Raw genomic sequence first — 54,079 nt, 5'->3', positions numbered from 1 at the left:
GGGAGGCGGGGTGGCTGCCCGGTGAGCGCCGGGCGGCGCGGGCGGGTGGCGGTGTGTTCCACGAGGCGGCGTGGCCGCCCGGTCAGCGCGGGCGGCCCCCGGTCAGCCGCGTGCCCGGAGCCGGCGCAGCATGCGGGCGTCCTCGAAACCCACCGCCCGCGCCGCGGCCTCCACCGTCGCTCCGTGGCCGATCAGGTGCTCGGCCCGCTCCAGGCGCAGCATCTGCTGGTACCGCAACGGCGTCAGCCCCGTCGCGCGGGTGAACAGCCGCGTCACCGTGCGCTCGCTGCATCCGGCCGCGCCCGCCAGGTCGGCCAGCTTCAGCGCCTCCGCGAACCGCGCGTCGATCAGGTCCTGGAGGCGGTGCACGGTGTCGTTGACGTGCGCCCGGTGCCGCAGCATCGCGCTGGCCTGCTGCTCGTCACCGTTCCGCCGCGCGTACACCACCATCGACCGCGCCATCCGCGCCGCCACCGCCGGGCCGTGCCGCGCCGCGACCAGGTGCAGCGCCAGGTCGATCCCGCTCGCGATGCCCGCCGACGTCACCACCCGCTCGTCGACGACGTACAGCACGTCCCGCACCACCGTCGCCGCCGGGTAGCGCGCCGCCAGCGCATCCTGCAGCTCGTGGTGCGTCGTGCAGCGGCGGCCGTCCAGCAGCCCCGCCCGGCCCAGCGCCTCGGCCCCGGAACACACGCTCGCCACCGTGCCGCCCCGCTCGTGGTGCGCCCGCAACCACGCCAGCCCGGCGGCACTCAGCGGAGCCGCCGTCAGCCGCGGCGACCGCCACCCGGGCACGACCACCAGATCGCCCGGCGACAGCTCCGGCCAGTCCCGCTCCGCCGTCAGCGGCACACCCTGCGCGCTCTCGACCGTGCCCCGCTCGCCCAGGTACGCCAGTTCGTAGTCCAGCCCCAGATCGCGCGCCGTCGAGAACACCTGCGCGGGTCCGGCGAGGTCGAGCAGGTGCAGGCGGGGGAGGAGCACGAAGGCCACACGGGTCACGATCCGGTCAGCCTACGCCCGCCCCGGTCAGCTCGGCGACGCGCCGGATCGTGGCGAAGCGGCCGGCCAGCGCGTACTCGGTGCGGGCGATGATCTCGTCCGTGCCCAGCGTGCGCGGATCGGCGAGGATCTCCTCCGGCGTCAGCCCGGCGGGGGCGTCCCGGTGCGGGATCGGATCGGTGGTGGTCGCGTCGGTCACGAAGGTGACGTCGTAGCCGAGGTCGGACGCCAGCCGCGCGGTCGTCTCGCAGCACTGCTCGGTGCGGATGCCGCAGACGGTCAGCCGCCGGATCCCGCGCGAGACCAGGATCTGCTGCAGGTTCGTGGTGGTGAAGGCGTTGTGCGCGGTCTTGGTCAGCACCGGCTCACCCTCGGCCGGGGTCAGGCCGTCCATCAGCCGGACGTGCCCCAGCGCCGGGTCGAACACGGTGCCGCTGCCGGGTTCGCTGTGCAGGACCCAGCACACCAGCCCGCCCCGGGCGCGCGTGTGCTCGGCGAGCAGGGCCGCCCGCTCCGCCACCTCCGGGTTGGCGGTGAGCCGCCAGATCGGCCGCTGCCGGAACGACTCCTGGACGTCGATGACGACGAGTGCTTCGCTCATGCCGACGAGTCTGGCGGCCCGAGCACCCGCCGGGCAGGCTCGATCAGGCCCGGAAGCGGGCCGATCCGGTCACGAGCCGTTGCCCGTCTCCTCCTCCTCGGTGCTCACCGGGCGGGTGCGGGACGTGCCGCCGAAACCGGGCGCGAGGTCGGCCGGGTTGGGGGTGTCGTTGTCGGCGTTCGGCCCGCCCTGCGGCGGATCGGATTCCGGGATGCCCGGCGCCGACTCCGGCTGGTGGTTCGGGTTGCCGTTCATGGCTGCCTCCTCCGGGGTCGGATTCCCGGCCGGAAGCCGCTCAAACCGGACAGTCAGCCCCGGCGGCCCGGGTTCGCGATCGCCGTGGTGAGGCAGAACCCGATCGGCCCCGCGGTGTCGTGCAGGGTGCAGTGCCCGACGGCGATCCCGTCCTCGCTGAGGTGTCCCGACGACTCCAGCCCGATCGCGTCCGACAGCGGCAGCCGGCTCAGCGACAACGTGTAGTCGGCGTTGATGAAGTCCAGGCTGCCGGCGCTCGCGTGCGCCAGCGGGCTCGCGGTGTCGGCCGCCAGCGCGGCACGTACGAACGGCGACAGCGCTTCCCCGGCCACCAGCTCCCGCGACTCGCGCAGCCACGCGCGCCGCCGCCCGGCGCCGCGGCCGCCGCGCAGCGGCTGGTTGTGCTCGTCGAACCGCCAGATCGCCCAGCCCTGTTCGCGCGGCTCCCACAGCTCCTCGGGCGGTGGCGCGTCCCACGAGGGCGTGGCCGGGACCGGCGCGGCCGGCTGGTCACCGCCGCGGAGCAGCACGGCCGTCGCACGGGCGACGAGCCCGTTCGCGCCGTGCACCAGGGCGTCGGCGACCCGGATGCGGCGCCCGTCCCGCACGAGCGCGGTCTCGACGCGCACCGGGGCGAGCGGCGTGTTCCGGAACAGGTCGACGGTCAGCCGGGTGAAGTGCAGGCCCGGCGCGGCCTGGTCGCGTTCCAGCGCCCGCGCGGCCAGCCCGCCGAGCAGGCGGCCGTGGATCATCTCCGGATTCCACCAGCTGCGCGCCACCGGATCCGGGACCAGCTCGTCGCCGTCGGCGGTGAAGAACGCCTGCTGCTGCTCGGTCTGCGCCACCGGGTGATCTTAGAGCGCGGTCGGTGGTCAGGTGACGGTGAACGAAACCGGGGTGCCGTCGGGCAGGTCGTGGATCTGCTGGGCGACCGGTCCCCGGATCCGCAGGGCGGTCACCGCGTCGCGGACCACGAGGTTGTCGAGCCGGTACTCGCCGCCCAGCACGAACGGGGTCACGGGCAGCAGGCGTTCGTCGTGGCCGAGCGCGCCGTGGGTGTCCTGCCACAGCCTGGCGAACGCCGCCGCGCCGCGGGTGCCGGGCTTCTCCTGCAGCCAGCCGGCCCAGCTGTCCAGACCGGTGCCGAGCGCGGTGCGTTCACCGGTCTCCGGGTCGAACGCGACGACGCGCCGGTCGTCCTCGATGGCGAACTGGACCCCGAAGAGGTCCTGCGCGAAGCACAGCAGGCCGTCGGCGAGGCCGCCATAGGTGTCCTTCCAGGTGTCCACGGCGTTCCACGCGGCCAGTTCCGGCCCGAGTCCGCGCGGGCCCGCGTGGAAGACCTGCACGCCGTAGTCGAACAGCGCGAACCCGTTGAGCCGCGACAGCAGCCCGGCGAGTTCGCGCGACACGCCGCCCCCGAGTTCCACCTCCACCGGTGATCCGAGCGGACCCTTCGCGCGCTCCAGCAGACGTGTCAGTGCCGTGTTCATCGGAACGTCCTCAATACGAACTTGTCGCCGTCGTCGGCGCGGCCGAGACCCCAGAAGTCGCCCAGCATGCCGCGCCCGTCGAGCTGGCGTTGAATGGACCCGTCCCGTCCGTTGAGCTGGTGGCCCATCGCCGAACCCGCCCCCCGGTTGTCGGCGAAGGGCACGTACTTCACGCTCTTGTCGCCGGTGGTGTCCGCGACGGCGGGCGGGTACTCGTCCTTGTCGAACCCCTCTTTCGACGGGATACCGCCGATCGCGGCCGCCCGGCGGGCTTCGCTGCCTTCGCGCTGGACCGTCAGCACCGGGTCGGGGCGGGGAACGTTCCGCTGCTGGTCACCACGCCAGAAGGTGCCACCCTGTGCTTCGTCGATGTGCTGCGCGGATTCCGGGTACCGCTCGTGCGAAACGTAGACGGTCCGGGGACGGTCGAGGCCGTCGACGGCCTGCGCGAGATCGTAGTAGGCGTTGCGTATCCGGGCGCCTTCCACCAGGGTCTCCTCCGCGAGGACGTCCCCCACCTCGTCCGCCGTGCGGGTCACCGCTTTCCCGGCCTCGTCGAATCCGGCCCAGTCGAGCGCGGCGCCGACGGCCGAGCCGGCCCCGTCGATGATGTCGTCGCTCGTTTCGCCGAGGAAGCTGCCGACGTTGACGTTCGAGTCACCGCCGGTGCGAAGCAGGTTGCCCGCCAGTTCCGCGACGGCGCTGGGTTCCTCGGGCTGCTCCTCGGCCGCCGCGACCCCGTTCCAGATCTCGCGGATGCCGGCCGCCCCGGCGGCGTGCCGTTGCCGGGTTTCCGCCACGGTCGCGGCCACGGTTTCGCCTTCGGCGACCTCTCGCTCGCCGTCCGGCAGCAACGCGCGAGCGAGGTGCCAGTCGGTCTCACCGTTTTGCAGGGACTGCTCGTCGCCTTTCCTGACCTCGGTGACCTGCTCCGCGCTCGAACGCGCCGCATCCGACACGGACCTCGCCAGCCGAGCCGTCTCCCGGTTGCCCTCCGCCAGTTCGGCCGCCCGGTGCCCGGCGTCCTGGCCGGCCTGGTCCCGCCACTCGTTCCCGGCGTTGGCCCGGGCCTGTTCGCCCTGGTCGGTCGCGGTCGTGACCGACTCGCCGAGCCGCCCCGTCTCGTCCGCCACCCTCCCCATCTCGTCGGGCGGGCCGACGGGGGGTTCCTCCCGGTGGACCGCGTTCCGGAACTCGTTCGGTGCGCCCTCGCCGCCTTGTTCCGGCGTTGATGCCTCGGCGTCACCACCGTCTTCGCCAGGGCGGTCGGTCCCGGCGGTGGGCTGGGCCCCGTCGCCGCGGGTGGCCGGTTCACCAGATGTGTCCTCGGCCGGCCGGGCCGGCTCCTGCCCGGTCGGTTCCGGCTGCGCCCCGCCTCCCTCCGCGGGCGCCTTCCCGGAGCCGTTCTCCGGGGCCGCCTCGGCTGCGGGCTCGGATTGCCCGGCAGGCGCCGAATTCCCGGCGGGTGGGGCTCCCGGTGGCTCGGCCATCACGCTCTCCTTCGCGCCTCACACGAATCGCATGGAGAGACCACTGTGGGGACAGAAGGCGGTCACCCGCGGCGCCTTGTCCCGTTCCGGCCACGCGCCCACCTCACTCGCGCCGGTGATCCAGGTCGCGAATAGGTCACTTCGGCCACGCGCGGGCGGCTCGTCTGTTTGGATCACGCCGGTTCGACAACGATCGGAAGGTTCCCATGACGTACCCGCCCCAGCCGGGCCAGTACCCGGCCGCGCCGCCGCCCTACCCGGGCGAGCAGTACTCCGTCCAGCAGCCGCCCAGCGGGGGCACCGCGATCACCGCCGGGGTGCTCGCCGTCCTCGGCGCCCTGTGGGGCGTCTTCAGCGGCATCCTCAACCTCGGCGTCGTCGACGAGGTGGTCGACGACCTGAAGTGGATCGTGGTCCTGCAGGGCACGGTCTACCTCGTCGAGTTCGCCACGCTCCTGCCCGGCGCCATCCTGCTGTTCCTGCGCAAGCCGGCGGGCCGCTGGCTCGTCGCCCTCGGCAGCGCGCTGCACATCCTGCAGGGCGTCATCGCGCTGATCGTGCTGGCCTCGGACGACCGGTTCAACCGCAACCTCGACACCGCGGCCGGCATCGGCGGCGGGGTCGGCGGGCTGCTGGTCGTGCTGTCCCCGGCGATCGCCACCCTGGTGCTGGTGCTCGTGCCGCTCACCGCCCGCTGGTGCGCGTGGGGCAAGCGCCCGCCGCAGCAGCCGGGCCCGTACCAGGGTCCGCCGCCGCAGCAGCAGCAGTGGTGACGGCTCCGGAAAAATAGTCCGCGAGGGTTGTCGATCCGGCCCGGGTTCCTCCGACGTGTTCATGACAGCAACTTCGGAGGAAGGATCGACCATGGCTCGCGTTCCGGTTTCCCAGGCCCAGCTCACCCTCGTCGTCCTGGGCGTCGTCCGCATCGTGGTCGGACTGTTGTTCGCCCTCCACGGCCTGCAGGGGTTCGGCGCGTTCGGCGGCATCGACGGCCAGGGCGGCGGCGTGGCGTTCGGGGCGTGGCCGGGCTGGTGGGCCGGCGTCATCGAGCTGGCCGGCGGGGTCCTGGCGCTGCTCGGGCTCGGCACGCGGGCCGCGGCGCTGCTCTGCTCCGGTGCGATGGCCTACGCCTACTTCACCGTGCACCAGCCGCTGGCCCTGCTGCCGCTGCAGAACGCGGGCGAGATCGCCGTCCTGTACAGCTGGGTGTTCCTGCTGATCGCGGTCACCGGCCCGGGCCGGTTCGCGCTGAGCGGCGTGCTGCGGCGGCGGGCGGCCGAGCGGGTGGCACGCGTCCCCGCCGGCGTGTGACTCAGGCGGGCTGCCGGGCCGGGTCCTCGTCGCGCAACAGCGGCGACCCGGCCAGCAGCACGGTGCACCCGGCCAGCGCCCCGGCGGCGACCAGTTCCAGCGCGATCCACGGCCCGCCGCGGACGTGCTCCCCGAACACCAGCAGACCCCAGCCCAGCGCGACCAGCGGGTTGGCCAGGACGAGCCCGGGCTGGGCGGCGACGAGCCGCCCGGCCCCCAGTGCCGTCTGCAGCAGAAAGAACCCGGCGGGCCCGGCGACGAGCATCGCGTAGGTCTGCCACGCCTGGAACAACCCGGGACGCCGTTCGCGGTGAGCGCGGCCGTCACCCCGGCCATGAGCACCGCGGTGAACCCGAACCACAGCCCCGCCGCGGCACCGAAGAAGGCCGCGCTGTGCGTGGTGTCGTCCCGCCGCCCGGCCGCGAAGAGCAGCGCCACGCAGGCGACCGTCACCGCACAGCCGAGCAGCCACTCCAGCGCCGAGACGCCGCGCGCGTCCCCACCGCCGGGGGCGAGCGCGAACAGCAGCAGCCCGACCGCGGCGGCCATCCCGACGGCGGCGATCCAGTCCCGGGCGCGCAGGCGCGTGCGGAAGGCCAGCCCGGACAGGACCAGCGTGACCGCCAGCTCGGACACCATGATCGGCTGGATGAGGACGATCGGCCCGGTCGCGAGCGCCGCCGCCTGCAACACGAGCCCGCAGAGCATGACGACCACCCCGGCGCCCCACACCGGGGTCTTGACCAGCCCCTTGAGCGCGCCGACGTCCAGGTCGCTGCCCTGCGGCTGTTTCCGCGCCCCGGCACGCTGCAGCACGGCCCCGGCCGCGTTCGCGAAGGCGGCGGCCACCGCCAGGAGCACGGTCAGCATCTCCTCACGGTGACACGGGTGTGCGAGGAGCGCACGGCGCCGGAAAAGTTTTCCGGGCGAGGGTGTCCGATCCGGGTGGTGGCGTTCGTAGCAGGGGTGAGGCCGCCCACGCGGGGCGGCGCCGAGGCAGAGGAACCGTGAACATGAAGCTGACGACCATGACCCAGCTCACCGTCGACGGGGTGATGCAGGGCAACGGCGGCGCATCGGAGGAGGACCGCAGGAACGGGTTCACGCGCGGCGGATGGGCCATGGGGAAGGGCGACGACGACACCCAGACACTCATCAAGGACACCTACGAGCGTGCCGACGCGTTCCTGTTCGGCCGGCGCACCTACGAGCTGTTCGCCGGCTCGTGGGGGGCCGCGGCGGCTCAGGACGTGCCGGGCTGGGAGCCCGTCTGGCGGGCGCTGAACACGCGGCCCAAGTACGTGGCCTCCACCACGCTCACCGCTCCGGCGTGGCCGGGCACCACCGTGCTGCCCGGCGACCTCGCGGCCGCCATCGCCGATCTGAAGGCCAAGCCGGGGGGTGAGCTGCAGGTGCACGGCAGCGGCGCGCTGATCCGGTGGCTGCTGGCGAACGAGCTGGTCGACGAGATGACCCTGATCGTCATCCCGGTGATCGTCGGCCAGGGCGCGCGGTTGTTCCCGGAGACCGGCCCGGACATCGCGCTCGACCTGGCCGAGTCGCGCACCGACGCGAAGGGCGTGACGATCCAGGTCTACCGGCCGGCCGGGCGCCCGAAGTACGCACCGGTCAGCTGAACTTCCCGACACCACAGGAGATGATCCCCGGATGCAGTACCTGTTTTCCGTGATCCACGACCAGGCCGGCCTCGCCACCCCGGAGGAGGACGCCGCGATCGACGGGTTCAACGACCGGCTCCGGGCCGAGGACCACTGGGTCTTCGCCGCCGGCCTGGCCGCGCCCGGCACGGCCACCGTCGTCGACAACCGGGGCGCGGAGCTGATGGTCACCGACGGGCCCTTCGTGGAGTCCAAGGAGTACCTCGCCGGCTTCTGGATCATCGAGGCTCCCGACCTCGACGTGGCGCTCCGGCTCGCGGCCGAGGGGTCGAAGGCGTGCAACCGGAAGGTCGAGGTGCGGCCGATCCTGGACGCATGAGCGACGTCCGCGAGGCGGTCACCCGGGCCCACCGCGAGGAGTGGGCCCGGGTGGTCGCCGCACTGACCCGGCGGTTCGGCGACCTCGACATCGCCGAGGAGGCGGCCGCCGAGGCGTTCGCGACCGCCGTCGAGCGGTGGCCCGCCGACGGCGTGCCACCCAGCCCCGGCGCCTGGCTGACCACCACCGCCACCCGCAAGGCCATCGACCGCATCCGGCGCGAGACCAAGCGCGACGACAAGCACCGGGAGGCACGGATGGTGTGGGACGAGCCGGCTTCGCCCGCGGGCGTCATCGACGACGACCGGCTCCGGCTGATCTTCACCTGCTGCCACCCGGCGCTGGCGGTGGAGAGCCGGGTGGCGCTGACGTTGCGGATGGTCGGTGGCCTGACCGTGCCGGAGATCGCCCGCGCCTTCCTGGCGACCGAAGACGCGATGGGGCGGCGGATCACCCGCGCGAAGGCCAAGATCAAAGCGGCGCGCATCCCTTATCGCGTGCCGTCTGCGGAGGATCTCCCGGCGCGGGTCTCCGGTGTGCTCGCGGTGCTGTTCCTGGTGTTCAACGAGGGCTACCTGGCGACCGGCCCCGGCGCCGATCCGGTGCGGGGCGACCTGACGGCCGAGGCGATCCGGCTGACCCGCCTGGTCCGGGCGCTGCTGCCCGGTGACGGTGAGGTGGCGGGGCTGCTGGCGCTGATGCTGCTCATCGAGGCCCGCCGCCCCGCCCGGGTGTCCGCGAGTGGGGAGCTGGTCGCGCTGGACGAGCAGGACCGGGGCGCGTGGGACTCGGCGCTGATCGCCGAGGGCCACCGGCTGGTGCGGGAGCGCCTGGCGGCGGGGGTGGCGCCGGGGCGCTACCAGATCCTCGCCGCGATCAACGCGGTGCACACCTCCGCCCGCCACATGCGCGACACCGACTGGTCGCAGATTCTCGCCCTGTACGACCAGCTCGTGCGCCTCGACCCGTCACCGGTCATCGCCCTCAACCGGGCCATCGCGGTCGCCGAGCTCGACGGCCCGGAGGTGGCACTGGCGGCGGTCGACGAGCTGGCGGCGAAGCTGTCCGGTTACCACGCCTTCCACGCGACACGGGCCGACCTGCTGCGCCGGCTGGGCCGCGGCGAGGAATCCCGCGCCGCGTACGACCGGGCGATCGAGCTGGCGGGCAACACCGCGGAGACCGCGTACCTGACCCGCCGCCGCGACCAGCTGCGATAGCGGCCAGGGGCACGTCCCGGCACCGCGCCTTCGCGGGCTGGTGCCGTGCCCGGAAGGGGTGGCCGGGCTCAGCCGCCCAGCTGGGCGGCTCCCAGGGTGTTCAGCACGCGCTCCGGGCCGATGCCCGCCGCCTCCGCCCGCACCGTCCCGTTGCCGAGCCAGTCCAGCTGCCCGGGGGCGTGCGCGTCGGTGTCGATGGCGAACACGCAGCCGATCTCGGCGGCCATCGCCAGCAGGTCGTCGGGTGGGTCCATGCGTTCCGGGCGGCAGTTGATCTCCACCGCGGTCCCGCTCTCCCGGCACGCCGTGAACACCCGCTCGGCGTCGAACTGCGACTGCGGGCGTCCGCGGCCCATCACCATCCGGCCCGTGCAGTGCCCCAGGACGTCCACCAGCGGGTTCCGCACCGCCGCCAGCATCCGCTCGGTCATCGGCTCCGACGGCATCCGCAGCTTCGAGTGCACACTCGCCACCACCACGTCCAGCCGCGCCAGCAGGTCGTCCCGCTGGTCCAGCGACCCGTCCTCGAGGATGTCCACCTCGATGCCGGTCAGGATCCGGAACGGCGCCAGCTTCTCGTTCAGCTCCGCCACCACGTCGAGCTGCCGCAGCAGGCGCTCGGCCGACAACCCGTTCGCCACCGTCAGCCGCGGCGAGTGGTCCGTCAGCGCGATCCACTCGTGCCCCAGCGCCCGCGCCGCCTCGGCCATCTCCTCGATCGGGCTCCCGCCGTCGGACCAGTCGGAATGCGTGTGGCAGTCGCCCTTCAGCGCGCCCCGCAATCCCGACCGGTCCGGCTCCGGCGCCTCCGCGAGCAGTTTCGCCAGGTAGCCGGGCTGCTCACCGGCGCACGCCTGCTCGACGACCTGTGCCGTCGCCGGCCCGATGCCCGGCAGCACCTGCAGCGTCCCGAGCCGGACCCGCTCGGCCAGCTCGTCGGACGGCAACTCCGCCACCACGGCCGCCGCCCGCCGGAACGCCCGCACCCGGTAGGTCGGCGCGCCGGCGCGCTCCAGCTCGAACGCGATCTGCCGCAACGCCTGTGCCGGGTCCACGACACCACACCTACCGCGCCGCGGCGGACTTCGCACGCCGTCAGGCGCCGGTGACCCCGTCCAGGCCCTCGCGCAGGAAGTCGGCGTGCCCGTTGTGCCGGGCGTACTCGTGGATCATGTGCAGCATCACCGCCCGCAGCGACACGTCGGTACCCCAGCGCGGCGAGTGTACGGTGAAGTCCAGCGACTCGGCCTCCCGCTCGATGCGCCGGGCGTGCTCGACCTCGGCCTGCCACGCCGCGAACGCCTCCGCCCGCGTCGACTCCCGCGCGTCGTAGGCCACCTGGAAATCACCGGAGTCCGACCACACCAGCGGCAGGTCCGTCTCCCTGTTCAGCGTCCGCCGGAACCACGCGCGCTCGACCTCGGCCATGTGCCGCACCAGCCCGAGCAGCGACAAGGCCGACGGCGGCATCGACTGCTCGCGCAGGTCCTCATCGGACAGACCGTCGCACTTCCAGGCCAGCGTGGCGCGGTGGTACTCGAGGTTGGCGCGCAGCAGCTCGCGCTCACCGCCGACGGTGGGAGGCTCGGGACGTTCGGTGGGCATGACGCGCAAGCTTACCTACCGCCGCGGCACCTTGATCCCGTACTGCGCGATCTTGCGGTACACCGTCGCGCGGCTCATCCCGAGCATCGACGCCACCTGCGCGGCCGTCGTGCCCGGTCTGGTCAGGCAGCGCACGATCTCGTCGCGCTCCACGGCCTCCATCCGGGTCAGCCGGCGGCCGGGGCTGGTGAACACCTCGGGCGGCAGGTGCCGGACGTCGACCACATCGGCCCGCGCCACCGCCTCCCGCACGACCTGCCGCAGCTGCCGCACGTTGCCCGGCCACGAGTAAGCCGTGAGCGCGCGCGACGCGGCCGGGGTGAAGGTGACCGGGCGGCCGCGGCTCTCCCGCGCGAAGTGCCCGGCCAGCGGGAGGACGTCGTCCGGCCGGTACCGCAGCGCCGGCACCTCGACGACCGTGTCGACCAGCGCCCGCAGCACGTCCGGCACCCCCGCGTGGTCCTCGGCCGTGAGCACGAACGCCCCGCGCGCCGCCGCGAACAACCCGGCCAGCTCCTCGGCGGCGTAGGCGGGCAGCGCGTCGGCGCCGGAGGTGATCACGCACGTGTCGGCCTTGCCGACCTCGGGCGTCCACAGCGCGAGCCACGACGCCGCGTCCTGCGGCGCGGGCGGACGGGCGTTGAGGATGCGTTCCCGCGGCCGCACCGACCGGCGGGCCAGCGACGCCAGCGCCGCCTTCCCGCTGCCGGGCTCCCCGGTCACGCACACCACGCGCCCGTGCTCCATCGCCGCGCGAGCCTCGGCCAGCGCGTCGGTCCAGGCGGCGGACAGGTTCGCCGTGACCGCGGGCAGCCGGTCGGCGTAGACGTGGAACACCTCGCCGCGCGGGCCCGGCGGCGCGAGGTGCCCGTGCGACCGCGCGAGCATCAGCGCGGCCGTGTTGCCCGCCGCGGCCTGCGCCAGCGCGAGCAGCAGTTCCTTCGACGACTTCGACCAGGTGGTCAGGTTGACGCTGCCGAGCAGCCGGTTCGTCCCCGGTTCCAGCACCGGCGCGGCCGCGCACGTGTAGCCCCACAGCCCGGTGCAGTAGTGCTCCTCGGCGGACACCAGCGACGGGGCGCGGTCGGCCAGCGCGAGCCCGAGCCCGTTGGTGCCGGCGTCACGCTCCGCGTAGGAAAACCCCGGCGCCAGGTGGACGCGGTCCAGCGAACGGATGATGGTGGAGTCCTTGCACAGCCGGCTGAGCACCAGGCCCTCACTGTCGGTCAGCATCAGGCTCACCGGTTCGTTGGCCAGCGTCGAGTGCAGCCCGGTCAGCACCTCCTGGCCGCACTCGAAGAACAGCGAATCGTGGTCCACTGTGCCGGAAAACGCCGGCCGCACCGTCTCCGGCGACACCCCGTACTGCCTGCTGCGCTGCCAGGACGCGGCCAGCCGGGGCGGCAGGACCGCCCGCTGATCCACCATGGCGACCTCCCGTCCGCATCGTTGCGTCTTCCGGGGAGGCTACCCCGCCGTGCGCCGCGAACAGGTCGTCCGGCTGTCTCATATTGAGACGCCACACGGGCCCGCCGCGCCGCGCGGCTACCTACCGTCACCGGTGAACGTGCCACGGTCGCCACGCCGGAAGGACCCGAACTGATGTACACCAAGGACGGCGAACGCTACTTCATCGTCGACGCCCACATCGCGCTGTGGGACGCGCGCCCGGACAACCAGCGCAACATCCACGGCAAGCAGTTCATCGACTGCTTCTACGACTACCACCGCAACCTCAGCCCGGAGTCCGAGGTGTGGCCGTACGAGGACTACCTCTACCAGGGCGGCGCGCGTCTGATGACCGACCTGTTCGACGACGGCTACGTCGACCACGCCATCTTCCAGCCCGCGCACCTGGGCGCCTTCTACCACCGCGGCTTCGGCCAGACCGAGGAGGCGTTCGCGCTCGCGCAGGCCCACCCGGACAAGCTCACCTACAACCACTTCTGGGACCCGCGCTTCGAACAGGCCGGGCTGGACCAGCTGCGCCGCGACGCGGAACGCTTCGGCCTCAAGGGCGTCAAGCTCTACACCGCGGAATGGCAGGGCGACTCGCGCGGGTACAAACTGGACGATCCGTGGTCCTACCGGTACCTGGAAGCCGCCCAGGAACTGGGGATCCGCAACATCCACATCCACAAGGGACCGACGATCCGGCCGCTGGACCGGGACGCCTTCGACGTCGCCGACATCGACAAGGTCGCCACCGACTTCCCGGACCTGAACTTCGTCGTCGAGCACTGCGGCCTGCCGCGGCTGGAGGACTTCTGCTGGATCGCCACGCAGGAGCCCAACGTCCATGCCGGACTCGCCGTCGCGATCCCGTTCATCCACACCCGGCCGCGGTACTTCGCGCAGATCATCGGCGAGCTGCTGTACTGGCTGGACGAGAACCGCATCCAGTTCTCCAGCGACTACGCGCTCTGGACCCCGCGCTGGCTCGTCGAACGGTTCGTCGACTTCCAGATCCCCGAGGACATGACCGAGTACGCGCCGCTGACCACCGCGCAGAAGAAGAAGATCCTCGGGCTCAACGCCGCCGCGATGTACGACATCCCGGTGCCCGCCGAGCTGCAGCTCCCGCGCGAGGAGCCGCAGGCCGTGGCGGTGGCGTGATGATCACCGAAGCCCAGGCCCGGGCCGCGCTGCACACCGTCCTCGACCCCGAGCTGGACGAGCCCATCACCGACCTCGGATTCGTGCGGTCCCTGGAGGTTTCCGGCACCGCCGTGACCGTGCACCTGCGGCTGCCGACCTCGTTCTGCTCGCCGAACTTCGCCTACCTCATGGCCTCCGACGCCAAAGACGCGCTGTCGGCACTGCCCGGCGCGCGCGAGGTCGCGCTGTTCCTCGACGACCACCACGACTCGGACCTGATCAACCGCGGGCTGGCCGCCGACGCGGGCTACCGCGGCACGTTCCGGCACGAGGCCGAGGAGAGCCTGGAGGAGCTGCGCGCGACCTTCCGCCGCAAGGCGCACACCGCGGCGATGGAACGCGTGCTCACCGCGATGCTGCGGGCCGGTCTGCCCGAGGACGAGCTGCACGACGTCGTCCTCGGCGACCTGCCGCCGGGTGCGGCAACGGACGCGTTGCTGCGCCGCCGGGAGGCGCTCGGCCTGAGCACCGAGCCGTCGGCGTTCGTGCTCGTCGACGACGACGGCAACCGCTACCCGCGCGAGGAAGTGCCGCTGCGGCTGCGGCTCGCGCGGTCGGTGCGCATCTCGATCGAGGGCAATTCCCATTTCTGCCGCGGCCTGCTCCGGACGCGTTACCCGGAGTCGGCGGCGGACCAGTCACCCGTGAAGGAGAAGGTGTCGTGAAGGCAGTGCAGGTCGTGGGCTACCACGAGAACCTCCGCATGACCGAGGTGCCCGAGCCGGAGGTCACCGGGCCCTGGGACGTCGTCGTGAAGATCGGCGGCGCCGGGGTGTGCCGGACCGACATCCACATCCTGGAAGGGCAGTGGGCGGAGAAGTCCGGGGTGACCCTGCCGTACACGATCGGTCACGAGAACGCGGGATGGGTGCACGCCGTCGGCAGCGCCGTCACCAACGTGGCCGAGGGCGACAAGGTGATCGTGCACCCGCTGATCACGTGCGGGCTGTGCGCCGCGTGCCGTTCCGGGAACGACGTGCACTGCGCGGCGAGCGCTTTTCCGGGCATCGACACGCACGGCGGGTACGCGGAGTACCTGAAGACCTCGGCGCGCAGCGTGGTGCGCATCGACGATTCGCTGGAACCGGCCGACGTGGCCGCGCTCGCCGACGCCGGGCTCACCGCCTACCACGCGGCGGCGAAGGCGGCCCGGCGGCTGCGGCCCGGTGACCGGTGCGTGGTGATCGGGGCGGGCGGGCTCGGGCACATCGGCATCCAGGTGCTCAAGGCGCTGACCGCGGCCGAGCTGATCGTCGTCGACCGCAACCCGGACGCGGTGAAGCTGGCCGTGTCGATCGGCGCCGACCACGGGGTGGTCGCCGAGGGGCGGCAGGTCGAGGAGGTGCTGGACCTGACCGGCGGCGCCGGGGCCGAGGTGGTGCTGGACTTCGTCGGCGAGGGCGGCGCGACCCGCGACGGGGTCGGGATGCTGCGCCGCGCCGGGGACTACCACGTGGTCGGGTACGGCGAGAACATCGACGTGCCCACGATCGACATCATCTCCACGGAGATCAACTTCATCGGCAACCTGGTGGGTTCCTACACCGACCTGTGCGAGCTGATGGTGCTCGCCGCGCAGGGCAGGGTGCGGCTGCACACCACGAAGTACCCGCTGGAGCGGTTCCAGGACGCGCTCGACGACCTCGGCGCGGGCCGCATCCGCGGACGCGCGATCCTCACGCCCTGACGCGCGGCTCCCGTTCGTGCGATGCTGGGGAGGGGCTCGCACGAACGGGAGCGCGCCATGGACCGCGACGAGATCGACTTCGCCGGGCAGCTGGATGCCTTGGACACGCTGGACACCAGGGGCCCGGCCGACCCGCTGGACGAGGGCTACTCGCCGGCGGAACGGCCGTGGGCCGCGCAGGGCTGGGGCACGACGCCACGCGAGGAGGCGACGGGGGAGAGCCTGGACGCCCGCCTGGCGCGCGAGGTGGGCGAGCTCGGCCCGGACGAGGGCGACGGCTTGGGCGACACCCTCGACACCGACGGCGAGCTGCGGGACGACGAGGTCGGCGACGCGAGGACCGGCCGCCTGATCGCCCTGGCCGACGGAGAGACCGAGGTGGACCTCTACGCACGCGACATCGGCGTCGACGGAGCCGCCGCGTCAGCCGAAGAGGCAGCGATGCACACGATCCCCGCGGAGGACCTCTGAGCGGCGGTTCACACGGCGCTTGACGCGGTCCCGGGCGTTTCGGCGGCGACACGCATCCCGGCTTGGAGAGGAGCTGTAGCCGTCCCCCTGTCCGGCGCCGAAACGAGGTTGCCGGTGATCAAGACGACCGGGAAGACTGCGGGGATGAACGCTCGAGCCCATGCCGACGCCTGGCTGGCCGCGTGGAAAGCGCGCGACCTCGATGCCATCATGGCCTGCTACGCCGACGACGTGGACTTCGTCGCCTCCACCGTGACCCGCCGGTGGGGCAGGCCCGACGGCCGGCTGCGCGGCAAGCCCGAACTGCGCAGGCACTTCGAACTCGGCCTGGAGCTCGCCCCCGAGCTGACCTTCACCGAAGAGGCACTGCTGACCAGCCCGGGCGGCTACGCACTGCTCTACCACCGCGAGAACGGCAACCGGGTACTCGACGTGGTCGAGCTGGACCAGCACGGCCACGCAGCCCGGGTACGCGCGTTCTACGAACATCTGCAGCAGTAAACGCAAGCAGGCACTCGCCTGGAACAGCTGCTCCGGTTCGTTCTCACACCCAGTAGGAGACGCGGGACCGGTAGTTGCGCATGGCGACGAGCGCGAGCAGCCAGCCCACGATCGTGATGCCACCCACGGCGACCCAGCTCCACGGGCTGACGGCCTGCCCGATCAGCGGCGCGCGCAGGATCTGGACGAAGTGGTAGATGGGGTTGAGGTGGATGATCGGCTCGGCCCAGCTGACGCCCTCGCGCTGGCCGCTCTTGAGCTGGTCGATCGGCCACACGATCGGGGTCAGGTAGAACAGCAGCTGGATCAGCGAGTTGATCACCTGCGGGATGTCCCGGTAGCGGGTGGAGATGATGCCCAGCAGCAGCGTGACCCAGACGCCGTTGAACGCCAGCAGGAAGAACGCCGGGATCGCGGTGAGCGTGTACCAGCCCAGACCGGGGTGGCAGATCCCCGTACCGTCCTGCCCTCGGCGAGGCAGCTGCTCATGAAGTTCCACACCACCAAACCGGTGGTGATGTAGGGCAGGAACGTGCCGATGTGCATCCCGAACAGCTGCGAGTACAGCAGGCCGAGGCCGAGCGCGATGACGCCCTGGCTGATGGTGATCCAGAACGGCCCGATCACCGACCGGCGGTAGCGCTGCTTGATGTCCTGCCAGCCGAGGTGGCTCCACAGCTCGCGCTGGCGGAGGCCTTCCTTGATGTCGCCGAACGCGCGCCCGAACGTGCGGCTGTCCGACAACGGCGGAAGCGGTGCTGGGTCTGACACGAGGTCGGTGGGATCGTCGATGACGGCGGAGGCTTTCATGGTCTTGCTCAGGCTCCTTACGCGACTCGTTCGGGAAGCACGTGTGGCTCGTGTCCTTTGTAGGCGGAGAGCACCTCGCGCACCGGGCCGCGCATGCGGATCCGGCCTTCGTCCATCCAGATCGCCGTCGTGCACAGTTCCAGCAGGACCTCGTCGGAGTGCGAGGCGAACATCAGCAGGCCCGAGCGGTTGACCAGGTCGACCATGCGCCGCCGGGCCTTGGCGATGAAGGCCGCGTCGACCGCGCCCAGGCCTTCGTCGAGGATCAGGATCTCCGGGTCGATCGTGGTGACCACGCCGAGGGCCAGGCGGACGCGCATGCCGGCGGAGTAGGTCCGCAGTGGCATGTGGAGGTAGTCGCCGAGTTCGGTGAACTCGGCGATGTCGTCGGCGCGTTGCTGCATCTGCCGGCGGGACATGCCGAGGAACAGGCCGCGGATCAGGATGTTCTCGTACCCGGAGACTTCCGGGTCCATGCCGACGCCCAGGTCGAACACGGGCGCGACCATGCCCTCGACCCGGGCGGTGCCGCGGGTGGGCTCGTAGATGCCCGACAGCAGGCGCAGCAGGGTCGATTTGCCCGCTCCGTTGTGCCCGACCAGGGCGACCCGGTCGCCCTCGGTCAGGGACAGCGTGATGTCGCGCAACGCCTCGAGGACCGGCACTCTCGCTGAGGTGCCGATGGCGCCGCCGACCTTGCCGAGGACCTTCTTCTTCAACGAGCGCGTCTTGGCGTCGAAGACCGGGAAGTCGACGTAGGCGCCGCGCACCTCGATGTTGACCACGCTCGGAACTCACTCCTGCCGCTGGACATTATGCGAACGTAAACTACCATTATCGTCTGCCCTGTCGCCAGACCCCCCGTGGCGAGCGGTACCGTCCAGGTCGTGAGCGCTCAGCACGCCGAGCACGGCTTCCGTCCCCCGCAGCAGGCCCGCAGCCGGGAATCGCTGCAGAAGGTGCTGGCCGCCGCGGAGCACGTCCTGAGCACGGGCGGTATCGAGGAGTTCACGGTCGCCGCGGTGGCCGAGCGCGCGGGCCTGTCGGTGGGGGCGATCTACCGCCGGTTCACCGGCAAGGAGCAGCTGCTCAAGGCCGTGCAGGACCATCTGCTCGAACAACTGGAAACCGGCGTCGCCGAAGCGCTCGCCGCGGCGCCCGGTGGACTCCGCGGCGCCATCGGTTCGTTCACCCACGCCATGGCGCACACCTTCTCCGGCTACACGCGTGCCTTCCCGGAGCTCCTCAACGGCCAGCCGGCGGACGGCGCCCAGCGCGGCTCGCAAGCGCTCGACACGATCCAGCGGGCGCTCCTGGAATCCGCTGAGGCCCACCTGGGCGAGGTCGCGCGGCCCGGCCCGCGGGAGGCCCTCCGGTTCGCGGCGCGCAGCATCATCGGCTCGTGTGTCCACCGGGCCGCGACGTTCCCCGCCTGGCAGGACGGCCTGTCCTGGCCGGCCTGGGCAGACGCGACGACCGAGATGGCCATGGCCTATCTGACGTCCGGGCCCGTGGGCCATCCGTAACGCGTTTCGACCGCGGTGCCCCCTGGCTCGCCACGTCCGATGCAGCGGTCAGCGGTCACGCCAGGCGAGCGGTGAGAGCGAGACGGCGACCTCGGCGACCGTTGCGCGGTGGTGGTCGACAGGCCTTTCAGGGCGCTGTCGATCCAGCCCTGGACGCGCTGGACGCCGATGTCGCGGTATTCGACGGCTTGGAGGAGCATCTCGAGCTTGTCCGCGTCGCGGGCGCAGCGGGCTTCGATGGTCTCGGCTGTTTCGTACTCGTCGACGGCGTCGCGGACGGAGGTGCGGGCCGCGTCGGGCAGGTGGGCGGTTTGGTCGGCGGTGATCTGCCTGGGGTCGGGTTTGGCGAGGTAGGGCTTGACGGTGTGGGGCAGATCCCCGGTGCGGGTTTCCTGGCTGTCGTGCCACAGGGCGAGGTACGCGGCGCGGGCGGGGTCGGCGCCTTCTTCGGCGGCGAGGAGCCCGGCGAGCTGGGCGACGCGCAGGGAGTGTTCGGCGACGGATTCGGGGTCGCGGACGCCGGCGTGCCACCAGCCCGAGCGCCGGATCCGCTTGAGGACGCCCAGTTCGTAGCCGAAGCCGGCGATGGCGCTGGGGTCGGACACGCAGGGGCTCCTATCGGTCGGCGATGCGGAGGGCGTGGTGCGGGCCGGCGAACTGGTCCCGCTCGGCGCGGGTGAGTTCGTCGGTGGACAAGCCCACTTCGACGGCCTCGGCGAGCGCTGGGGCCAGTCGGTCAGCAGTGACGGCCGTGAGGCTATCAACGTGACCAAGGTGTGCGGATTCAGCGGCAGGTGCGGCGAAGACGGCGCCACACGTCGGGTGAGGTGCTCAAGCAGGTGCACCCCACCTCACGACCGCAGGTCGGCGTGGAGCATGAAGGCGTCGTCGACCTCGCGCAGTTCGCCGATCCAGTAGGCCCAGTAGTTCAGGTTCGCCACGTCCGGGACCGAGCCCATCGGCATCGCGGCGGTGAAGTCCCGTGCGTACCGCGCTGGCAGTGGAGATCTGGGGCGGTTAGTGTCAGCGGGGGTGGCCGCGCGCGCCGAGTTCGGTGATCAGCCGTGCCTCGACCGGTGGGCTCCGGCGGAAGCTGTGCGCCGAGCTGGGAGTAGGAGGCTGCCGATGCTGCACAGTCCCTACACCTGGTTCAGCGGGTGCCGGGAGCGCCCGTGCACACCGTGGTCACCGGACAGGACAGGCGGGGTGCCCGGTCGCCTCACCGGCTGGTTCCCCACCGCGAAAGGGGACTGGCTCGGTGTCGTCGACCAGCTTGTCCCCGGCCTACGCCCTACGCCGTCGCGACGGCTCACCGCGGGAGGCCTCGCGGCGACGGGGTTCTCAACTCGTGCAGAACGTCTTCGAGATGTCGGCGCGTCTCCTGGGGGCTCAGAGTACCTCCATCAGCCGCTCAACTTGCTTCGCCATGACGTTCACGCCGCCGACTCGTGAGGTGAGCGCCGACAGGCCGAGGAAGACTTCGCACTGTGATGCGGCGAGGGTGATCATCGACGCACCCTTCGGCACGCGACTCAGCTCCTACGGGACGAGGGACTCGTCGTCACGGTGCCCTCGAAGGGGTCGCGAACGTGATCACGCGAGAGAGGTCTTGCTGCAGTTGCCCTGACGCACGGCCGTCGGGCGGGCCGGCGAGTGCTCACCGGTCCGCCCGACGGGGGGTCGCATTGGTGTGGAGAACAGCAGGCGGGTTTCAGAGGCTGCTCACCTCCGGAGTGTCGGCCGGCGCGGGCGTGTCCTTGCGGGCGGTGCGGATGGTGGCCAGGCCGAGGAATCCGCCGACGATTGCGAGGGCGGCGGCGCCGAGGAAGGCGGCGGAGAAGCCGTCGGTGAGGGCGACCGCGTTGCCGAGTTCGCCGGCGCCGAAGGAGAGGCCGACCGCGGTCATCGCCGCCAGGCCGAGGGCCGAGCCGATCTGGTATGAGGTGTTGACGATGCCGGACGCGAGGCCACCTTCCTCCGGCTTCGCGCTCGAGATCGCCATGCCCAGGGACGGGATGAACGCCAGAGCCTGGCCCAGAGCGGCGACCAGCGACGCGGGCAGGACGTCGACCACGAACGACCCCGTCGGCCGGACGAAGGACAGCCACACCAGGCCGGCGGCCAGCGCCCACAGACCGGCGACGATCAGGCTCTTGGTGCCGAACCGGGCGATCAGGCGCGGCGCGACGCCGACCATCAGGATCACGATGAGCAGGGTCATCGGGAGCAGCGCCGCGCCGCTGGCGAAGGCGCCGTAGCCGAGGACCTGCTGCAGGTACAGGTTGAGGAAGTACCACATCGGGATCCACGCGGCGCCGAGCAGGAGTTGCGCCAGGTTCGCGGCGCCGAGGCCAGGTGTGCGGAAGATGCCGAGCCGGACCAGCGGAACCCGCCGGGACCGCTGGATGACCAGGAAGATCGCCAGCAGTGCGATGCCACCGGCCAGGGCGCCGAGCGTGGCCGCCGATCCCCAGCCCTGCTCCGGCGCCCGCACGATCGCGAACACGGCCAGCGCGAGACCGGCGGTGACGGCCGCGGCGCCCGCGACGTCCACGGCTCCGCGCCGGGACGGGGTGGCCGGCATGAGGGCGGGCGTGGCCACGATCGCGATCAGCGAGATCGGGACGTAGAGCCAGAAGATCCACGGCCAGGACAGCCACTCGGTGATCACGCCGCCGAGGAAGACACCCGCGGTGCCACCGGCCGGCGCCGCCGTCCCGTAGAGGGCGAGTGCCTTGGTCAGCTCCTTCGGGCGCCCGCCGAACAGCACCATCAGCAGCGTCAGGGCCGACGGTGCGATCAGCGCGGCTCCGGCGCCCTGGAGCACCCGGCCGGTCAGTTCGACCCCGGCGGTGCCGGCAAGCGCGGCCACCACTGAGCCGCCGAGGGTGATGACCCAGCCCGCGGCGAACATCCGGCGCGCGCCGAGCAGGTCGGACAGCCGGCCGCCGAGCAGCAGCAGCCCGCCGAAGGCGACGACGTAGGCGTTGAACACCCAGGACAGGCCGTCCGGGAAGAAGCCGAGGTCGGCCTGCATCTTCGGCAGCGCGACCCCGATGATCGAGGTGTCCATGATGACCATGAACTGGGCGAGTGCGATGAACCCGAGCGCCCACCAGCGCCGGGAACTCGGTTGCGAGGCGGTCATTGCCTTCTCTCCTATACCTCTAGGGGGTATCTGGTGGAGCGAAGGTATCCCCGGATCCCCGCGTCGCGCAAGTACCCCCGGGGGTAATAGTGTGATCTGGATCGACCGGGTGGATCCGGTGGCGTCGCCGAGCTCGTTCCCCATGACGCGGACGCCACGGCTCTCGTCGCCGGCGCGGTCGCCCGGTTGTTCGGCCTGGCGGTCGAGCCGCTCCGGCAGGCCCGGCGACGCGGGGAAGTCAGCACGGCTTCCCCGCCCTCGGCCCACCGCAATTTCTGACCGGTACACCGCAATCTCGCGCATGGAACCGCCCTCGGGGTTCGCCGTAGCGTGCGGACATGCCCGCAATCCCCACGGCGCCCGAACCCTTCGCGATCCACGTCGCCGAAGCCGATCTCGCGGACCTGCGTGCGCGGCTGGACCGGGTCCGGCTCCCCGAGCCCGAGACGGACCCGGCCCAGGGAATCGAGCTGCGGCGGCTCACCGCGCTGATCGAGGCGTGGCGGCGGCACGACTGGCGGGCGACCGAGGCCCGGTGGAACGCGATCCCGCACTACCGCGTGCGCCTCGACGGACTGGGCATCGCCTTCTGGCACGTCCGCTCGCCGGAGCCGGCGGCGCTGCCGCTGCTGCTGACCCACGGCTGGCCCGGCTCGGTGCTGGAGTTCGAGGACGTGCTGGGGCCGCTCACCGATCCGGTCGCGCACGGCGGTTCCGCCCGCGACGCCTTCCACGTGGTCGTGCCCGCGCTGCCGGGGTTCGGGTTCAGCGACCGGCCGGCCGAGCCGGGCTGGCACCCCGGCCGCACCGCACGGGCGTGGGCGGACCTGATGACCGTGCTCGGCTACCCGCGGTTCGCCGCGCACGGCGGCGACTGGGGTGCCTACGTGAGCACCGAACTGGCCCGGCTCGCGCCGGAACGCGTGGCCGGACTGCACCTGACGATGCCGCTGGCCTCGCCCCTGCCGGCGGACCGCGTGAACCCCACCCGGGACGAACAGTGCATTGTGGACCGCCGGGACCGGCACCTGGCCGACGGTTACGGCTTCGGGATGCTGATGGGCACGCGCCCGCAGACGATCGGCTACTCCCTGCTCGACTCACCCGCCGGCCTGGCCGCCTGGCTCGGCGAGAAGTTCACCGCCTTCGCCGACACCGCGGGGGTGAGCGTGGCCCAGCAGATCGACACCATCGCGCTGTACTGGCTGACCGGTACCGGCGCCTCCACCGCCCGGTGGTACTGGGAGGCACTGCGGTGGGTGCCGCGCAGCGCGGAGGAGGAGAACGCGCGGCCGGTGACCGTGCCCACGTTCTGCTCGCTCTTCCCGGCCGACCCGTGGCCGACCGCCCGCCGCTGGGCGCACCGGCGCTACCGCGACCTGCGCACCTGGCACGTCCTGGACCGCGGCGGCCACTTCCCCGGGCTGGAACAGCCCGCCCTTCTCGTGTCCGAAATCCGCGACGCGTTCCGCGAGGTACGCGACGGCCGACCAGTGTGAGGAAAACCGGAAATGCAGTCCTACGACGTCACCGCCGAATCCACCGCGCCACCCTCGGCCGTGTGGGCCCTGCTGCTCGACGCGCGCAGCTGGCCGTCGTGGTCCCCGATCGATGCCCTGGAGACCGGCCAGTCGCAGGGCCTGTCCGCGGACGGCCGGGACGGGGTCGGCGCCGTCCGCGCGTTCCGCACCGGGAAGGTCGTCACCAAGGAGCGCATCACCGAGCTGGAGCCCGGACGCCGGTTCGCGTACGAGGGCGCCGAGAACCCTCAGTTGAGCGACTACCGGGCCGCGATCGAGCTGCAGGAGCTGCCCGGCGGTGGAACCCGGATCCGGTGGCACGGCACGTTTTCGGCCCGCTTCGGGATGCGCTGGTTCCTCCAGCGGTACCTCCGCCGCTTCATGCAGGACATGGCGACCGGGCTGGCCGAGCACGCCGCCCAGCGCTGAGAGGCAGCGGCGTCAGCCCCGGGTGCGGGCGATGACCTCACGGGCGAGGTGCGCGAAGTCGTCGACGACGAGCGTCGGCGGGTAGTACTCGTTGCCGAACGGGCGCTTGCGGCGGTCGACGAACGCCGTGTGCATGCCCGCGGCCTTCGCGCCGACGCAGTCGAACGCGTGGTTGGCCACGAACAGCACCTCCGACGGGTCGAGGCCGACCGCCTTGGCGCCGGTGGCGTAGGTGGCGAAGTGCGGCTTGAAGGCACCGGCCTCGGCGACCGAAACCACCCGGGTCCACAGGTCCGCGGTGCCGGAGTACTTGACGCCGGACTCGAGCATGTCCGGGTCCCCATTGGACAGGATGACCAGCTTCAGCCCGGCCTCTTTCAGCCGCCTCAACGCCTCGACCACGTCCGGGAACGGATCGAGCCGCTCGATCTCCGCGACGAGCGAGCGCACCTCGTCCATCGTGTGCGGGACACCGGCGCGCGTCAGCGTGTAGTCCACGGCCTGCCTGCCGATCTCCCGGTAGGGGATGTGCTCGCGCCCGAGCAGGCCGTCGATCATCGAGTTCTCGAAGTGCGTCCGGCGCCACCACGTCACGACCCGGTTCGGCGGCTGCGCCGTGTAGTTCTTGGACCGCAGGTACGGCGTGATCGCCTCGGTCAGGCCGCTCTGCATGTCGACGACGGTGCCGTAGAAGTCGAACATCAGCGCCTTGACGCCGGTCAGGGACTCGGTCTGCTCGGTCACTGCGCGTCCTCCCGGTGGGACGAGGTGTGGATGGGACGCGGTGAACGCTAATGACGACGCGTCACCTTGGCATCGGAGGAACGCCCGACACCGGGGGCCGGTGATTGGTGGGTGTCACGTCGCTCCACGCGGACCCGCCCGCGATAGTGGTGCGATGTGCTCCGAACCGGCGCCGCGGAACTGGCTGCTTCCTGCTCTCGCGCTCGCCCGCGCGACGGGTGCTCCCGTACTGGCTTGCGTGGCCGGCCTGCGCCACGTGTCGTCCGAACCGTTCACGCTCGGCTTCGCACCGCCCGCGCCACAACGTCTCGGCCTCGTGGAGGTGGCGATGCTGGCGGACTTCGCGCTCGGCGGCGCGCTTCGCCGCCGGCTCGGCGGGACCCGGCCGCTCCCGACCCTGAGCCTCACGCTCGACCTCACCGGCTCGCCCGGCGCCGGTGCGCGGACGCTCGCCGAAGTGGGTGAGGTCGCGGTGGCGGACGGCGTCGGGACCGCCGCCGGCGTGATCCGGAGCGGGAACCACGTCCTGGGGCACTGCGGCGCGGCCTTCGCGGTTCCGTCCAGCGGATCACAAGCGGAACTCCCGTGGGACCGGCCGGACCCGCCCGAACTCCGCTCCGGGGGCCTGGGCGAGCTCACCGCCGCGGAACGGGCACTGGTCACGACCGCGCGGCGGGCGGACGAGACCGGCCGGTCGTGGTGTGACCAGGTGATCAGCGAGGCGACGGCCGACGAGCACGGGACCAGCGTGCTGATGCCCACCGAGGTGATGACCAACCGCGCGGGCGCCGTCCAGGGCGGCGTGCTGTTCGCGGCGGCCGCCCGGTGCGGCGCACCCCGCGACGGCACCCGCGCGAGGCTGGTCTCCGGGACGATGCGGTTCCTGGCGGGCACGAGCGCGGCTCAGCCCGTCGTGCTCGAACCGGCCGTCGAGCACACCACCCGCCGGACCGTGTTCACCCAGGTGCGGCTGCTGCAGGACGGCCACGTCCGTGCGGTCGCGGGCCTGGTGCACCGGCGCTGAACGAGTCGCGAATGGACGGTCGCGCCCGGGCGTCGGAGGATCGCGCAACACCGATCCCGCCACGTTGGACGAGCGCACCTGGCTTCGGCCACCGCAGGACGGCGAGACTGCCTGGCATGGACTCGCACACCACCGACACCGACGCCGCCGAGTCCGGCGGCCGACCGCTCACCGGCCTGCGCGTCGTGGCGCTGGAGCACGCGGTGGCCGCACCCTTGTGCAGCCGCCACCTGGCCGATCTCGGGGCCGACGTCGTCAAGGTGGAGAATCCGGCCGGCGGCGACCTCGCTCGCGGCTACGATTCGGTCGTCCGGGGCCAGTCCGCCTACTTCGTGTGGGCCAACCGCGGCAAGCGCAGCGTGGCACTCGACCTGAAGACCGAGGACGGACGTGCGGTCCTCGCCGAGCTCCTCGGCCACGCGGACGTGTTCGTGCACAACCTGGGCCCCGGCGCGGTGGACCGCATGGGCTTCGGCGCGGAGGTCCTGGCACGCCGGTGGCCGCGGCTGATCGCCTGCGCGATCTCCGGCTACGGCGCGACCGGGCCGTATCGCGACCACAAGGCGTTCGACCTGCTCATCCAGGGCGAAGCCGGGCTGCTGTCGGTGACCGGAACCCCGGACCAGCCCGCGAAGGTCGGCATCTCCGTCGCCGACATGTGCGCCGGGGTGTACGCGATGTCGGCGATCCTCGCCGCCCTCCTGGAGCGCGAGCACACCGGCCGCGGACGCACGATCGACATCTCGATGCTCGACTGCCTGGCCGAGTGGATGATGGCCCCGGCCTACCACCAGCTCTACAGTGGACGGCAGCCGTCGCGGGAAGGCGCCCGGCACAACATGATGGTGCCCTACGGCGTGTACCGCGTCGGCGACCACGGGCACGTCAACTTCGCCGTGCAAACCGCCGCGCAGTGGCGGGCCCTGTGCGACCAGGTGCTGAACCGGCCCGACCTCACCGACCACCCCGGCTACCGCACGAACGAGCTGCGCGTCCGGCACCGGGACAGCCTGGAGCGCGAGATCGAGCGCGAGTTCGCGGCGAGCGCGGGGGTCTCCGACATCGCCGCCCGGCTCGTGGCGGCCGGTATCCCCACCGGCGACGTCAACGACCTGGCCGGTCTCCTCGACCACCCGCAACTCCGGGCCCGCGACCGGTGGTTCGAGGCCGGCTCGCCGGGCGGGCCGATCCGCGCGCTGCGCCCGCCCTTCGACCTCGGCGACGACCCCGCGGGCAGCCGCGACGTGCCGGGTCTCGGCGAGCACACCGACGAGGTGCTGGCCGAGATCCGCCCCGGCGAGCACCGTCGATGACGCCCGCTACCTCCCGGCACCACCGGGGGCGGCAGGCCAGGGCAGGGCACGGAGCTGAACCATGACGGCCAGCCGCTGAGCGGGATCCGACAGGTCCAGCCCGGCGATCCCGGCGAGGCGTTCGAGCCGGTGCCGCACCGTGTTGGGATGCAGCACGAGACGCTCGGACGTCCGGGACACCGATCCGAATTCGTCGAGGAACACCCGCAGGGTCGTGATGTAGTCGGTTTTCTGGAGTTCGTCGTGGTCGCGCAGGGCGCGCAGCTGATCGCAGGGCGCGGTACCGGCAAGCGCTCGCTCGACCGGCAGCAACGCCAGGTCCGGCCACCGGCTCTCGGCGGTCGCGACCGTGGGGGCGGCCGGCCAGCCCGGACGCCGCAGGATGTCCAGCAGATCGTCCACGACTCCACGCGCGGCGGGCACGTCGCCCGGCCCGGCCGCCCACGGGCCGATGGCTGCGTGGGCCGTGATGCCCATCCGCCGGATGTGGCGCAACGCCGGCTCCACGAGCCGGGTCACGCGATCGCCGTCGACGGCCGGGACCAGCGCGTAGTAGACCGATCCGGAGGGCAGTACGCCGACCGCCGGGTCGATGCTGCTCATCTGGAGCGACAGCAGGTGCAGGACCCGTTCCCCGGCGAGGCTGCCGCCCTCGCCCGGCGGGAGGTCCGCGCCGGCGAAACCGATCACCACGAGCCCGGCCTTGCCGCCCAGCCCCAGATCCGCCGCCGGTGGGGCGTCCCCGTACAGCAGCCCGATGAGCAGCCGCATCCTGGCCGCGCGGTCGGCGTCCTCGACCAGCCGGTGCCGGAGCAGGTGCGGCACGGCAAGCCGCGCGGCGCGGATCAACGCGGCTTCGGCTTCCGCGCCCAGCGGCTGCCGGCCTTCGGCGACGGAGATCTCACCGAGGACTTCGCCTTCGGAGCGAATCGCGATGCGCAGCCGGGTGGACAGGTTTTCGTAACCGTCCACACGCACCACCTCGTCCGGCCGGCAGAAGGTCTCGTACGCGCTCCGGTCGGTGGTGAACCGCTCGATCCACTGGTCCGGCGTGCGCCTGCCGAGGATGGTGTCCCGCCGGACCTCGTCGATCTCGAAGCCCTGGACCGAGTAGGCGACGACCCGGTGGGCGCGGTCGTAGAGCACGACCGAACCGCCGACGGTCACGGCGATCGCGTCCGCGAGACCGTAGATGGTGCTCGGACTGGTGCGGTCCCGGGGCGATTCGGGGCCGGCCGTGGCCGCGGTCAGCACCGAGCGGACCAGCGTGACCAGCCTCGTCCAGCTGGTGCCCGGCTTGGCCCGCAGAAGCGAGATCCCGTGTTCGCGGGCGAGAGCGGCCGGACCGGGCCGGCCCGTCGCGCGGAACACCACCGCCGCCGCGCCGGCTTTCGCCGCGTCGGCGACCACCTCGCCGGCTCGTGGATCACCGGCGTCGACACCGACGGCGAGCACGAGGTGACCCCGGTCCACCGGATCGGGCGGATCGAGGATGGCGACGTCACTCACCACGGCCGTGCCGTCTCGCTGGAGCAGCTCGGCCTCGAGCTGGTCCGCGCCCAGCACGGCAAGGAGATCACCGAGTGTCACCATCATCTCCTCGTCGCCCGAGCTCCGGCACAGGATAGACGCCCGGTGCCCGCTCGCCGAGGGAGTTTCGTCCCCTCGCACCCGCCCGCTGTTGTCGGAAACTCCACTGCCGGCTGCCGGGTCGCGGCCTTGGAGATTGGGCCAACGTCGCACAGCCCGGATCGGGCGTCTCCCCGAAGCGGACCCGGCCGCGTGGTGCCTACAGTTGCCGGACCCGCCGCGGTGCCATTACTGGTTCGATGAGGAGAAGTAAATGGCCCTCAACGATGAGGAAACCAAGCCTCGCCTGTCCGCGAACACCGGCCCCTGGTACCGCGACGTCACCGCGGCGAATTGGCGCTCGTTGTTCGCGGCGTTTCTCGGCTGGGGTTTCGACGGCTACGAAACCTACGCGCTGACCGTGGTGCTGACGCCGATGCTGAGCCAGCTCCTCGACCCGGCCCAGCGCGCGAATCTGCCGCTGTGGGGCGGAATCGCGGTCGGCGTCACGCTGCTGGGGTGGGCGATCGGCGGCGTGATCGGCGGGGTGATCGCCGACCGGATCGGGCGCAAGCGCGTCATGCTCTTCTCGATCGCGGCGTATTCGGCGTTCGCGGGTTTGACGGCGCTTTCCCAGAACCTCGAAATGCTGCTCGTCCTCCGTTTCCTGACCGGTCTTTCCCTCGGCAGCGAGTGGGGCACCGGAACGGCGCTCATCGCCGAAACGTGGCCGACCCGGGCCCGCTCGAAGGCCGCCGGGACCATGCAGGCCGGTTTCGGGTTCGGCGCGCTGCTCGCCTCCGCGGTGTGGCTCGTCCTGAGCGAGTTCGGTCCCGGCATGTGGCGGGTCGTCTTCGTCCTGGGCGTCCTGCCGGCCCTGTTCACGCTGTACGTGCGCCGGAACGTGCCCGAGTCGGCGGTCTGGCAGCGATCCGCCGGCCGCGACGCCGCGAAGCGCGGCCGTTCCACTCTCGCCCAGGTGTTCCACGATCGGGTGAGCCGACGCCGGGTGCTGCTCACGCTCGTGCTGTCGTTGTTCTCGATCGGCGCGTACTACACCGTGTCGACCTCCTTGCCGCTCTTCGTCAGGCAGCTCGCCGGCGGTGCGGGGCAGGCGGGCGTCGACCACCTGACCAGCCTGGCCGGAATCACCTACACCGTCGGATCGATCGCCGGGTACATCGCAGGCGGCTTCCTCGCCGACGCCATCGGCCGGCGCCGGTACATCGCGGTGTACCTGGTGGGTGCCGTGGTGACGACCGCGGTTCTCTACCTCACCGCGGATTCGGCCACCACGGTCGTCTGGATGGCCGCCGTGAACGGGTTCTTCACCCTGGGGATGTTCGCGGCCTTCGCGATCTACCTGCCCGAACTGTTCCGCTCCCGGGTGCGCGCGACGGCGATCAGTTTCGTGTTCAACTCCACCCGCCTGATCGCGGCCGCCGGCCCCATCGTGTTCGGCAACCTCGTGCTCGCCTTCGGCGGCGTGACGAAAGCGGCCGTCATCCTCGGTTCGTTGTACATCGTCGGATTGGTCGTGCTGCCCTTCCTGCCGGAGACACGTGCCGTCTCGTTGCGAGAGACGCCCAGCTGAGGCCGCAGCCGGGAAATCGGTTGCCCCCGGTCGCTACCGTGGAGCGACGAAACTTTCGGGGGAAGGAATCGAATGCCGGATCTGCGCACCGCCTACGGGAAGAACCGCGAGCTCTGGGACGAACGCGTGGCGGTGCACCGCCGCGACGCGTCGGGCTTCTACCAGGTCGAGGCTTTCCTCGCCGGCAAGGACGTGCTGTTCCCGATCGAGGCCGCCGAGATCGGGGACGTGCGCGGGCTGCGGATCGCGCACCTGCAGTGCCACTTCGGGATGGATTCCATCTGCCTGGCCAGGCGTGGCGCCGGCGTCACCGGGATCGACTTCTCCGCGCCCGCCATCGCGGAGGCCCGCGAGCTCGCGCGGCGGACCGGCACCGACGTCCGGTTCGTCGAAGGGGACGTCTACGCCGCGCGGGAACTCCTCGACGGTGACTTCGACCTCGTCTACACGACCTGGGGCACGATCGTCTGGCTGCACGACGTGGCGGCCTGGGCGCGGGTGGTCGCCGCGCTGCTCAAACCCGGCGGATCCCTCTACTTCGCCGACGGCCACCCCATGATGCTGTGCCTGGAACTGGCCGACGGGCGGCTGACGGTGCGCGACGACTGGCGCACGCCCCCCGAGCGGCCGATCGTCGAGCCCGCGGGCACGACCTACACCGGGGACCAGGCCGCCGCGCTGGCGAGCCACGAGTGGATCCACCCGCTGGCCGACATGCTCAACGCGTTCGCCGCCGCCGGGCTCCGCCTCGACTGGGTCCACGAACACACCCGCCTGACCTGGCCGTACTTCCCCGGAATGGAGCGGGACGACGACGGCATGTACCGGCTGCCCGAGCAGTACCCGAAGGTGCCGTTGTCGCTGTCGCTGAGGGCGACCAAGCAGTAGCAGGCGCGGACCGGCCGGCGTTCAGCCGATCCGTCCACAGCGGACACCAATGCGGCCGGCCGCCGCGGCGGCGGCACCGGCGGTAGGTCACCCGTTCGATACCGCCGTGGCGGACCGGCGACACCGTCAGTAGTGCCCCGACGAACAGCCTGCTCAACGGCCCCGCGCTGCGGAAAATGGGGAACGAACGACGTTTGTTTCCCGAAACCGTGGGCTACCCCTGGAACGAAGTACGCGAGTGCGTGCTGGGGACCCAGCTCCTGAGGCGGGGAGCCGCACCGGCATCCGCCGCGCCGGGCCCGTCGTCCCGCAGACTCGAAGGAGCGCACCATGACAACACCGCCGGTACAGAACGCATCGGTGAACTCGCCGTCGGGCGGGAACACGGGCTCGCCGAGCCAGCTCGTCACCGAACAAGGGTCGACCTCCATCGCCGACGCGGTCGTGCAGAAGATCGCGGGTCTGGCGGCCAGCGAGATCGCCGGCGTGCACGCCCTGGGCGGGGGCGCGGCGCGGGCGTTCGGTGCGCTCCGGGAGCGCATTCCCGGCGCGTCGGCCAGTGCCGGGCAAGGCGTGTCGGTGGAGGTGGGGGAGCGGCAGACCGCCGTGGACCTCGAGCTGGTCGTGGAGTACGGCGTCTCGATCGTGGACCTGGCGCGCTCCGTCCGCCGCAACGTCATCACGGCGATCGAGCGGATGACCGGCCTGGAGGTCGTCGAGGTCAACATCGCCGTCAACGACGTGCACCTGCCCGACGAAGAGGCCGAGCCCGAGCAGACCAGGTTGCAGTGACCGCCGATTTCGCGGCCGATCGGATCGCCGCCGCGGTGCGGTCGCTGCCGGTGATCGCGGATCTGGACAGCGGCCACGGCGAGATCGCGACGTACCTGCCCGGCCGCCGCGTCGCCGTTCTCCGCATCCGGCCGGACGAGATCACCATCGGGGTGGTCAGCCGGTATCCGGCGACCGTCGCCGAAATCGACGCCGCGGTGCGCGCCGCGGTCGGAGCCGTCGACCGTCCGGTGCGGGTGGCGGTCATGGACATCGTGTTGCCGGCGGCCGCGCCCGCGGCACCCGCGCGAGTCGCAGTGAAGGAAGACCAGTCATGAATTTCACGGTTCTCGGCCTGCTGTCCGGCCTCGTGCTGGGTCTCGCGGGCGCGTTCGGCGGTTTCACCGCTTTCCTGGTCGTGCTCGTCCTCGGCGCGCTCGGTCTGCTGGCCGGCCGGGTGGCGGACGGCAAGCTCGATCTGTCCCAGCTCACCGGCCGCGATCGTCGCTGACCATGGCGGCGCCGGATTCGCCGCCGGTCGTCGACCGCGGCGAGCAGGAGATGAGCGAGCGCGGCCGGACCGTCATCGCGGAGCGCGCGATCCAGCGCCTGGCCGCGTGCGCGGCGACCGAGGTCGGCCCGGTCGGCGGCTCGGCCCGCCGCCTCTTCGGCGTCACCGTCGGTGCCGAGGAGGCCGACCGCGCCGCGGGCGTCCGGGCCCGGGTCGACGGGGCGACCGTGGACCTGGAGGTCCGGCTGTCGATCACCTACCCGGTGCCGGTCGCCGCGACCTGTGAACAGGTGCGGGCTCACCTGATCGAGCGAGTCGGCGAGCTGACCGGCCTGGCGGTGACGCGGATCGACATCACGGTGACCGCTCTGCACGGCCGCGCCACCACCGCGAGGGTCCGATGATCCGCCGTCCCCGCCGCAGCGTTCCCGCGACTCTGACCGCCTTGGTGCTCCTCGCGGCATCCGTCCTGGTCGCGACGTGTGCGATTCAGATGCTGACCGGGCATCAGCCCTTCCTCAGCTACGACGCGGTGGCCGGCACCCTGAACCGGACGCGGTGGGACAGCGTGGGCGCCGCAGGCGCCGGGGGCGTCCTCGCGGCGTTCGGGCTGGTGTTGCTGCTGGCCGCGGTCCTGCCCGGGGCGGCGACGGTCGTGCCGCTCGAGGACGACGGCAGCGGTCTCGACTCGGGCGCGTCCCGCCGGGGTTTGCGGACCACCCTGCGTGCGGCGGTCGAAGCGGTCGACGGTGTGCGCGGTGCCAAGCTCGCCGTGCGCCGCCGCGTCGTCACCGCCAAGGTGCGGACCGACCGGGCGAGCGGCGAGGGACTGGCCGACGCCGTGCGTGCCGCACTCGAACGACGGATCGAGGACATCTCCCCGGCAACGCGCCCCGCCCTGCGCGTCCGGGTGCTCAGCACGAGGAGCCAGGAATGAGCGCTCCCAACCCGCCCGGGCGGCTCAACCGTGGCCTGCTCGCACTGCTCGGGCTGCTGCTGGCGGCCGCCGGCGGGCTCATCCTCGCCACCCATTTCGGGTGGCGAGCCGTGGTCGATCCGGCCGGCACCGTCGTCCCCGGCACCGGGAGGCCGCCCACCTGGGCGCTCTACGTCATCACCGCGGTCGCCGTCCTCGTCGGGCTCCTGTGCCTGCGCTGGCTCGCCGCACAACTGGTCCGCAAGCCCCGCAGCCGCGTCTGGCGCCTGGAGAACGACCCCGCCCGGGGGCGCACCGAGCTGGCCACCACCACCGCGGTCGAACCCTTCACCGAGGAGATCGAAACCTACCCCGACGTGGCCGCCGCCGACGCCGTCCTGACCGGCACACCGCACGACGCCGCCCTCACGGTCGTCATCCACGCCGAGCAGCGGGCGTCCCCCACCGAAATCCGGCAGCGGCTGAGCACCGAGACGTTGCCCCGGCTGCGTCAGGCCCTCGACCTGCAAGAACTACCCACGGCCGTCGAATTCCGCTTCACCGGCACGACGACGACAACGGTCCGCTGAACCCCCGCGGATCGGGGGCACGCCAGACGCCGCTGTGCGCGTAGACTGAACACATCCGGCCACGACGACACCACATCCGGTAGTGCCAGCCCGCACCGGGACCACAGACGAGGCACGTCATGTCGAACCTCTTGGACCGCGCTCGGCGCGCCCGCGCCCGCTACGGCACCGACACACCGCTTCCTCAGCCGGAGAACCAGCACGACGCGGCGCCGCCGGCCCCGGTCGTCGCCGGCCCGGCGGCACCGCAGGCCACCACCGGTGAACCCGCGCCGGCCTCCCGCGCCCGGAAGACCCGCGTGGCGCGGACCAGGATCAGCGGCACCTGGGTCGCGGTGATCATCGCCGTACTCGTCCTGGTGGTCCTGCTGATCTTCATCCTGCAGAACCCCACCCGCACCGAGCTGACGTTCCTCGGCGCCGGCGGGACCCTGCCCATCGGTGTGGCCATGCTTCTCGCCGCCGTCGCCGGGGCTCTGCTGATCGCCCTGATCGGCTCCGCGCGCATCCTCCAGCTCCGGCACACCGCACGCCGGCGCCGCCCGTGACCGGGCTCAGCGGCGCGGTGAGGCTTCGTAGCCGGGGTTGAGTTTGCGGGCCAGGCGATCTGCGCGCGGCCAGCGGACGTCGGTGACCCAGCCGAGTTTCTCGAACACCCAGATCAGGCGGGCGGACATGTCCAGCTGGCCGCGGCGCACGCCGTGGCGGGCGCCGGTGGGGTCGGCGTGGTGGGAGTTGTGCCAGGACTCGCCCATGGAGGCGATCGCCAGCGGCCAGAAGTTCGCGGACTTGTCCCGCGCGGCGAAGGGCCGGTCGCCGATCATGTGGCACAGCGAGTTGACCGACCAGGTCACGTGGTGCAGGAGGGCCACCCGCACGAGGCCGGCCCAGAAGAACGCGGTGACGGCGCCCCACCAGGACAGCGTGATCAGCCCGCCGAGCAGCGCCGGGGCGAGCAGGGTCACGACCGTCAGCGCCGGGAACCAGCGGTTGATCCGGATGATGTCGCGGTCGGCCAGCAGGTCCGGGGCGAAGCGGCGGGCATTGGTCTGTTCCCGCTGGAACAGCCACCCCATGTGGGCGTGCCAGAAGCCCTTGACCAGCGCGGCGGGCGTGGTGCCGAAACGCCACGGCGAGTGGGGATCGCCGTCGCGGTCGGCGTAGGCGTGGTGCCGCCGGTGGTCGGCCACCCAGCCGATCACCGGGCCCTGCATGGCCATGCTGCCCGCGATGGCGAGCGCGATCCGCAGGCCGCGGTTGGCCTTGAAGGCGCCGTGCGTGAAGTACCGGTGGAACCCGATCGTCACACCGAGGCCGGTGAGGAAGTAGAAGCCGACGGCCAGGCCGACGTCGGTCCAGCCCAGGCCCCAGCCCCAGGCGAAGGGCACCGCCGCGAGCAGCGCCACGAGCGGCACGATCGCGAACAGCTTGACCAGGAAGTTCTGGGCGCGGGTCTGCTCCCCGGCGAGCATCGGCTCGGCGGTGCGCCGGGACTCTACGGTTGAGGTCATCGATCGCGTCCTTGGCTGACAAAGCGGTTCGGTCATCCCTGGGGTTGCCGCGCAGGACGGCCGGAAAACAGTCTCCCTGATATCTCGGAAAACAGTACATATTGTCTCGGACTCGAAGACAACCCGTTGACTTGGCCGCGTCGCGCCCCTTACAGTGCGATCTCAGCCAGATTCCGGAATCTCACGTTCCACATTGTGTGACGCGCAGGGGAGTGGGTTGTGAGCGAGCGAGCAACGGGGCCGCGGAAGATGACCCCTGCGGAGGCCTTCGTCGAGACGTTGGCGGCCCACGGCGTGACCGAGATCTTCGGCAGCACGGGCTCGGCGTTCACCGATGCGAGGGAGATCTTCGCGCCGGCCGGCATCCGGCTGATCCCGGTCGTGCACGAGCTGGGCGCCGCGCACATGGCCGACGGCTACGCCCGCGCCAGTGGGCGCCCCGGCGTGGTCATCGGCCAGAACGGCATCAGCACCTGCGTCACGGCGATCGCGGCCGCGTTCTGGGCGCACAGCCCGGTGGTCGTGATCACCCCGGAGGCCGGGACGATGTTCCCGGAGTTCACCAAGTACCGGGCCCACGTGAACCACCCGAACCGCATGGCGGAGCTGACCGCGCGGGCATTCGACCGCGCCAGGTCCGAGATGGGGCCGGCGCAGCTCAGCATCCCACGCGACCACTTCTCCGGCGAGATCGAGACCGAGATCCCGCGGCCGCGACGGCCCGGCCGCGGCCCGGGTGACACCCGCGGCCTCGACGAGGCGGCCGGCCTGCTCGCCCGGGCGGACTTCCCGGTGATCGTCGCGGGCGGCGGTGTCGTGTTCTCCGGCGGCATCGCGGAATGCCGCGAACTCGCCGAGCGGCTCGGCGCGCCGGTGGTGAACAGCTACCAGCACGACGACTCGTTCCCGGCGAGCCACCCGCAGTGGTGCGGCCCGCTCGGCTACCAGGGCTCGACGGCCGCCATGCGGCTCATCGCCGAGGCGGACGTCGTCCTCGCGCTCGGCACCCGGCTCGGCCCGTTCGGCACGCTGCCGCAGCACGGGATGGACTACTGGCCCGGGAACGCGAAGATCATCCAGGTCGACGCCGACCACACGATGCTGGGCCTGGTCAAGAAGATCGACGTCGGCATCCGCGGTGACGCCAGGGAGGCGGCGGCCGCGCTGACGCAGCGGCTGCGCCCGCGGACGCTCGCCTGCGACGCGACCCGAGGCCGGCGTGCCGGCCGGATCCGCGAGGAAAAGGCGATGTGGGAACGGCAGCTCAGCGCCTGGACCCCGGAGAAGCAGGAGCACAACCGGCTGCATCCCCGCCAGGTCCTCCGCGAGCTGGCGAAGGCGATGCCCGGGCGCGCGATGGTGTCCACCGGCATCGGCACCATCAACTCCGTCGCGCACAGCTACCTGCGCTTCGAGGAGCCGCGCAGCTTCTTCCCGCCGATGAGCTTCGGCAACTGCGGGCACGCGCTGCCGAGGATCATCGGGGCCAAGGTCGCGCGTCCCGAGCGGCCCGCGATCGCCTACGCCGGGGACGGCGCGTGGGGGAGCAGCATGGCCGAGGTCGCGACCGCGGTGCGCCACGGCATCCCGGTCACCGCCGTGGTGTTCCACCGCCGGCCGCGGGGCGCCGGGACCGCGCGGGCGATGGGCGCCGACGGCATCGTGGTCGATGCGCTCGACGAGGTCGGTCCCGCGCTGCGCACGGCGGTCGACGCGCAGATGACCTCCGGCCGCACCACGGTCCTCGAGGTCCTGTGCTCGCCCGAGCCGGGTGACCCGTTCCGCCGCGACGCGCGGCGCAAACCGGTGCGCCCGGCACGCCGTCCTCACGAAAGTGGTGCCGCGTGACCTTTCCCCTGCACGACCGATGGCGCGAGGTGCTGGCCGGCACCCGGCCCACGGTGGCGCTGGCCGACGGCGACGACCCCCGCGTCGTCCAGGCGGCGGCGCTGCTGCACGACGAAGACGGCGTCGCGCCCCGGCTCGTCGGCGATCCGGCGTCGATCCGCCGGGCCTGCCACCACACCGGAGTCCGGCTCCCGGGTGAGTCCATCGTGGACACCCGGGATCTCGCCGCCGACGCGGCGGTCCGCGGTCTCATCACGACCCGTCTGGCGAAGAAGCCCGGCCGGATCCCGGACGCGCTGGCCGACCCCGTCAGCACCGCCGTCGCGGGCGTCGCCACCGGAGCGTTCGACGCGTGTGTCGCGGGCGCGAACCGGCCGACCGCCGACGTGCTGCGGGCGTGCCTGCGCTACGTCGGGCTCGTCCCGGACAGCGCGACGTTGAGCAGCTGCTTCCTGCTCGTCCTGCCCGACGGGCGGTGCCTGACCTTCGCCGACTGCGCCGTGGTGCCCGACCCGTCGGCCGGGGAACTGGCCGAGATCGCGCTGGCCTCGGCGCGCACCCACCGGACGCTGACGGGGGAGGAGCCGGTGATCGCGATGCTGTCGTTCTCCACGCTCGGCAGCGCCACGCACGAACGCGTCGAGCGCGTCCGCCGCGCCACCGCCCTGCTGCGCGAGCGCGACCCGGGCTGTCAGGTGGACGGCGAGCTGCAGTTCGACACCGCGGTCGAGTCGAGTGTCGGGCTGCGCAAGGCACCCGGCTCCCAGGTCGCGGGCCGGGCCAACGTGCTCGTCTTCCCGAACCTCGACGCCGGCAACATCGGCTACAAGATCGCCGAACGGCTCGGCCGCGCCCGCGCGTTCGGCCCGATCCTGCAAGGACTCGCCGCGCCGGTCAACGACCTGTCCCGCGGCTGCAGCGCGGCCGACGTCCGGGCGACCGCGCTGCTCACCGCAGTCCAGGCGACGCGAAGCAGAACCGCGCTGACCGGCGGTGACACGTCCTAGCTGGTGACGGCGGTTTCCCGAGCGGTCGGTGCCCGCCCGCTGGACTGGTAACCTGACCCGGTCAGGAGATCGCCACGACGACGGAAGCCCGTGAACCACACAGGAGCCCAGCCGCCAGCCGGAACGCAGGCCATCCGGCGCGCGCTGGCGGTGCTGCGGCTGCTCCGGGACGAGGGCGGGGAGCTGTCCCTGTCCGTCATCGCCCGGCGTCTCGACCTCACGCCGGGCACCACGCACCGCGTCGTCGGCGCGCTCAGCGTGGACGGCCTGGTCACGCACAACCCGCACACCGACTGCTACCACCTGGGCCCGGGGGCGATCCTGCTCGGCCAGGCCGCGCAGCGCGTCCACGGCCTGGAGCGGGCGCTGCCGGTGATCCGGCAGGTCAACGAGGAGACCGAGGAGTCGGTCAACATCGCGATCCGCGACGGCCGCGAGTCCGTGGTGCTGCTGCGGGCCCAGTCCAGTCCACCCTCCCGTTGCGGTTCGAACAGCACCCCGGGGCCCCGTTCCCCTTGTACACCACCGCTTCCGGCAAGGCGATCCTCGCGCACTCGCTCGACGTCGAGGCGTACCTGGCGGGCCTGCCCGAGCAGCTGCCCGCGCTGACCACCCACACGCGTTCCTCGCCTGGGGCTGGCGCATCGCCTTCCTGCTGTCGGCGGTGCTCGTCGTCGTCGGCCTCCTCATCCGCGTGAAGATCGTGGAGACGCCCGCGTTCCGGAAGATGGCCGAGCAGGAGGGCGAATCGACCGTCCCGGCGCGCGAACTGGTCCGCGACCGGATCTCGCGGCGGCACCTGCTGCTCGGCATGGGCAGCAGGCTGACCGAAGGCGTGGCGTTCAACGCCTGGGCCGTGTTCGTGATCTCCTACGGCAGCGGGACCCTGGACCTGGATCGGCAGCCCTTGCTGCAGGCGGTGATGATCGCCGCGGTCGTGATGGTCGTGTTCATCCCGATCTTCGGCAGGGTGTCCGACCGCATCGGCACGAACGGTGTGCTCGCCTACCTCGCGGTGACCACCGCGATCAGCGTGGCGTGCACGCTGGCCATCCGCCGGCGCGACATGTTCACCGACGACGTCCGCGCCCCGGCACGCGCGGTGGGCGTCCGCCCGGTAAACCCTGACCGGCGGGGGACGGGCGGTGGGTGCGCACCACACCCACCGCCCGTCCCCCGTCCGCGCCCCGGTCATCCCCGCGCGAGCAGCCCCTTCGCGATGTGGGTCACCTGGATCTCGTTGCTGCCCGCGTAGATCATCAGCGACTTCGCGTCCCGCGCCAGCTGCTCCACCCGGTACTCGGCCATGTACCCGTTCCCGCCGAAGAGCTGGACCGCCTCCATCGCCACGTCGGTCGCGGCTTCGGAGGCGTAGAGCTTGATCGCCGACGCCTCCGCCAGCGACGGGGTCCTGCCCTCACGCAGGCCCGCCACCGCCGACAGGACCATGTTCTCCACGTTGATCCGCGCGATCTCCATCTTCGCCAGCTTCAGCTGGACCAGCTGGTAGCGACCGATTTCCTGGCCCCACGCCATCCGCGTCTTCGCGTACTCGACGCTCAGCCGGTGGCACTCGTTGATGATGCCGAGGGCGAGCGCGCCGACGCCGACGCGCTCCAGCGTGAAACCGGTCTTGACCTCGGTCTTGGCGTCCGCGCCCGCGACGGGTTCCGCGCCGCCCAGCAGGCGGTCCCGGCCGAGGCGCACGTCGTCGAAGAACAGCTCGCCGGTCGGCGAGGACATGATGCCCATCTTCCGGAACGGCTTGCCGCGGGTCAGGCCGGGATCGTCCTTCTCCAGCACGAACGTCAGCACCGGGCGGTCGCGCACCGGGATGCCCTCGCCGGTGTCCAGTTTCGCGAACACCACCAGCACGTCCGCGAACGGGCCGTTGGTGATGAACGTCTTCTGCCCGTTGAGGACGTACCCGTCGCCGTCGCGGCGCGCCGTGGTCTGCATGCCGCCGAACGCGTCCGAACCCGAGCCGGGCTCGGTGATCGCCCACGCGCCGACGTCCTCGAACGTGACCAGCCTGGGCAGCCAGCGCCGCTTCTGCTCCGGCGTGCCCTTCGCCAGGATCGTCTGGGCCGTCAGCCCGAGGCTCACGCCGATCGAGACGAGCATCCCGAGACTCACCCCGGCCAGCTCGCTCGCCACGATCAGCGGCAGGCCCGCCTGGCCCGCGAACGCGCCACCCCCGCCGCCGGAGGACTTCCGCTCGCCCAGGAACTTCCCGAGCGCGTCCGAGGCCATCGCACCCACCCCGAAGTCGGCCCAGAACTTGCGGATGATCGCGTACGGCGGCACTGCACCGGTTTCGAGTTCGGCGGTGTGCGGGCGGACCTCCTTGTCCACCCAGGCGCGGACGCTGTCGCGGATCAGCAGTTCCGTTTCGCTCCAGCCGCTCACGCGGACCACCCGCCGATCTTCTCCGCGACCGCCTCGACCGACCACATGCCGTCGTGTTCGGCGGTCTGGGCCGCCGTCCAGCCCCGCAGCCGCTGGATCGACCCGCCCTGCACCGCGAAGACCTCGCCGGTGAACGGGCACCCCGCCCGCGCCAGGTACGCCACCAGCGGCGCGATGTTGGCCGGGGACAACAGATCGGCCTCGCCCTCGCCGGCCTCCGCGGCGAAGATCGCGCCCATGCCGGGGGTGGCCAGCGTGAGCCGCGTCCGGGCGATCGGCGCGATCGCGTTGACCCGCACGCCGTAGCGCTCCAGCTCCTCCGCCGCGACGAGGGTCAGCGCGGCGATGCCCGCCTTCGCCGCGCCGTAGTTGGCCTGGCCCGCGTTCGGCACGGTCAACCCCGACGCCGACGCCGTGTTGATCACCGCCGCGTCCGGCCGGTCGCCGTCCTTGGCGCGCTGCTTCCAGTGCGCCGCCGCGTGGTGGAGCATCGCCGCGTGTCCCTTGAGGTGCACGGAGATCACGGCGTCCCACTGGGCTTCGCCGAGCCCGGCGATGAACGCGTCACGCAGGATGCCGGCGTTGTTCACCAGCACGTCGAGCCGGCCGAACTCGGCGACCGCCTGGGCGACCAGCTTCTCCGCCCCCGACCAGTCCGCCACGTTGCCGGTGTTCGCCACGGCGGTGCCCCCCGCGGCGCGGATCTCGTCCACCACCGCCTGCGCGGGCCCGGCGTCGGACCCGGTGCCGTCGTTGGCGCCGCCGAGGTCGTTGACCACGACGCGGGCGCCCTCCGCGGCGAACAGCAGCGCGTGCTCGCGGCCGATGCCCCGGCCGGCGCCGGTGATGCCCGCGACGCGCCCGTCCAGCGTTCCCATGGCTACTCCCTGATTTCCGCGAGGCCGTCCTTGACGACGACGTCGTCACCGGCGGTGGTCTCGAAGGCGTAGGTGGTGGCGTCCCTGCGCCACACCGTGGTCGTGATGTCCTGGCCCGGCAGCACCGGTTTCGCGAAGCGGACCGCGAGCCGCCGCAGCCGCCGCACGTCGGAGCCGGCGAGCTCGGTGAGCAGCGCCCACGACGTGAACGCCATCGTGCACAGGCCGTGGGCGATGATCCCCGGCAGGCCGGCTGCCCTGGCGACGTCCTCGTCCAGGTGGATGGGCATCGGGTCACCGGCGGCGGGCCCGTACCGCAGCGGCTGGTCGTCGTCGATGTGCTGGGTGACCGTGGCGACCGGTGCCCGCCGCCGCAACGACTCGTCGAAGACGTGCTCCGGCGCCAGTTCGCCCCGGCGGTCGCCGGTGTCGAACCCACGCACGAAGAACGTCACGCGCTGCTCGTTGACCAGTTCGCCGTCCGTGTCCCGGGTTTCCAGGTACACGCAGGCGGCGGTTCCGCTCTGCCCGCCCTTCCAGCCGGTCATCCGGCCCCTGGCGACCAGTTCGTCACCGGGCCGGATCGGGCGGTGGAACACGAAGTCCTGCTCGCCGTGCAGGATCCTGCCGAGCAGGCGCAGCGGCACGACCTCCAGCGCCGGTTCCATCAGCGACGGGAAGACCGGGACGATCGCGTACACCGGCGGGGCCACGTCACCGGCCAGGTGCGCCTCGATCGGGTCGTTGGTGGCCTTGGCGTAGCCGATCACCGCGTCGCGGGTCACCGTGTGCCGGACCGCGCCGGTCCAGACGCCGAGCCCGGCCGGATCGAAGTTCTCCGGCATCAGGCGACCAGGTCCTTGAGCTTGTCCAGGGATTCGGTGAGGTTCTTGCGCGCGTCCTTCTCCACGGCCTTGCCCAGCGCGCCGACGATCATCGCGCCGGTGAACTCGGCGTCGATGGTGGCGGTGCTCCCGCCGGCGCCCGCGGGCTCGACCGAGAGCGTGAACCGCACCTTGACCCCGGCCATGCCGGTGCCGGAGATCTCCAGCTTCTTCGGCGCGTCGTACTCCTCGACGGTCCAGGTGATCGTGTTGGCCATCCCCAGCATGGTCACGACCTCGCTGACCTGGGAGCCCTGGCGCCACTCGGCCGGCACGTCGCCCTTCCACCTGGTGTGGATGGTCAGCCACTGCTCGAACCTGTCCGGCTGGGAAAAGGTCTGCCACACCTTCTCCGGCGCGGCCGGGAGTTCGGCGGAAACGTGGATGCTGCCCATGGTTGTCCTCCTCGTGGGGTCAGCGCTCGGCGCGCTGGTAGGCGGTGACGACGGCGGCGCCGCCGAGTCCGATGTTGTGCTGCAGCGCCGCGGTGACGCCTTCGACCTGCCGCCGGTCCGCGGTGCCGCGCAGCTGCCAGGTCAGCTCGGCGCACTGCGCGAGACCGGTCGCGCCGAGCGGGTGTCCCTTGGAGATCAGGCCGCCCGAGGGGTTGACGACCCACTTGCCGCCGTAGGTGGTCTGCTCGTCGTCGATCAGCTGCGCGGCCTCGCCCTCGCCGCACAGGCCCAGCGCCTCGTAGAGCAGCAGTTCGTTGGCGGAGAAGCAGTCGTGCAGCTCGATGACCTGGAAGTCCCCGGGGCCGAGCCCGGACTGGTCGTAGACCGACCGCGCGGCGCGGACGTTCATGTCGTAGCCGACGATGTTCTTCGCGGTACCGTCGAAAGTGGACGCGAAGTCCGTGGTCATGGCCTGCCCGACGATCTCGACGGCCTGACCGGCGAGGCCGTGCTCGTCGACGAAGTCCTCGCCGGCCAGGATGGCCGCGCCGGAGCCGTCCGAGGTCGGCGAGCACTGGAGTTTCGTCAGCGGGTCGTAGATCGTCCGCGAACCGAGGATGTCGTCGAGCGAGTACTCGTCGCGGAACTGCGAGTACGGGTTGTGGACCGAGTGCTTGTGGTTCTTGTAGCCGATCTTCGCGAAGTGCTCGGCGGTGGTGCCGTACCGCCGCATGTGCTCGCGCCCGGCGGCGCCGAACATCCACGGCGCGGGCGGGAACAGCACCTCGGAGATCTCGGCGAGCGCCTGGATGTGCCTGGTCATCGGCTGTTCGCGGTCGTCGTACATCGCGCCGAGCGAACCCGGCTGCATCTTCTCGAACCCGAGCGCGAGCGTGCAGCGCGCCAGCCCGCCGCGGATCGCCTGCGCGGCGAGGTACAACGCGGTCGACCCGGTGGAGCAGTTGTTGTTGACGTTGACCACCGGCACGCCGGTCATGCCCAGCTCGTACACCGCGCGCTGCCCGGAAGTCGATTCGCCGTAGACGTAGCCGACGTAAGCCTGCTCGACGAGGTCGTAGGGGATTCCGGCGTCCCGCAACGCGTTCGTGCCGGACTCTCTGGCCATCTCGGGGTAGTCCCACCCCTCGCGACGGCCGGGTTTTTCGAATTTCGTCATCCCGACACCGATGACGTAGACCTTCCGGCTCATCCTGGGTTCCTCCGGTTCGGCACTTGCCTGCCGACCCGACGGTAACTTTTGCCGGGCGCCGCGCGTTGACCCTCGCGAGCAAGGACTTGACCGAACCGATCACGGTCGTCTTGACTCGAACGATCGCGGGAAGGAGGGTGGGGTGGCGTACCGGATCCCGGCGTCGTTCGCGGTCGCGGCGGTCGAACTGGCCGTCGAGCGGGGCATCGACCTGCCGCGGCTGCTGGTCGAAGCGGGCCTGTCGCCGATCCGCACCCGCCCGCACGACCTGCGGGTGACGGCCGAGCAGGCGGTCCGGCTGGCGGTCGCCCTGCGGCGCATGACCGGCGACGAGCTGTTCGGTCTCGGGGCCGCCCCGGTGCCGCGCGGGACGTTGCACATCCTGTCCCACGCCATGGCGGGCGTGCCGACCCTGCGCGAGGGCATCGACCGGCTCGCGATGCTCGTCAAGCCGCTGGCCGGGTTCCCCGATCTCGAGCTGGAGCCGTGCGGGAGGGATCACGCGCTCCGGTTGCACGTGCCGCCCGGCGCGGGTCCCCTGCTGACGGTGATGGTGGCGGCGATCGCGGACCGGATCATCGGCTGGGCCATCGGGCGCGCCACCCCGAAGGTGCGGGTCGAATTCCCGTTCCCGGAACCGCCCAACAGCGCGGACATCGCGTTGTTGCTGGGCGAGGAAATCCGGTACGGCGCCGGGGAATTCCCGGCGCTGATCCTCCCCGCGAGCGCGCTGGCGAGCCCGATCGCGCACGACGAGCAGTCGGTGGTCGACTACGTGGCCCGCGCGCCCGGCGAGTGGCTGGCGAGCGAGCCCGGCACGCTCCCGCTGGCCCGCCGGGTGCGGCAGCTGATCGAGCGCGGCCTGGCGCGGCGGCACATCGTCACGGCGGAGGAGCTGGCGGCGGCGCTGACGACGAGCGTGCCCACGCTGCGCCGGCAGTTGCGTCAGGAGGGCAGTTCCCTACGCGAAATCCGCGACGAGGTCCTGGCGAAGACGGCCGAGACGGCGCTGCGGACAACGGACGACCCGATAGCGTCCATCGCGACGCGGCTGGGATTCTCCGAGACGAGCGCGTTCACGCGGGCGTTCCACCGGTGGACGGGGGAGGCGCCGGCCCGCTACCGGGCCCGCCTCCGGGAGACGAGCTAGCCAGGCGCGCGAGGACGTCCGGCCGGGTCGCGGGAGCGGGCCGTCCGCGTGTGACCGGTCTCGCGCCAAAGAAAGGTCTCCTAACTAAACTGGTGCCGTGACCACGGCCAAGCCTTCGCTGGAGCTGCTCCGCAGCCTGACCGACGAGCACGTGCTGCGCGCGCTCATGGAGCACCGCCGGCTGACACGCGCCGAGCTGGCGAAGGTCACGGGGATCTCGAAGCCCACGGTCTCGGAGAGCGTGCGCCGGCTGGCCGAGTCGGGTGTGCTGCGTGATACCGGTGAGCGAACGTCCGGCCGTGGACGCGTGGGGTCCTACTACGCCCTCGCCGACGACGTCGGTGCGGCGCTCGTCGTCGGCATCGCGCCGGAGGGTGTGGTGGCCGAGGGCGTGGACTGTCATGGCGAAGTCCTCGCGCGGGCGCGGCACGCGGTGTCGCGGCCGGCCACGCCCCGGCAGGTGGCGGTGGCGTTGCGCCGAGTCGTGAACCGGGTGCGCGCGGACCTGCCTGGCCCGTTGCTGGTGGGGGCGGTGAGCGCCGCCGACCCGGTGGACCGGCGGACGGGGCGCCTGGTGCACCTGCCGGACGCGCCGTTCCTCATCGGTGAGCTGTCGCCGGCCGAGCAGGTGGGGCCGCTGATCGCCGGCTCGCTGCGGGTGGACAACGATGTCAACTGGGCGGCGCGGGCGGAACGAGCGTCCGGCGCGGCCCAGGGGCTCGACGATTTCGCCTACCTGCACCTGGGCGCGGGGCTGGGCTGCGCGGTGGTCAGCGATGGCGAGGTCCGCCGCGGGGCGTCCGGGCTGGCCGGGGAGATCGCGCACCTCGTCACCCACGGCCCGGACGGCCGCGCGGTCGCGTTCACCGAGGTGTTCCGCGTGCTCGGGTTGCGCCGGCCGGGCTCGGCGGCGATCGACGTGGAAGCCCTGTCCCGGGCGCTGCCCGGCGAGACGCTGGACGCGCTCGCCGCCGCGATCGGCGGAGTCCTGTCGGCCCTGCTCGCGGTGTGCGATCCGGAGGTCGTCGTGCTCGGCGGCGAGTGGGGAACCGAGCCCGCCCTCCTCGGGGCGATCGAGGAGCGCGTTCGCAGCCTGCCCCGGCGTGTGCCGGTGCGGGCGGCGGAGGTCGTCGCCGAACCGGCGTTGGCCGGAGCGCGGTCGCACGCGCTGGGGGAGTTGCGCAGCTGGATCGCCACGCGAAGCCAGTTTTAGTTAGGACTCTTGCCTAAAAGTGGAGCGCTCGCTACCCTGCTGGAATGCCGGCCGCCGCAACGGAACTGCCCCACTGGGAGAGCGTGCCCGAGGACCTTCCCGGAGCGATCCGCGAGATCAAGTCGGCGCTGCGGGCGCGCATCGCGGCGTCGGGCCGCTCCGTGGAGGAGGTGTTCGCCGTCGTCGAGCGGCGCATCGCCGAGCGGGTCGCCGAGATCGGCTCCGACCGCCGGCAGGGCAAGGCGGTCTGGCCCGTCCTCGACTACGCCGACATCGCGCACGGCACCGTCCGCGACGAACAGCGGGACCTCGTGAAACGACGAGGGTGCCTCGTCGTCCGCGGGCACTTCGACCGCGAGCAGGCCCTCGCCTGGGACGCCGGCATCGTGGACTACGTCGAACGGAACCGGTTCTTCGAGAACTACCGGGGGCCCGGCGACGACTTCTTCGGCAGTGTCGGCTCGAAACCCGAGATCTACCCGATCTACTGGTCGCCGGCGCAGATGCAGGCCCGGCAGAGCGACCGGATGGCGACCGTGCAGGCGTTCCTGAACTCGTTCTGGCGGCACCAATCCGGCGGGGTGCGGTGGTTCGATCCGGACCGCCACGCGCTGTACCCGGACCGCATCCGCCGCCGCCCGCCGGGCGCCGATTCGGCGGGCCTGGGCACGCACAGCGATCCGGGCACCCTCGACCTGTGGATGACCAGCGCCTACCAGAAGGCGTTCCGCCACCTGTTCGACGGCACGGTCGAGGAGTACGACCCGTGGGACGCGGCGCACCGCACCGCGGGCCCGCAGTACCCCGGCTCGACGATGTGCTCGGCGTTCCGCACCTTCCAGGGCTGGACCGCACTGTCCGACATGGACCACGACCAGGGCGTCCTGCACGCCGTGCCGATCCCGGAGGCCATGGCGTACCTGATGCTGCGTCCCCTGCTGACCGACGTGCCCGAAGACGACATGTGCGGCGTCACCGTCAACCAGGTCTTCCCGGCCGGGCACAAGTGGCACGCCGACCTGATGGAGGCACTGTCCGGCATCCCGGACGTGCGGGCCGGCGACTCGGTGTGGTGGCACTGCGACGTGATCCACAGCGTCGCGCCGGTCGCCGACCAGCAGGGCTGGGGCAACGTCATGTACATCCCGGCCGCCCCGTGGTGCCCCCGCAACGAGGAGTACGCGGCCAGCGTGCGCGAAGCGTTCCGCACCGGATCGAGCCCAGCGGACTTCCCGGCCGAACACTACGAGCGCGACTGGGAAGGCCGCTTCACCGTCGAGCAGCTGAACGACACCGGACGCCGGGGCCTCGGCCTCGACTGACGCGGCGAACACGTAGGTGACGCCCTTTGGGGAGAGCCTCCGGTTGGGGTGTGGCTTGTCTAGGACCACGCTCGACCGGAGGCTCCCGTGTCCCGCCGTAATGCCCGCACCACGTTTCTGTGCAGGTTGCTGATCGTCCAGCGATAGCACGCGGGTGGCCGCAGGCTCATATCGCGCTCGGCCGCGCCCAGCGGGAAACCAGCCCGAGCGATCGCCTCCTTCGCCCGTCGCGGCATCCCCGGATGACCGGCAACGCTTGGGCCTATCGCTGGTCACTCCGGCACGTGCTCGAGCACTACAACACCCAACGCCGCCACAACGCACTCGGCGGCCACCCACCCACCAGCCGACTGCCACCAACCTGATGGCCAAGTACACCTGGCCGCATCGCGGCGCGGGGCCTAGAGATCGGCGAGCGCGGACAGCGGGTTTTCCACGGCGTCGGCGACGAACCGGAGGAATCCGGCCGCGGTGCCGCCGTCGCACACGCGGTGGTCGAACACCAGCGACAGCTGGGTCAGGTGCCGGGGCACGACCTGGCCGTCGACGACCCACGGTTTCGGCAGGATCCGGCCCACGCCGAGGATCGCGACCTCCGGGTGGTTGATGATCGCCGCGCTGCCGTCCACGCCGAACGAGCCGTAGTTGTTGAGCGTGAACGTTCCCGCCACCGGTTCCGGCACCGCGCCGTCGCGGGCCGCCGTGACCACGCGGCGGATCTCGGCGTCCAGTTCGCGGGCGCTCATCCGGTCGGCCCGCCTGACCGCGGGCACCACCAGCCCGCGTCCGGCCTGCGTGGCGATGCCCAGGTTGACGCCGTCGAACTGCACGATCTCGCCCTCGTCCACCCGCGCGTTCAGCTCGGGGAAGCGGGCCAGCCCGGCGACCACGAACCGCGCGAGCAACGCCAGGATCCCCGCGCCCGCCAGCGATTCACGCAGCTCCACCAGAGCGCTGGCGTCGACGTCGACCCAGGTGGTCGCCTCGGGGATCTCGCGGCGGCTGCGGCTCAGGGTGGTGGCGATCGCCTTGCGGATCCCCGTCATCGGCACCCGTTCGCGGATCCCCAGGCCGGTGCGTGGGTCGTCGCCCGCCGAGGGGGCCGCGGCGCGTTCCACGTCGGCGCGGGTGATCAGCCCGTCCGGTCCGCTCCCGGTGAGCGTGGCCAGGTTCAGGCCGCGTTCCCGGGCCAGCTTCCGCACGATCGGTGACTGGGTGCGCGGCCGGTCGAGCACCACGGTCCGGGTGCCGGCGGGCCTGCGGCGCCTCCGACGGCCGTTGGCCGCGGTGCTGGTGCCGTAACCGATGAGGACGTTGCCGGAGCCCGCCCGCTCTTCCTCGCGGTAAGCGGCGGCCGCGGGCTGGTCCGCGGTCACCGTGATCAGCGGTGCGCCGACCAGCACCGTGCCGCCGGGCTCGCCGTGCAGCTCGGTGACGACCCCGCCGTAGGGCGAGGGCACCTCGACCACGGCCTTGGCGGTCTCGACCTCGGCGACCGGCGCGTCGACGGCGATGGTGTCGCCGACCGCGACCAGCCAGCGCACCAGCTGGGCTTCGGTGAGCCCTTCGCCGAGGTCGGGCAGGGTGAACGTGTCGCTCATGCGGCGTCCCAGTTCAGCTCGTCGACGGCGTCCAGGATCCGGTTCACCGAGGGCAGGTGGTGGTGTTCGAGTTTCGGTGGCGGGTAAGGGATGTCGAAGCCGGTGACGCGGCGGACCGGCGCCTCCAGGTAGGGGAAGCACTGCTCGCTCACCCGCGCGGCGATTTCGGCCGCGACGGAGGCGAAGCCCGGCGCCTCGGCGACGACGACCGCCCGGCCGGTGGCGGCGACGGCCCTGGTGACCGTCTCGTCGTCGAACGGCACGATCGAGCGCACGTCGACCACGGCGAGGTCGCGGCCTTCGGTGGCGGCCTGGCCGGCGGCGGCGAGCGCGACCGGGACGGACGGGCCGTAGGCGATGAGGGTGGCGTCCCGGCCCGGGCCGCGCACGACCGCGCGGCCGATCGGGGGAACCGCCCGCGCGAAGTCGACCTCCTCGCGGGTGAAGTAGTGCCTCTTCGGTTCGAGGAAGATCACCGGGTCCGGGCTCGCGATGGCTTCGCGGAGCAGGCCGTAGGCGTCTTCGTTCGTGGCGGGCGCGACGACGGTGAGGCCCGGGGTGTGCGCGTAGTAGGCCTCGGAGGAGTCGCAGTGGTGCTCGACCCCGCCGATGCCCCCGGCGTAGGGGACCCGCACGACCACCGGCAGCCGGACGCGGCCGCGGGTGCGGTTGCCCATCTTCGCCAGGTGGCTGGTGATCTGTTCGAACGCCGGGTAGGCGAAGGCGTCGAACTGCATCTCGACCACCGGGCGGAAGCCGTTCATGGCCATCCCGATCGCCATGCCGGCGATGCCCGACTCGGCCAGTGGCGTGTCGAAACAGCGCTGCTCGCCGAAGGCGCCGGTGAGCCCGTCGGTCACCCGGAAGACGCCGCCGAGCGGGCCGACGTCCTCGCCGAACACGACGACCGAGGGGTCCTCGGTCATCGCGTCGCGCAGTGCGGTGTTGATGGCCTGCGCCATCGTCACCTTGGTCGCGGTCATGCCGGCTCCTCCTCGGCTTCCAGCTCGGCCTGCAGCAGGTCTGCCTGCGCGGTCAGCTGCGGGGTCGGCGTGGCGTGGACGTGCGCGAACAGCTCGGCCGGATCGGGCGCGCCCTCGGCGGACAGGCCGGTGCGCAGGCGGGCGGCCAGTTCCTCGGCCTCGTCCCGGAACTCCTCGCCGGTCAGGCCGAGGTAGGTGCGCAACCGGGTCAGCGGGTCCCGGGTCCGCCATTCCTCGACCTCGGATTCGTCGCGGTAGCGGGTGGCGTCGTCGGCGTTGGTGTGCGCCTCGATGCGGTAGGTGTCGGCCTCGACGAGGGTCGGGCCGCCGCCGGTCGCGGCACGTGTGACGGCTTCGCCGAGCACCGCCAGCAGCGCCGCGACGTCGTTGCCGTCGACCAGCACGGCGGGGACGCCGTAGCCGATCCCCTTGTCCGCCAAGGAGGGCGCGACCGACTGACGTGCCAAGGGGACGGAGATCGCGTACTTGTTGTTCTGCACCAGGAAGACGACGGGGGCGCGGAAGACCGCGGCGAAGTTGAGGGCCTCGTGGAAATCGCCCTCGCTCGTGGCGCCGTCGCCGCACAGCGCCATCACCACCGTGTCCTCGCCCTTGAGCGTGGCGGCGTGCGCGACGCCGACGGCGTGCAGCAGCTGGGTCGCCAGGGGCGTCGACTGCGGCGCGACGCGGTGGGCGGTGGGGTCGTAGCCGCAATGCCAGTCGCCGCGCAGCATCATCAGGACCTCGACCGGGTCGACGCCGCGCTCCACCGCGGCGACGGTGTCCCGGTAGGTGGGGAAGAGCCAGTCGCCCGGGCGCAGCACCGCGGCCGCCGCGACCTGGCACGCCTCCTGCCCGTGTGACGACGGGTAGACCGCCAGCTTGCCCTGGCGGACGAGCGCGCCGGCCTGCTCGTTGAGGCGGCGGCCCAGCACGAGGGAGCGGTAGCGGGCGCGCAGCTCCGCGCGGTCCGGCATCGCGTAGCGGGCGTCGGGATGCACCGTGCCGTCGGGGTTCAGGAGGCGGACTGCCTCGGTCATGCACACCTCCGGGAAAGACAGAGTGACCCGATTCTGCTTTCATGGAGAACTCATGAACAGAGGACCGCACCAAGCCAAGACGAATGGATTGCGAGGGTGGAAAGCGTGAACGATGTGTCCAGCCGGGAGGCCACGGGGACGCGCGGTCCTGGACGATTGGCGCCCGCCCTCGACGAGGTCGATCAGCGGATCGTGCGCGAGCTGACCGCCGACGGGCGCATGTCGGTGCGCGTCCTCGCGGAGCGGGTGAACATCTCCCGCGCGAACGCCTACAGCCGGCTGGAGCGGCTGCGGGACAGCGGCGTGCTGACCGGCTTCACGGTGAAGGTCGACCCGGCGAAGGCCGGCCTGGCGACCTCGGCCTACGTGACGCTCACCGTGCGGCAGAACTCGTGGCGGCACCTGACCGAGCACCTGCGTCGCATCCCCGAGGTGGAGCACATGGCCCTGGTCGGCGGCGACGCCGACGTGATGCTGCTGGTGCGCGCCACGGACAACCAGCACCTGCGGCAGGTGGTGCTCGGCCAGTTGCACGACATCCCCGGCGTGCTCGGCACCCGCACCACGCTGATCTTCGAAGACATCGACAACCACTGACCAGCGGCCGGGGGACGAACCTCCGCTGGCCGGCGCGATGCCGAACGGAACCACGGCGGCGATCCGCGGCATTCACGCGTCGGCTCGTGCTCGCAGCAGTTCCTCGGCGGTGGTGCGTTCCGGCACCCACCCGCCGAGGACCTGCCCGTCCGGCGTGGTGAGCACCAGGTTGGTGCCCTCCGCGGTGTGGTGGTGCCGGATCCGCCAAGCGGTCCGCCAGGGCAGGAAGCCGGCGGGGGCGCGCACGCCCTCGCCGTCGAGTCGGAAGTCCCCGTACTCCACCTCGCGCCCGCGGTCGAGGGCGGTCCGCAGCCGGCGCACGATGCGGTCCCGGCACCGCTCGATCACCAGCTTCGACAGGGCACCCTGCCGGTGCACGCCGTGGATGAGGATCCGCCGGTCGTCACGGTGCCCGCGTCCGAAGACCCGCCGGCGCCCCAGGCCCGTGATCCGGGAGACGCGCCGGCTGGTCAGGAACAGCTCGATGTGCTCCCAGTGGGTGGTGACGGTCCCGCCGTCGTGGGTCTTGGCGACGGGCCGGTGGACCACGTACTCGACGTCGCGCCACGGGATCGCCAGGCGCTCACCCCCGGCGTGGACGACCAGCTCGGCAGGCGTGACCTCGTACACCCGGCGCCCGCCGCGGGGCGGTACCGCGACGACGAACACGGCCCGGCCGGCCATCGCCGCGACCGGGAGCGCGGCGCCGGCCCAGGGACTCACCACCATGGCGAGAACCCCGGCGCCGGCGCAGAGCAGCAACCAGGCGCCCAGGGCGGGTGTGGTGAGGAACCGCCGCTTGGTGCGGAACCGGACGACCTCGGAACCCCTCGCAGAGCTGCCCACCGGGCGACGGTATCGCGGGCCCGCGCGTGGCGGGGCGGGTTCGGACCGGAACCTGCCACAGCGGGTTGTTCCGCCGCGGACCAGCCACACGCTGCACCGCGATCGCATCCATGGAGCTCCGCCCTTCGGGAACGCGAGAGTTCGGTGATCGTGTCCAGGAGGCGGTCCTGCGCCTCGGGCGGCAGGTAGCCCGGCAGGCCTTCGGCGCTCCACGCGGCCGGCCGGGCCGGATCGACTCCGGCGGTGCGCAGAGCGGTGGGCCAGTCGTCGCGCAGATCGGCCGGGGCCACTCTCCGGTCGGCGGTGGGCGCCGCGCCCAGCCCGGACGAGCGGTTCGGCGAACGGATCGTCGATGAGCGAACTTTCCGCGCGCTGGAGGCCAGGTCCCAGGTGTCTCCGTCGTCCCTGGCGATGCTCGGGTCAGCGTAGTGACATCCGGCGCTACCGCCTCCGGATGAGGCCGAGTTCGGTGGCGGTGGCGACGGCGGCGGTGCGGGAGTCGACGCCGAGTTTGGTGTAGATGCGGGCCAGGTGGGATTTCACGGTGCCCTCGGTGAGGTGGAGCCGCCGGCCGATGGCCTGGTTGGACAGGCCCTCGGCGACCAGTGCGAGGACCTCGGTCTCCCGCCGGGTCAGGGCGGTGGCGGGGGTGCGGAGCCGGTTCATGAGGCGGTCGGCGACGGCGGGGGCCAGCGTGGTGCGCCCGGCGGCGGCGGTGCGGACGGCGGCGGCCAGGTCCTCGGGCGGGGCGTCCTTGAGGAGGTAGCCGGTGGCGCCGGCCTCGATGGCGGGCAGGGTGTCGGCATCGGAGTCGTAGGTGGTGACGATCAGCACGCGGGGGGCGTCCGGCCGGGCGGTGATCGCCGCGGTGGCCTCGGCGCCGCCCATTCCGTTGCCGAACTGCAGGTCCATGAGGACGACGTCGATGTCGCCGTGCCGGGCGCGGACGACGGCGTCCTCCGCGGTGGCGGCTTCGGCCACGATGGTGAGGCCGGGTTCGGTCTCCAGCACGGCGCGCAGCCCGGCGCGCACCACCGGGTGGTCGTCGGCCAGGAGCAGCCGGATCGGCCGGCCGGTCACGGGCGGCCCTCGCGTTCGGTGTCGCCGGCCGGGTTCAGCGGGAGCCGCGCGGCCAGTGCGGTGCCCTGGCCGGGGGCGGATTCGATGGTGAGGGCGCCGCCGAGGGCGTGCATGCGGGCGCGCATGGCGGGCAGCCCGAAGCCGCCCCGGTCGGGGTCGGGCTCGGGTACCCGGCCGGGGTCGAAGCCGGTCCCGTCGTCGACGACGTCGAGGACGACGTGGTCACCGAGATAGCCGAGAGTGACGTCGGCGGTGGTGGCGCCGGCGTGGCGGACGGTGTTGGACAGGGCGGACTGGGCGATGCGCAGCAGGGCGACCTCGTGCGCGGTCGGCAGCGGCGCCGGGTCGCCGGTGAGGCGGAAGCGTGCGGTGAGCCGGTGCCGGGCGCTGGTGGTGGCGCACAGGCGCTCCAGCGCGCCGGCCAAGGTGTTGCTGTCCAGGGCGGGCGGGGTGAGGG

The 54,079-nt window shown here is 72.2% G+C and carries 59 protein-coding genes and 5 pseudogenes; 33 read left to right on the top strand and 31 right to left on the bottom strand.

From position 1 onward, the window contains the following. Positions 1–102: 102 nt before the first annotated feature. The 6 genes from D0D28_RS23530 to D0D28_RS23505 all read right to left on the bottom strand — a co-directional run bounded on the left by D0D28_RS23530 (position 103) and on the right by D0D28_RS23505 (position 4,487). Positions 103–1,005, bottom strand: a complete 903-nt coding sequence (locus D0D28_RS23530; protein ID WP_116112447.1) for a GlxA family transcriptional regulator — start codon at positions 1,003–1,005, stop codon at positions 103–105. 7 nt (positions 1,006–1,012) lie between these two features. Further along, positions 1,013–1,606: a cysteine hydrolase family protein gene (locus tag D0D28_RS23525; RefSeq protein WP_116112444.1), complete on the bottom strand. Its 594-nt coding sequence runs from the start codon at positions 1,604–1,606 to the stop codon at positions 1,013–1,015. A 69-nt stretch (positions 1,607–1,675) separates the two neighbouring features. Beyond that, entirely contained in the window at positions 1,676–1,861 is a 186-nt protein-coding gene (locus D0D28_RS23520) for a hypothetical protein (RefSeq protein WP_094007653.1), read from the bottom strand. Between the two features lie 53 nt (positions 1,862–1,914). Continuing rightward, complete coding sequence (locus D0D28_RS23515) at positions 1,915–2,706, bottom strand: acyl-CoA thioesterase domain-containing protein (RefSeq protein ID WP_116112442.1); 792 nt, start codon at positions 2,704–2,706, stop codon at positions 1,915–1,917. Between the two features lie 27 nt (positions 2,707–2,733). Beyond that, positions 2,734–3,354: an SMI1/KNR4 family protein gene (locus D0D28_RS23510; RefSeq protein WP_116112439.1), complete on the bottom strand. Its 621-nt coding sequence runs from the start codon at positions 3,352–3,354 to the stop codon at positions 2,734–2,736. Beyond that, positions 3,351–4,487, bottom strand: coding sequence for a hypothetical protein (locus D0D28_RS23505; protein ID WP_116112437.1), 1,137 nt, complete (start codon positions 4,485–4,487; stop codon positions 3,351–3,353). The genes D0D28_RS23510 and D0D28_RS23505 overlap by 4 nt, the downstream gene beginning before the upstream one ends. A 563-nt stretch (positions 4,488–5,050) precedes the next feature. Between D0D28_RS23505 and D0D28_RS23500 the strand changes: the two genes are divergently transcribed. Together D0D28_RS23500 and D0D28_RS23495 are read left to right on the top strand one after the other, a co-directional pair. Then, positions 5,051–5,617, top strand: coding sequence for a hypothetical protein (locus tag D0D28_RS23500; RefSeq protein ID WP_094007649.1), 567 nt, complete (start codon positions 5,051–5,053; stop codon positions 5,615–5,617). Between the two features lie 91 nt (positions 5,618–5,708). Beyond that, entirely contained in the window at positions 5,709–6,155 is a 447-nt protein-coding gene (locus D0D28_RS23495; RefSeq protein ID WP_116112435.1) for a DoxX family protein, read from the top strand. 1 nt (position 6,156) lies between these two features. On the opposite strand, the gene D0D28_RS36965 is transcribed toward D0D28_RS23495, so the two are convergent. Further along, entirely contained in the window at positions 6,157–6,447 is a 291-nt protein-coding gene (locus D0D28_RS36965) for a hypothetical protein (protein ID WP_240323323.1), read from the bottom strand. A gap of 74 nt (positions 6,448–6,521) precedes the next feature. Then, a pseudogene (locus D0D28_RS36960) lies at positions 6,522–7,025 on the bottom strand (DMT family transporter); the annotation flags it as partial. Positions 7,026–7,168: 143 nt separating this feature from the next. On the opposite strand from D0D28_RS36960, the gene D0D28_RS23485 reads away from it, so the two are divergent. The 3 genes from D0D28_RS23485 to D0D28_RS23475 are packed head-to-tail and all read left to right on the top strand — an operon-like array spanning position 7,169 to position 9,373. After that, positions 7,169–7,792: a dihydrofolate reductase family protein gene (locus D0D28_RS23485; protein WP_116112432.1), complete on the top strand. Its 624-nt coding sequence runs from the start codon at positions 7,169–7,171 to the stop codon at positions 7,790–7,792. A gap of 31 nt (positions 7,793–7,823) precedes the next feature. After that, positions 7,824–8,153, top strand: coding sequence for a YciI family protein (locus D0D28_RS23480; RefSeq protein WP_116112430.1), 330 nt, complete (start codon positions 7,824–7,826; stop codon positions 8,151–8,153). Next, complete coding sequence (locus tag D0D28_RS23475) at positions 8,150–9,373, top strand: RNA polymerase sigma factor (RefSeq protein ID WP_094007644.1); 1,224 nt, start codon at positions 8,150–8,152, stop codon at positions 9,371–9,373. The genes D0D28_RS23480 and D0D28_RS23475 overlap by 4 nt, the downstream gene beginning before the upstream one ends. A 68-nt stretch (positions 9,374–9,441) precedes the next feature. On the opposite strand, the gene D0D28_RS23470 is transcribed toward D0D28_RS23475, so the two are convergent. The 3 genes from D0D28_RS23470 to D0D28_RS23460 are packed head-to-tail and all read right to left on the bottom strand — an operon-like array spanning position 9,442 to position 12,406. Beyond that, complete coding sequence (locus D0D28_RS23470) at positions 9,442–10,428, bottom strand: PHP domain-containing protein (RefSeq protein WP_116112427.1); 987 nt, start codon at positions 10,426–10,428, stop codon at positions 9,442–9,444. A gap of 40 nt (positions 10,429–10,468) precedes the next feature. Continuing rightward, entirely contained in the window at positions 10,469–10,978 is a 510-nt protein-coding gene (locus D0D28_RS23465; protein ID WP_116112424.1) for a DinB family protein, read from the bottom strand. 15 nt (positions 10,979–10,993) lie between these two features. Continuing rightward, on the bottom strand, positions 10,994–12,406 hold the full coding sequence (locus D0D28_RS23460; protein WP_116112422.1) for a GAF domain-containing protein: 1,413 nt from the start codon (positions 12,404–12,406) through the stop codon (positions 10,994–10,996). A gap of 174 nt (positions 12,407–12,580) precedes the next feature. On the opposite strand from D0D28_RS23460, the gene D0D28_RS23455 reads away from it, so the two are divergent. The 5 genes from D0D28_RS23455 (at position 12,581) to D0D28_RS23435 (ending at position 16,295) form a co-directional block, all read left to right on the top strand. Next, positions 12,581–13,594 carry an amidohydrolase family protein gene (locus tag D0D28_RS23455; RefSeq protein WP_116112420.1) on the top strand — a complete coding sequence of 338 codons (1,014 nt, stop codon included), beginning with the start codon at positions 12,581–12,583 and terminating at the stop codon, positions 13,592–13,594. Next, complete coding sequence (locus D0D28_RS23450) at positions 13,594–14,301, top strand: iron-sulfur cluster assembly protein (RefSeq protein WP_116112418.1); 708 nt, start codon at positions 13,594–13,596, stop codon at positions 14,299–14,301. Before D0D28_RS23455 ends, D0D28_RS23450 begins: the two co-directional genes overlap by 1 nt. Continuing rightward, positions 14,298–15,323 carry an NAD(P)-dependent alcohol dehydrogenase gene (locus D0D28_RS23445; protein WP_116112416.1) on the top strand — a complete coding sequence of 342 codons (1,026 nt, stop codon included), beginning with the start codon at positions 14,298–14,300 and terminating at the stop codon, positions 15,321–15,323. Before D0D28_RS23450 ends, D0D28_RS23445 begins: the two co-directional genes overlap by 4 nt. 57 nt (positions 15,324–15,380) lie before the next feature. Beyond that, the gene (locus D0D28_RS23440) at positions 15,381–15,794 is read left to right on the top strand and encodes a DUF5709 domain-containing protein (RefSeq protein ID WP_198958331.1); all 414 of its coding nucleotides are present in this window, start codon (positions 15,381–15,383) and stop codon (positions 15,792–15,794) included. A gap of 144 nt (positions 15,795–15,938) precedes the next feature. Beyond that, the gene (locus tag D0D28_RS23435) at positions 15,939–16,295 is read left to right on the top strand and encodes a YybH family protein (RefSeq protein WP_162831165.1); all 357 of its coding nucleotides are present in this window, start codon (positions 15,939–15,941) and stop codon (positions 16,293–16,295) included. Between the two features lie 43 nt (positions 16,296–16,338). Here D0D28_RS23435 and D0D28_RS23430 read toward each other — a convergent pair. Both D0D28_RS23430 and wzt read right to left on the bottom strand, forming a co-directional pair. Continuing rightward, positions 16,339–17,105, bottom strand: a pseudogene (locus tag D0D28_RS23430) (ABC transporter permease). Positions 17,106–17,122: 17 nt separating this feature from the next. After that, positions 17,123–17,890: a galactan export ABC transporter ATP-binding subunit Wzt/RfbE gene (gene wzt, locus D0D28_RS23425; protein WP_116112411.1), complete on the bottom strand. Its 768-nt coding sequence runs from the start codon at positions 17,888–17,890 to the stop codon at positions 17,123–17,125. A 102-nt stretch (positions 17,891–17,992) separates the two neighbouring features. On the opposite strand from wzt, the gene D0D28_RS23420 reads away from it, so the two are divergent. Next, complete coding sequence (locus D0D28_RS23420) at positions 17,993–18,631, top strand: TetR/AcrR family transcriptional regulator (RefSeq protein ID WP_116112408.1); 639 nt, start codon at positions 17,993–17,995, stop codon at positions 18,629–18,631. A gap of 48 nt (positions 18,632–18,679) precedes the next feature. Here the strand turns inward: D0D28_RS23420 and D0D28_RS23415 are convergent. The 3 genes and pseudogenes from D0D28_RS23415 to D0D28_RS23410 all read right to left on the bottom strand — a co-directional run bounded on the left by D0D28_RS23415 (position 18,680) and on the right by D0D28_RS23410 (position 21,779). Further along, a pseudogene (locus D0D28_RS23415) lies at positions 18,680–19,236 on the bottom strand (HD domain-containing protein). A gap of 784 nt (positions 19,237–20,020) precedes the next feature. Then, positions 20,021–20,140, bottom strand: a complete 120-nt coding sequence (locus D0D28_RS36955; RefSeq protein ID WP_240323322.1) for a DUF5753 domain-containing protein — start codon at positions 20,138–20,140, stop codon at positions 20,021–20,023. Between the two features lie 202 nt (positions 20,141–20,342). Continuing rightward, the gene (locus tag D0D28_RS23410; RefSeq protein WP_116112405.1) at positions 20,343–21,779 is read right to left on the bottom strand and encodes an MFS transporter; all 1,437 of its coding nucleotides are present in this window, start codon (positions 21,777–21,779) and stop codon (positions 20,343–20,345) included. Positions 21,780–22,117: 338 nt separating this feature from the next. Between D0D28_RS23410 and D0D28_RS23400 the strand changes: the two genes are divergently transcribed. Next, positions 22,118–23,278 (top strand): epoxide hydrolase family protein, encoded by a 1,161-nt coding sequence (locus D0D28_RS23400; protein WP_116112402.1) that lies wholly within the window; start codon positions 22,118–22,120, stop codon positions 23,276–23,278. A 12-nt stretch (positions 23,279–23,290) separates the two neighbouring features. Next, the gene (locus D0D28_RS23395; RefSeq protein ID WP_094007625.1) at positions 23,291–23,728 is read left to right on the top strand and encodes an SRPBCC family protein; all 438 of its coding nucleotides are present in this window, start codon (positions 23,291–23,293) and stop codon (positions 23,726–23,728) included. Between the two features lie 12 nt (positions 23,729–23,740). Here the strand turns inward: D0D28_RS23395 and D0D28_RS23390 are convergent, their stop codons facing one another. Beyond that, positions 23,741–24,472 carry a haloacid dehalogenase type II gene (locus tag D0D28_RS23390; protein ID WP_198958329.1) on the bottom strand — a complete coding sequence of 244 codons (732 nt, stop codon included), beginning with the start codon at positions 24,470–24,472 and terminating at the stop codon, positions 23,741–23,743. Positions 24,473–24,626: 154 nt separating this feature from the next. Here D0D28_RS23390 and D0D28_RS23385 point away from each other — a divergent pair, with 154 nt between their 5' ends. Together D0D28_RS23385 and D0D28_RS23380 are read left to right on the top strand one after the other, a co-directional pair. Beyond that, on the top strand, positions 24,627–25,496 hold the full coding sequence (locus D0D28_RS23385; protein WP_162831164.1) for a PaaI family thioesterase: 870 nt from the start codon (positions 24,627–24,629) through the stop codon (positions 25,494–25,496). 116 nt (positions 25,497–25,612) lie between these two features. Continuing rightward, the gene (locus D0D28_RS23380) at positions 25,613–26,809 is read left to right on the top strand and encodes a CaiB/BaiF CoA transferase family protein (RefSeq protein WP_116112396.1); all 1,197 of its coding nucleotides are present in this window, start codon (positions 25,613–25,615) and stop codon (positions 26,807–26,809) included. A gap of 6 nt (positions 26,810–26,815) precedes the next feature. On the opposite strand, the gene D0D28_RS23375 is transcribed toward D0D28_RS23380, so the two are convergent. Continuing rightward, entirely contained in the window at positions 26,816–28,399 is a 1,584-nt protein-coding gene (locus tag D0D28_RS23375; protein ID WP_162831163.1) for a PucR family transcriptional regulator, read from the bottom strand. Between the two features lie 253 nt (positions 28,400–28,652). On the opposite strand from D0D28_RS23375, the gene D0D28_RS23370 reads away from it, so the two are divergent. The 9 genes from D0D28_RS23370 to D0D28_RS36950 all read left to right on the top strand — a co-directional run bounded on the left by D0D28_RS23370 (position 28,653) and on the right by D0D28_RS36950 (position 34,196). Next, positions 28,653–29,972 carry an MFS transporter gene (locus tag D0D28_RS23370; protein WP_116112391.1) on the top strand — a complete coding sequence of 440 codons (1,320 nt, stop codon included), beginning with the start codon at positions 28,653–28,655 and terminating at the stop codon, positions 29,970–29,972. Between the two features lie 72 nt (positions 29,973–30,044). Next, a complete protein-coding gene (locus D0D28_RS23365) occupies positions 30,045–30,860 on the top strand; it encodes a class I SAM-dependent methyltransferase (protein ID WP_116112389.1) in 816 nt (271 codons plus the stop codon). Positions 30,861–31,190: 330 nt separating this feature from the next. After that, positions 31,191–31,652: an Asp23/Gls24 family envelope stress response protein gene (locus D0D28_RS23360; RefSeq protein ID WP_094007619.1), complete on the top strand. Its 462-nt coding sequence runs from the start codon at positions 31,191–31,193 to the stop codon at positions 31,650–31,652. Continuing rightward, positions 31,649–31,969: a hypothetical protein gene (locus D0D28_RS23355; RefSeq protein ID WP_116112386.1), complete on the top strand. Its 321-nt coding sequence runs from the start codon at positions 31,649–31,651 to the stop codon at positions 31,967–31,969. The genes D0D28_RS23360 and D0D28_RS23355 overlap by 4 nt, the downstream gene beginning before the upstream one ends. Then, a complete protein-coding gene (locus D0D28_RS36255) occupies positions 31,966–32,142 on the top strand; it encodes a hypothetical protein (protein ID WP_094007617.1) in 177 nt (58 codons plus the stop codon). Before D0D28_RS23355 ends, D0D28_RS36255 begins: the two co-directional genes overlap by 4 nt. A 2-nt stretch (positions 32,143–32,144) precedes the next feature. After that, positions 32,145–32,546, top strand: coding sequence for an Asp23/Gls24 family envelope stress response protein (locus tag D0D28_RS23350; RefSeq protein WP_094007616.1), 402 nt, complete (start codon positions 32,145–32,147; stop codon positions 32,544–32,546). Then, complete coding sequence (locus D0D28_RS23345) at positions 32,543–33,079, top strand: DUF6286 domain-containing protein (protein WP_116112383.1); 537 nt, start codon at positions 32,543–32,545, stop codon at positions 33,077–33,079. Before D0D28_RS23350 ends, D0D28_RS23345 begins: the two co-directional genes overlap by 4 nt. Continuing rightward, positions 33,076–33,648 (top strand): alkaline shock response membrane anchor protein AmaP, encoded by a 573-nt coding sequence (locus D0D28_RS23340; RefSeq protein ID WP_116112381.1) that lies wholly within the window; start codon positions 33,076–33,078, stop codon positions 33,646–33,648. Before D0D28_RS23345 ends, D0D28_RS23340 begins: the two co-directional genes overlap by 4 nt. 119 nt (positions 33,649–33,767) lie before the next feature. Beyond that, positions 33,768–34,196 (top strand): lipopolysaccharide assembly protein LapA domain-containing protein, encoded by a 429-nt coding sequence (locus D0D28_RS36950; RefSeq protein ID WP_233157426.1) that lies wholly within the window; start codon positions 33,768–33,770, stop codon positions 34,194–34,196. A 6-nt stretch (positions 34,197–34,202) separates the two neighbouring features. Here D0D28_RS36950 and D0D28_RS23330 read toward each other — a convergent pair whose 3' ends face one another. Further along, entirely contained in the window at positions 34,203–35,159 is a 957-nt protein-coding gene (locus tag D0D28_RS23330) for an acyl-CoA desaturase (protein WP_198958327.1), read from the bottom strand. Positions 35,160–35,378: 219 nt separating this feature from the next. Here D0D28_RS23330 and xsc point away from each other — a divergent pair, with 219 nt between their 5' ends. The 4 genes from xsc to D0D28_RS23310 all read left to right on the top strand — a co-directional run bounded on the left by xsc (position 35,379) and on the right by D0D28_RS23310 (position 39,269). Then, positions 35,379–37,007: a sulfoacetaldehyde acetyltransferase gene (xsc, locus tag D0D28_RS23325; RefSeq protein WP_240323321.1), complete on the top strand. Its 1,629-nt coding sequence runs from the start codon at positions 35,379–35,381 to the stop codon at positions 37,005–37,007. After that, positions 37,004–38,014 carry a phosphotransacetylase gene (locus tag D0D28_RS23320; protein ID WP_116112376.1) on the top strand — a complete coding sequence of 337 codons (1,011 nt, stop codon included), beginning with the start codon at positions 37,004–37,006 and terminating at the stop codon, positions 38,012–38,014. Before xsc ends, D0D28_RS23320 begins: the two co-directional genes overlap by 4 nt. 90 nt (positions 38,015–38,104) lie before the next feature. Next, positions 38,105–38,623: an IclR family transcriptional regulator gene (locus tag D0D28_RS23315; RefSeq protein ID WP_240323320.1), complete on the top strand. Its 519-nt coding sequence runs from the start codon at positions 38,105–38,107 to the stop codon at positions 38,621–38,623. Positions 38,624–38,657: 34 nt separating this feature from the next. Further along, entirely contained in the window at positions 38,658–39,269 is a 612-nt protein-coding gene (locus D0D28_RS23310) for an MFS transporter (RefSeq protein WP_116102034.1), read from the top strand. Here D0D28_RS23310 and D0D28_RS23305 read toward each other — a convergent pair. The 5 genes from D0D28_RS23305 to D0D28_RS23285 are packed head-to-tail and all read right to left on the bottom strand — an operon-like array spanning position 39,206 to position 43,790. Beyond that, entirely contained in the window at positions 39,206–40,423 is a 1,218-nt protein-coding gene (locus D0D28_RS23305; protein ID WP_094007632.1) for an acyl-CoA dehydrogenase family protein, read from the bottom strand. The two genes, D0D28_RS23310 and D0D28_RS23305, sit on opposite strands and share 64 nt — an antisense overlap. Further along, positions 40,420–41,301 (bottom strand): SDR family oxidoreductase, encoded by an 882-nt coding sequence (locus D0D28_RS23300; RefSeq protein WP_116112374.1) that lies wholly within the window; start codon positions 41,299–41,301, stop codon positions 40,420–40,422. The genes D0D28_RS23305 and D0D28_RS23300 overlap by 4 nt, the downstream gene beginning before the upstream one ends. 2 nt (positions 41,302–41,303) lie before the next feature. Then, positions 41,304–42,146: a MaoC/PaaZ C-terminal domain-containing protein gene (locus tag D0D28_RS23295; protein WP_116112372.1), complete on the bottom strand. Its 843-nt coding sequence runs from the start codon at positions 42,144–42,146 to the stop codon at positions 41,304–41,306. Then, on the bottom strand, positions 42,146–42,580 hold the full coding sequence (locus tag D0D28_RS23290; RefSeq protein ID WP_094007608.1) for a type II toxin-antitoxin system Rv0910 family toxin: 435 nt from the start codon (positions 42,578–42,580) through the stop codon (positions 42,146–42,148). Before D0D28_RS23290 ends, D0D28_RS23295 begins: the two co-directional genes overlap by 1 nt. Before the next feature lie 19 nt (positions 42,581–42,599). Beyond that, the gene (locus D0D28_RS23285; protein WP_116112370.1) at positions 42,600–43,790 is read right to left on the bottom strand and encodes a lipid-transfer protein; all 1,191 of its coding nucleotides are present in this window, start codon (positions 43,788–43,790) and stop codon (positions 42,600–42,602) included. Positions 43,791–43,932: 142 nt separating this feature from the next. On the opposite strand from D0D28_RS23285, the gene D0D28_RS23280 reads away from it, so the two are divergent. The 4 genes and pseudogenes from D0D28_RS23280 to D0D28_RS37705 all read left to right on the top strand — a co-directional run. After that, positions 43,933–44,940 carry an AraC family transcriptional regulator gene (locus D0D28_RS23280; protein WP_094007606.1) on the top strand — a complete coding sequence of 336 codons (1,008 nt, stop codon included), beginning with the start codon at positions 43,933–43,935 and terminating at the stop codon, positions 44,938–44,940. A 97-nt stretch (positions 44,941–45,037) separates the two neighbouring features. Next, on the top strand, positions 45,038–46,153 hold the full coding sequence (locus D0D28_RS23275) for an ROK family transcriptional regulator (RefSeq protein ID WP_094007605.1): 1,116 nt from the start codon (positions 45,038–45,040) through the stop codon (positions 46,151–46,153). A gap of 44 nt (positions 46,154–46,197) precedes the next feature. Further along, positions 46,198–47,475, top strand: coding sequence for a DUF1479 domain-containing protein (locus D0D28_RS23270; RefSeq protein ID WP_116112368.1), 1,278 nt, complete (start codon positions 46,198–46,200; stop codon positions 47,473–47,475). A 230-nt stretch (positions 47,476–47,705) separates the two neighbouring features. Next, positions 47,706–47,840 (top strand): annotated as a pseudogene (locus tag D0D28_RS37705) (IS481 family transposase); the annotation flags it as partial. A 36-nt stretch (positions 47,841–47,876) separates the two neighbouring features. On the opposite strand, the gene D0D28_RS23265 reads toward D0D28_RS37705, so the two are convergent. The 3 genes from D0D28_RS23265 to D0D28_RS23255 are packed head-to-tail and all read right to left on the bottom strand — an operon-like array spanning position 47,877 to position 51,099. After that, positions 47,877–49,076 carry a dihydrolipoamide acetyltransferase family protein gene (locus D0D28_RS23265; protein WP_116112365.1) on the bottom strand — a complete coding sequence of 400 codons (1,200 nt, stop codon included), beginning with the start codon at positions 49,074–49,076 and terminating at the stop codon, positions 47,877–47,879. Continuing rightward, positions 49,073–50,059 (bottom strand): alpha-ketoacid dehydrogenase subunit beta, encoded by a 987-nt coding sequence (locus D0D28_RS23260; protein ID WP_116112362.1) that lies wholly within the window; start codon positions 50,057–50,059, stop codon positions 49,073–49,075. The genes D0D28_RS23265 and D0D28_RS23260 overlap by 4 nt, the downstream gene beginning before the upstream one ends. Further along, positions 50,056–51,099: a thiamine pyrophosphate-dependent dehydrogenase E1 component subunit alpha gene (locus tag D0D28_RS23255; protein ID WP_116112359.1), complete on the bottom strand. Its 1,044-nt coding sequence runs from the start codon at positions 51,097–51,099 to the stop codon at positions 50,056–50,058. The genes D0D28_RS23260 and D0D28_RS23255 overlap by 4 nt, the downstream gene beginning before the upstream one ends. Before the next feature lie 114 nt (positions 51,100–51,213). Between D0D28_RS23255 and D0D28_RS36945 the strand changes: the two genes are divergently transcribed. Continuing rightward, entirely contained in the window at positions 51,214–51,696 is a 483-nt protein-coding gene (locus D0D28_RS36945; RefSeq protein WP_255407941.1) for an Lrp/AsnC family transcriptional regulator, read from the top strand. A gap of 72 nt (positions 51,697–51,768) precedes the next feature. Here D0D28_RS36945 and D0D28_RS23245 read toward each other — a convergent pair whose 3' ends face one another. The 4 genes and pseudogenes from D0D28_RS23245 to D0D28_RS23230 all read right to left on the bottom strand — a co-directional run. Continuing rightward, complete coding sequence (locus D0D28_RS23245; RefSeq protein WP_162831162.1) at positions 51,769–52,542, bottom strand: hypothetical protein; 774 nt, start codon at positions 52,540–52,542, stop codon at positions 51,769–51,771. 134 nt (positions 52,543–52,676) lie between these two features. Then, positions 52,677–52,862 (bottom strand): annotated as a pseudogene (locus D0D28_RS23240) (class I SAM-dependent methyltransferase); the annotation flags it as partial. A 121-nt stretch (positions 52,863–52,983) separates the two neighbouring features. Next, positions 52,984–53,622, bottom strand: coding sequence for a response regulator (locus D0D28_RS23235; protein WP_116112355.1), 639 nt, complete (start codon positions 53,620–53,622; stop codon positions 52,984–52,986). Further along, on the bottom strand, positions 53,619–54,079 hold a 461-nt coding region (locus D0D28_RS23230; RefSeq protein WP_240323319.1), incomplete at its 5' end, for a sensor histidine kinase. The genes D0D28_RS23230 and D0D28_RS23235, both read right to left, overlap by 4 nt.

The organism is Amycolatopsis ruanii (genome assembly GCF_003385175.1).
GTDB lineage: Bacteria > Actinomycetota > Actinomycetes > Mycobacteriales > Pseudonocardiaceae > Amycolatopsis_E > Amycolatopsis_E thermalba.
Note: the sequence above shows the minus strand (reverse complement) of the source record. Positions and strands in the feature narration are given on the sequence as shown.

What these genes read in the sequence shown, in the direction of transcription:
- D0D28_RS23525 (WP_116112444.1), bottom strand. Translation starts at nt 1,606, where the DNA reads ATGAGCGAAGCACTCGTCGTCATCGACGTCCAGGAGTCGTTCCGGCAG.
- D0D28_RS23520 (WP_094007653.1), bottom strand. Translation starts at nt 1,861, where the DNA reads ATGAACGGCAACCCGAACCACCAGCCGGAGTCGGCGCCGGGCATCCCG.
- D0D28_RS23510 (WP_116112439.1), bottom strand. Translation starts at nt 3,354, where the DNA reads ATGAACACGGCACTGACACGTCTGCTGGAGCGCGCGAAGGGTCCGCTC.
- D0D28_RS23500 (WP_094007649.1), top strand. Translation starts at nt 5,051, where the DNA reads ATGACGTACCCGCCCCAGCCGGGCCAGTACCCGGCCGCGCCGCCGCCC.
- D0D28_RS23495 (WP_116112435.1), top strand. Translation starts at nt 5,709, where the DNA reads ATGGCTCGCGTTCCGGTTTCCCAGGCCCAGCTCACCCTCGTCGTCCTG.
- D0D28_RS23485 (WP_116112432.1), top strand. Translation starts at nt 7,169, where the DNA reads ATGAAGCTGACGACCATGACCCAGCTCACCGTCGACGGGGTGATGCAG.
- D0D28_RS23480 (WP_116112430.1), top strand. Translation starts at nt 7,824, where the DNA reads ATGCAGTACCTGTTTTCCGTGATCCACGACCAGGCCGGCCTCGCCACC.
- D0D28_RS23475 (WP_094007644.1), top strand. Translation starts at nt 8,150, where the DNA reads ATGAGCGACGTCCGCGAGGCGGTCACCCGGGCCCACCGCGAGGAGTGG.
- D0D28_RS23465 (WP_116112424.1), bottom strand. Translation starts at nt 10,978, where the DNA reads ATGCCCACCGAACGTCCCGAGCCTCCCACCGTCGGCGGTGAGCGCGAG.
- D0D28_RS23460 (WP_116112422.1), bottom strand. Translation starts at nt 12,406, where the DNA reads ATGGTGGATCAGCGGGCGGTCCTGCCGCCCCGGCTGGCCGCGTCCTGG.
- D0D28_RS23455 (WP_116112420.1), top strand. Translation starts at nt 12,581, where the DNA reads ATGTACACCAAGGACGGCGAACGCTACTTCATCGTCGACGCCCACATC.
- D0D28_RS23450 (WP_116112418.1), top strand. Translation starts at nt 13,594, where the DNA reads ATGATCACCGAAGCCCAGGCCCGGGCCGCGCTGCACACCGTCCTCGAC.
- D0D28_RS23440 (WP_198958331.1), top strand. Translation starts at nt 15,381, where the DNA reads ATGGACCGCGACGAGATCGACTTCGCCGGGCAGCTGGATGCCTTGGAC.
- D0D28_RS23435 (WP_162831165.1), top strand. Translation starts at nt 15,939, where the DNA reads ATGAACGCTCGAGCCCATGCCGACGCCTGGCTGGCCGCGTGGAAAGCG.
- D0D28_RS36955 (WP_240323322.1), bottom strand. Translation starts at nt 20,140, where the DNA reads ATGATCACCCTCGCCGCATCACAGTGCGAAGTCTTCCTCGGCCTGTCG.
- D0D28_RS23410 (WP_116112405.1), bottom strand. Translation starts at nt 21,779, where the DNA reads ATGACCGCCTCGCAACCGAGTTCCCGGCGCTGGTGGGCGCTCGGGTTC.
- D0D28_RS23400 (WP_116112402.1), top strand. Translation starts at nt 22,118, where the DNA reads ATGCCCGCAATCCCCACGGCGCCCGAACCCTTCGCGATCCACGTCGCC.
- D0D28_RS23395 (WP_094007625.1), top strand. Translation starts at nt 23,291, where the DNA reads ATGCAGTCCTACGACGTCACCGCCGAATCCACCGCGCCACCCTCGGCC.
- D0D28_RS23385 (WP_162831164.1), top strand. Translation starts at nt 24,627, where the DNA reads ATGTGCTCCGAACCGGCGCCGCGGAACTGGCTGCTTCCTGCTCTCGCG.
- D0D28_RS23380 (WP_116112396.1), top strand. Translation starts at nt 25,613, where the DNA reads ATGGACTCGCACACCACCGACACCGACGCCGCCGAGTCCGGCGGCCGA.
- D0D28_RS23370 (WP_116112391.1), top strand. Translation starts at nt 28,653, where the DNA reads ATGGCCCTCAACGATGAGGAAACCAAGCCTCGCCTGTCCGCGAACACC.
- D0D28_RS23365 (WP_116112389.1), top strand. Translation starts at nt 30,045, where the DNA reads ATGCCGGATCTGCGCACCGCCTACGGGAAGAACCGCGAGCTCTGGGAC.
- D0D28_RS23360 (WP_094007619.1), top strand. Translation starts at nt 31,191, where the DNA reads ATGACAACACCGCCGGTACAGAACGCATCGGTGAACTCGCCGTCGGGC.
- D0D28_RS36255 (WP_094007617.1), top strand. Translation starts at nt 31,966, where the DNA reads ATGAATTTCACGGTTCTCGGCCTGCTGTCCGGCCTCGTGCTGGGTCTC.
- D0D28_RS23350 (WP_094007616.1), top strand. Translation starts at nt 32,145, where the DNA reads ATGGCGGCGCCGGATTCGCCGCCGGTCGTCGACCGCGGCGAGCAGGAG.
- D0D28_RS23345 (WP_116112383.1), top strand. Translation starts at nt 32,543, where the DNA reads ATGATCCGCCGTCCCCGCCGCAGCGTTCCCGCGACTCTGACCGCCTTG.
- D0D28_RS23340 (WP_116112381.1), top strand. Translation starts at nt 33,076, where the DNA reads ATGAGCGCTCCCAACCCGCCCGGGCGGCTCAACCGTGGCCTGCTCGCA.
- D0D28_RS36950 (WP_233157426.1), top strand. Translation starts at nt 33,768, where the DNA reads ATGTCGAACCTCTTGGACCGCGCTCGGCGCGCCCGCGCCCGCTACGGC.
- D0D28_RS23330 (WP_198958327.1), bottom strand. Translation starts at nt 35,159, where the DNA reads ATGACCTCAACCGTAGAGTCCCGGCGCACCGCCGAGCCGATGCTCGCC.
- D0D28_RS23300 (WP_116112374.1), bottom strand. Translation starts at nt 41,301, where the DNA reads ATGGGAACGCTGGACGGGCGCGTCGCGGGCATCACCGGCGCCGGCCGG.
- D0D28_RS23295 (WP_116112372.1), bottom strand. Translation starts at nt 42,146, where the DNA reads ATGCCGGAGAACTTCGATCCGGCCGGGCTCGGCGTCTGGACCGGCGCG.
- D0D28_RS23290 (WP_094007608.1), bottom strand. Translation starts at nt 42,580, where the DNA reads ATGGGCAGCATCCACGTTTCCGCCGAACTCCCGGCCGCGCCGGAGAAG.
- D0D28_RS23285 (WP_116112370.1), bottom strand. Translation starts at nt 43,790, where the DNA reads ATGAGCCGGAAGGTCTACGTCATCGGTGTCGGGATGACGAAATTCGAA.
- D0D28_RS23270 (WP_116112368.1), top strand. Translation starts at nt 46,198, where the DNA reads ATGCCGGCCGCCGCAACGGAACTGCCCCACTGGGAGAGCGTGCCCGAG.
- D0D28_RS23265 (WP_116112365.1), bottom strand. Translation starts at nt 49,076, where the DNA reads ATGAGCGACACGTTCACCCTGCCCGACCTCGGCGAAGGGCTCACCGAA.
- D0D28_RS23260 (WP_116112362.1), bottom strand. Translation starts at nt 50,059, where the DNA reads ATGACCGCGACCAAGGTGACGATGGCGCAGGCCATCAACACCGCACTG.
- D0D28_RS23255 (WP_116112359.1), bottom strand. Translation starts at nt 51,099, where the DNA reads ATGACCGAGGCAGTCCGCCTCCTGAACCCCGACGGCACGGTGCATCCC.